This window comes from candidate division WOR-3 bacterium (assembly GCA_016934535.1).
GTDB lineage: Bacteria > SDB-A > SDB-A > SDB-A > SDB-A > JAFGIG01.
This window is the reverse complement of record JAFGSQ010000002.1, coordinates 1-48,059: the sequence shown is the minus strand read 5'-3', so window position 1 is coordinate 48,059 and position 48,059 is coordinate 1. Positions and strand designations below refer to the sequence as shown.

General features: G+C 45.6%; 40 protein-coding genes. 31 read left to right on the top strand and 9 right to left on the bottom strand.

Annotated features, from left to right (window positions below):
- Nucleotides 1–35 precede the first annotated feature (35 nt).
- Nucleotides 36–644 (top strand): TetR/AcrR family transcriptional regulator, encoded by a 609-nt coding sequence (locus JXL83_00250; protein MBN2362543.1) that lies wholly within the window; start codon nt 36–38, stop codon nt 642–644.
- A 105-nt stretch (nt 645–749) separates the two neighbouring features.
- A complete protein-coding gene (locus JXL83_00245; GenBank protein MBN2362542.1) occupies nt 750–1,499 on the top strand; it encodes a hypothetical protein in 750 nt (249 codons plus the stop codon).
- Nucleotides 1,500–1,504: 5 nt separating this feature from the next.
- On the opposite strand, the gene JXL83_00240 is transcribed toward JXL83_00245, so the two are convergent.
- A complete protein-coding gene (locus JXL83_00240; protein ID MBN2362541.1) occupies nt 1,505–2,920 on the bottom strand; it encodes a DEAD/DEAH box helicase in 1,416 nt (471 codons plus the stop codon).
- Nucleotides 2,921–3,023: 103 nt separating this feature from the next.
- On the opposite strand from JXL83_00240, the gene JXL83_00235 reads away from it, so the two are divergent.
- Complete coding sequence (locus JXL83_00235; GenBank protein ID MBN2362540.1) at nt 3,024–6,533, top strand: PAS domain S-box protein; 3,510 nt, start codon at nt 3,024–3,026, stop codon at nt 6,531–6,533.
- Nucleotides 6,534–6,581: 48 nt separating this feature from the next.
- Here JXL83_00235 and JXL83_00230 read toward each other — a convergent pair whose 3' ends face one another.
- Nucleotides 6,582–9,098, bottom strand: coding sequence for a hypothetical protein (locus tag JXL83_00230; GenBank protein MBN2362539.1), 2,517 nt, complete (start codon nt 9,096–9,098; stop codon nt 6,582–6,584).
- A gap of 167 nt (nt 9,099–9,265) precedes the next feature.
- Complete coding sequence (locus tag JXL83_00225; protein MBN2362538.1) at nt 9,266–9,730, bottom strand: hypothetical protein; 465 nt, start codon at nt 9,728–9,730, stop codon at nt 9,266–9,268.
- A gap of 118 nt (nt 9,731–9,848) precedes the next feature.
- Here JXL83_00225 and JXL83_00220 point away from each other — a divergent pair, with 118 nt between their 5' ends.
- Nucleotides 9,849–10,973: an ROK family protein gene (locus JXL83_00220; protein MBN2362537.1), complete on the top strand. Its 1,125-nt coding sequence runs from the start codon at nt 9,849–9,851 to the stop codon at nt 10,971–10,973.
- Here the strand turns inward: JXL83_00220 and nifU are convergent.
- The 3 genes from nifU to JXL83_00205 are packed head-to-tail and all read right to left on the bottom strand — an operon-like array spanning nt 10,968 to nt 13,228.
- Nucleotides 10,968–11,345, bottom strand: coding sequence for a Fe-S cluster assembly scaffold protein NifU (gene nifU / locus JXL83_00215; GenBank protein MBN2362536.1), 378 nt, complete (start codon nt 11,343–11,345; stop codon nt 10,968–10,970). The genes JXL83_00220 and nifU overlap by 6 nt on opposite strands.
- A 31-nt stretch (nt 11,346–11,376) precedes the next feature.
- Nucleotides 11,377–12,531 (bottom strand): cysteine desulfurase, encoded by a 1,155-nt coding sequence (locus JXL83_00210; protein ID MBN2362535.1) that lies wholly within the window; start codon nt 12,529–12,531, stop codon nt 11,377–11,379.
- Nucleotides 12,532–12,580: 49 nt separating this feature from the next.
- The gene (locus JXL83_00205; protein ID MBN2362534.1) at nt 12,581–13,228 is read right to left on the bottom strand and encodes a class I SAM-dependent methyltransferase; all 648 of its coding nucleotides are present in this window, start codon (nt 13,226–13,228) and stop codon (nt 12,581–12,583) included.
- 124 nt (nt 13,229–13,352) lie between these two features.
- Between JXL83_00205 and JXL83_00200 the strand changes: the two genes are divergently transcribed.
- The 23 genes from JXL83_00200 to JXL83_00090 all read left to right on the top strand — a co-directional run bounded on the left by JXL83_00200 (nt 13,353) and on the right by JXL83_00090 (nt 40,585).
- Nucleotides 13,353–13,961, top strand: a complete 609-nt coding sequence (locus JXL83_00200) for a TetR/AcrR family transcriptional regulator (GenBank protein ID MBN2362533.1) — start codon at nt 13,353–13,355, stop codon at nt 13,959–13,961.
- 10 nt (nt 13,962–13,971) lie between these two features.
- Nucleotides 13,972–15,258 carry a TolC family protein gene (locus JXL83_00195; GenBank protein ID MBN2362532.1) on the top strand — a complete coding sequence of 429 codons (1,287 nt, stop codon included), beginning with the start codon at nt 13,972–13,974 and terminating at the stop codon, nt 15,256–15,258.
- Complete coding sequence (locus tag JXL83_00190; GenBank protein ID MBN2362531.1) at nt 15,251–16,324, top strand: efflux RND transporter periplasmic adaptor subunit; 1,074 nt, start codon at nt 15,251–15,253, stop codon at nt 16,322–16,324. Before JXL83_00195 ends, JXL83_00190 begins: the two co-directional genes overlap by 8 nt.
- On the top strand, nt 16,321–19,368 hold the full coding sequence (locus JXL83_00185) for an efflux RND transporter permease subunit (protein MBN2362530.1): 3,048 nt from the start codon (nt 16,321–16,323) through the stop codon (nt 19,366–19,368). Before JXL83_00190 ends, JXL83_00185 begins: the two co-directional genes overlap by 4 nt.
- Nucleotides 19,369–19,598: 230 nt before the next feature.
- A complete protein-coding gene (locus JXL83_00180; GenBank protein MBN2362529.1) occupies nt 19,599–20,060 on the top strand; it encodes a GspH/FimT family pseudopilin in 462 nt (153 codons plus the stop codon).
- A gap of 10 nt (nt 20,061–20,070) precedes the next feature.
- Nucleotides 20,071–20,421: a prepilin-type N-terminal cleavage/methylation domain-containing protein gene (locus JXL83_00175; protein ID MBN2362528.1), complete on the top strand. Its 351-nt coding sequence runs from the start codon at nt 20,071–20,073 to the stop codon at nt 20,419–20,421.
- A 5-nt stretch (nt 20,422–20,426) separates the two neighbouring features.
- On the top strand, nt 20,427–21,032 hold the full coding sequence (locus tag JXL83_00170; protein MBN2362527.1) for a hypothetical protein: 606 nt from the start codon (nt 20,427–20,429) through the stop codon (nt 21,030–21,032).
- Nucleotides 21,033–21,041: 9 nt separating this feature from the next.
- Nucleotides 21,042–21,485, top strand: coding sequence for a hypothetical protein (locus JXL83_00165; protein MBN2362526.1), 444 nt, complete (start codon nt 21,042–21,044; stop codon nt 21,483–21,485).
- A 16-nt stretch (nt 21,486–21,501) separates the two neighbouring features.
- Nucleotides 21,502–22,035: a hypothetical protein gene (locus JXL83_00160; GenBank protein MBN2362525.1), complete on the top strand. Its 534-nt coding sequence runs from the start codon at nt 21,502–21,504 to the stop codon at nt 22,033–22,035.
- 10 nt (nt 22,036–22,045) lie between these two features.
- The gene (locus JXL83_00155; protein MBN2362524.1) at nt 22,046–24,802 is read left to right on the top strand and encodes a PQQ-binding-like beta-propeller repeat protein; all 2,757 of its coding nucleotides are present in this window, start codon (nt 22,046–22,048) and stop codon (nt 24,800–24,802) included.
- A 14-nt stretch (nt 24,803–24,816) separates the two neighbouring features.
- Entirely contained in the window at nt 24,817–29,850 is a 5,034-nt protein-coding gene (locus tag JXL83_00150; protein ID MBN2362523.1) for a hypothetical protein, read from the top strand.
- Nucleotides 29,851–29,926: 76 nt separating this feature from the next.
- Nucleotides 29,927–31,078 (top strand): formylglycine-generating enzyme family protein, encoded by a 1,152-nt coding sequence (locus tag JXL83_00145; GenBank protein ID MBN2362522.1) that lies wholly within the window; start codon nt 29,927–29,929, stop codon nt 31,076–31,078.
- 131 nt (nt 31,079–31,209) lie between these two features.
- Entirely contained in the window at nt 31,210–32,541 is a 1,332-nt protein-coding gene (locus JXL83_00140) for a GTPase (GenBank protein MBN2362521.1), read from the top strand.
- A complete protein-coding gene (locus JXL83_00135; GenBank protein MBN2362520.1) occupies nt 32,538–33,488 on the top strand; it encodes a carbamate kinase in 951 nt (316 codons plus the stop codon). Before JXL83_00140 ends, JXL83_00135 begins: the two co-directional genes overlap by 4 nt.
- Entirely contained in the window at nt 33,485–34,006 is a 522-nt protein-coding gene (locus tag JXL83_00130) for a DUF177 domain-containing protein (protein MBN2362519.1), read from the top strand. The genes JXL83_00135 and JXL83_00130 overlap by 4 nt, the downstream gene beginning before the upstream one ends.
- A gap of 19 nt (nt 34,007–34,025) precedes the next feature.
- Nucleotides 34,026–34,211, top strand: a complete 186-nt coding sequence (gene rpmF / locus JXL83_00125) for a 50S ribosomal protein L32 (protein ID MBN2362518.1) — start codon at nt 34,026–34,028, stop codon at nt 34,209–34,211.
- 3 nt (nt 34,212–34,214) lie between these two features.
- Nucleotides 34,215–35,168 carry a phosphate acyltransferase PlsX gene (plsX, locus tag JXL83_00120; protein MBN2362517.1) on the top strand — a complete coding sequence of 318 codons (954 nt, stop codon included), beginning with the start codon at nt 34,215–34,217 and terminating at the stop codon, nt 35,166–35,168.
- Nucleotides 35,165–36,094 (top strand): ACP S-malonyltransferase, encoded by a 930-nt coding sequence (gene fabD / locus JXL83_00115; GenBank protein MBN2362516.1) that lies wholly within the window; start codon nt 35,165–35,167, stop codon nt 36,092–36,094. The genes plsX and fabD overlap by 4 nt, the downstream gene beginning before the upstream one ends.
- Nucleotide 36,095: 1 nt before the next feature.
- Entirely contained in the window at nt 36,096–36,836 is a 741-nt protein-coding gene (gene fabG, locus JXL83_00110; protein MBN2362515.1) for a 3-oxoacyl-[acyl-carrier-protein] reductase, read from the top strand.
- A gap of 24 nt (nt 36,837–36,860) precedes the next feature.
- A complete protein-coding gene (gene acpP / locus JXL83_00105; protein ID MBN2362514.1) occupies nt 36,861–37,151 on the top strand; it encodes an acyl carrier protein in 291 nt (96 codons plus the stop codon).
- Between the two features lie 32 nt (nt 37,152–37,183).
- Entirely contained in the window at nt 37,184–38,425 is a 1,242-nt protein-coding gene (fabF, locus tag JXL83_00100) for a beta-ketoacyl-ACP synthase II (GenBank protein ID MBN2362513.1), read from the top strand.
- Between the two features lie 157 nt (nt 38,426–38,582).
- Nucleotides 38,583–39,374 (top strand): electron transfer flavoprotein subunit beta/FixA family protein, encoded by a 792-nt coding sequence (locus JXL83_00095; protein ID MBN2362512.1) that lies wholly within the window; start codon nt 38,583–38,585, stop codon nt 39,372–39,374.
- 11 nt (nt 39,375–39,385) lie between these two features.
- Nucleotides 39,386–40,585 (top strand): FAD-binding protein, encoded by a 1,200-nt coding sequence (locus JXL83_00090; GenBank protein ID MBN2362511.1) that lies wholly within the window; start codon nt 39,386–39,388, stop codon nt 40,583–40,585.
- Nucleotides 40,586–40,592: 7 nt separating this feature from the next.
- On the opposite strand, the gene JXL83_00085 is transcribed toward JXL83_00090, so the two are convergent.
- Both JXL83_00085 and JXL83_00080 read right to left on the bottom strand, forming a co-directional pair.
- Nucleotides 40,593–41,279: a DUF459 domain-containing protein gene (locus JXL83_00085; protein MBN2362510.1), complete on the bottom strand. Its 687-nt coding sequence runs from the start codon at nt 41,277–41,279 to the stop codon at nt 40,593–40,595.
- Nucleotides 41,276–41,683 (bottom strand): hypothetical protein, encoded by a 408-nt coding sequence (locus JXL83_00080; GenBank protein MBN2362509.1) that lies wholly within the window; start codon nt 41,681–41,683, stop codon nt 41,276–41,278. Before JXL83_00080 ends, JXL83_00085 begins: the two co-directional genes overlap by 4 nt.
- A 111-nt stretch (nt 41,684–41,794) precedes the next feature.
- Here JXL83_00080 and JXL83_00075 point away from each other — a divergent pair, with 111 nt between their 5' ends.
- From JXL83_00075 to gmhA, 3 genes are all read left to right on the top strand, one after another.
- The gene (locus JXL83_00075; GenBank protein ID MBN2362508.1) at nt 41,795–43,618 is read left to right on the top strand and encodes a GAF domain-containing protein; all 1,824 of its coding nucleotides are present in this window, start codon (nt 41,795–41,797) and stop codon (nt 43,616–43,618) included.
- A gap of 211 nt (nt 43,619–43,829) precedes the next feature.
- Nucleotides 43,830–45,341, top strand: a complete 1,512-nt coding sequence (locus JXL83_00070) for a DUF4070 domain-containing protein (GenBank protein ID MBN2362507.1) — start codon at nt 43,830–43,832, stop codon at nt 45,339–45,341.
- A 40-nt stretch (nt 45,342–45,381) separates the two neighbouring features.
- Complete coding sequence (gmhA, locus tag JXL83_00065) at nt 45,382–45,969, top strand: D-sedoheptulose 7-phosphate isomerase (GenBank protein ID MBN2362506.1); 588 nt, start codon at nt 45,382–45,384, stop codon at nt 45,967–45,969.
- Nucleotides 45,970–45,972: 3 nt separating this feature from the next.
- On the opposite strand, the gene JXL83_00060 is transcribed toward gmhA, so the two are convergent.
- Entirely contained in the window at nt 45,973–47,241 is a 1,269-nt protein-coding gene (locus tag JXL83_00060) for an exo-alpha-sialidase (protein MBN2362505.1), read from the bottom strand.
- Nucleotides 47,242–47,362: 121 nt separating this feature from the next.
- Here JXL83_00060 and JXL83_00055 point away from each other — a divergent pair.
- The coding region (locus JXL83_00055) for a hypothetical protein (GenBank protein MBN2362504.1) at nt 47,363–48,059 on the top strand (697 nt) is incomplete at its 3' end.

Sequence of the window (48,059 nt, the reverse complement as noted above, 5' to 3'; positions counted from 1 at the left end):
TTTTTTTTTTTGTAATATCTGATTGAGGTAAAAGAATGAACAAAAAAGACATACGAAAAAAAAGGACTGTTGATTTTTTCGTGTCAGCTGCTTGTCAGATAATAGAAGATGAGGGCTTGAGCGCGTTGAGCGTGAGAAAAGTTGCCGATTTGGCCGGTTATCATTACGCAACCCTGTATTCTTATTTCAAAGATATATATGAGCTTAAATTTCTTGCGGCTTTGAAGTTTATGGATGATATCTATGTTTATATATCTAATTTCACAAAAGATGTCGAGTTTGAATCTCCCCTCGCACACTATCAGCAAATTAGAAAAGCCGTCTCATATTTTGCTTTTGAACATCAGGACGCATACAGACTTATCAATTTCACGTACTTTGGAGACAACACGCCTGAAGTGATTTCGAAACTTATAGAATCGAAGGCGTCTTTGCTGGAAGGTGAAGTGTTTCGTAAAACAGCCGAACAATTCGGAATTTCAAAAAAGAGAGCCGAACTTTTAAACATAATTATCAGGTCAATATTTCACAGTTATTTCACCGGTTTTTCTGAAAAAAGATTTCAGAAAGATAAAGACGAAGTAATTAAAATATACATGCTTGAGATAAAAGAGTTGTTCGAAATATTCAAACGCGCTTCATGAAAATTAACAGATGATTGCAAGCCTTTTATGAATTTAATGTTTGCAATATTATAGTTATTTTAATAAAATAGCGGATAAGTTAATATTTACGAAAGGAGCAGAGAGATGAACAGGCTGATTGTTGCATTGTGTGCTATTTTGATGATCACTGCTGTTGTCACGACAGGCTGCAGTTTGAAACCCGCAAAACCCGCGGCAGACACGACTTCGACAGACACGACTGAAGTCGAAGTAGAAGTATTTGTCAAACTTGACAAAGATCAATACGAACCAGACGAAATAATAACGGTTAAATACAGCGCTCTTGAGGAATACGATGACAACGCGTGGATAGGCCTGATACCGTCTGAAGTTCCCCACGGCGACGAGGAAGAAAACGACGAATACGATCTTCAATACCATTTGATTGGATCTGATCTCACCGGAGAAGTCACTTTTGTGGCTCCGACAGAACCCGGTCTCTACGACATAAGAATGTTCACGAGCGATTTTGAAGGCGTTGAAGCGACCTACGTTTCTTTTGAAGTTTTTGATGAAGACGCCGGTGAACCTGTAATCGCGGTACTTGATCTCGATGAATATGAATTTGGACCTGGTGATGAGATAGAGTTAGACTTCAGCGTTTCAAGAGAACTCGACCCTTCCGCATGGATCGGAATTATCCCTTCTGAAGTCGCTCACGGCGATGAAGATGAATGCGATAAATACGACGTCGATTACGAATATCTTCCTGGCAAGCTTGAAGGCACATTGATTTTTAACGCGCCCGACGAACCCGGATCCTACGACTTCAGGCTTTTTGACGGTGACGATTACGGAAAAGAACTGACCAGCGTGACGTTCACGGTTAAATAAGATTTTTATTGTTTGGCCCGTTCGGATTCTATTCGAACGGGCCTTTTAAGCAAATTTTCAATTTTTCTGTAAAAACGTTCTCTTTTTCTGAACTGGTTTTCATAGTATTCCACGCCTGAATCCCTGAAATCGTAAATTGTTTTATTGTCATCGCCGCGGAGAATTCTGCCTATGTACTGAAACAGTTTTCCGTCAAAGGCAAGAGGGAAGGCGAGAAACAGACAATCTAGAGAAAGAACATCCGCGCCTTCTCCGAAAAATTGTCCCGTAGTCATAATAATTTGATAGTCGCCGGATTTTATTTTTTCCGTTTTATAAGTTCTGCTCCTGGCCGAATCGTCTCCTGTTATATTCACGCAGTCATATTTGCTTGAAATAAACATGTTCAAGGCTTCAATGTGCTCTTTTCTTTCCGTTATCAATATCACTTTTTTACCATCTTCAAGCTCTTGATTCATTCTTTCAAGAATCGTCCTGTTTCTGGTTGTGTCGAAAATAAGTGTCTTGTTCAGGAGATTTATGTCACCTGTTTTTAAGTCAAAAGGAACGGAAAAACAGGTAGATATTATTTTTATATATATTTCTCCTTTTGAATTAACATTCTCCCTCAATGATGATTCACTGTCTTTTGACATGTCGTGTATTATGTCCCCAATAAATATGAAAATCGCTTTTTCGTCTTTATTCTTCCTTACAGGCGTAGCTGTCAATCCGTAAATATACAGGGGATTGAGCTTGACTACAGCTTTTCTGAAAGTTTTTGCCGGTATGTGGTGGCATTCATCTACAAACACAGTTCCGAAAATGTTTTTTATATCATTGGGTTTGATTTTGGAAAGCGTTTGCAACGTCGTCAACGTTATTCTTTCCCCTATTCTCATCTTTTTCGATGTTATGAAGCCTATGTCTTTCTTGGGTATTTTCAAAAAAGATTGTATTCTGTCGGACCATTGATCGTGAAGCTGCCTTCTGTGAACCAGAACGAGAGCAGGAAAGGATTTTTGTTTGATTATCTTCAGGGCAATCACGGTTTTACCGGAACCCGGAGGAGCGACTATTATGCCGCAATCATTTTTCATGGCGCTTTCAAGCGCTTTGTTCTGGTGTTTTAAAAGAATAATGTCTGAAGGAAAAATGATTTTATTCGGAACATGTCTTTTATCCGAGGTCAGAAATGAAATCGAATTTTTCGAAAGATAACGTGTCAATTCCGGTAAAAATCCTCTTGGCACGACAATTTTATTATCTGTCAATCTGAAAAAAGTTTGAACGCTTTTATAGCCCCAAAGGCTTTTTCCCATTTTTTTTCGAATAAAATATTCGTTGTTCGGTATCGTGAGGTGTTTTTTTATATAAGGGATTAGAAAATCGTGCTCTTCGAAATTCTCGATTTCGATGACGTTTGATACTGATATTTTCATATATCATTATAATTCCGGCGGATTCAAAATACAATTATAAACAAGGATTGATTATTATGATTTATGGCAATATACTAATAGAAAAAAGGATAACAGGCAGGTTATGTCTTTTAATCTGAGTGAAGAAAATCTTTTTTCCATAATAAAAAGCAAAACAGGTATATTATTCTGGGTTGTCTCGTTCAGAGACGGAGAATACTACTACGATATGGTAAATGAAAATTTTGCCGATGTTGAAAACCAGCCCCCATCTCATTATGAAGGTAAAAAAGTTAAAGATCTTCACGATCCCGGTCAATACACCGCTATAGAAAAATCTCTGCAAAAAGCCAAAGCCCTGGGCGGCAACGAATACGAAATAATGTTCGTCAAAGATGGTAAACAGAGGCATTTTCATATCAAAATAATGTTTTTCGCAACCGAAAACGAAGACAACTACATTGCAATCGGCAACGAAATAACCGAGTTCAAAGAAATTCAAAAAAGACTCGAAAAAGAAGAGATCAAGATAAAAGAAATATTAAACAGCCTGAACAATCCAGTCTTGGCGACTGACGACGATTATAATCTCATATATTTCAACAAAGCTTACTGTAAACTAATCGGCAGAAAGGAAGAAGAGCTGGAAAAGAAGAATCTGTACCAGCTTTTTCCTGATTTTAAAAAATCAAAAGCCTTTGCTTCATACATCAATTCTATTGAAAAAGGTACAGCGGTCAGCGGTGAGGAGGAATTCGGCGATAAACACCTGTCATATACTGTTCGCAGAACAAAAGAAGGCAATCTCGTTGTAGCAGAAGATGTGACGATGAAAAAGAAAGCGGAAAACGACCTCAAAAGAGAAAGAGACGCATATCACGCGCTTGTCGAATCGTCCTCAAATTCAACAAACGTGATCGATCTTTGTTCTTTGTTCCTGGAAAAATTTGTGACTATACTCGACCTGGACAGGGGATCGGTGCGGCTTGTGGACGAAAAAAAGGAAAAGCTCGATCTTGTTTCGACGTTCGGCTTCTGTCCGGATGAAGAAATTGATCAGAAAAAGCCGAGACTTTTGGCAGAAAAAAGCCACATAACAACATATGTTGCCGAAACGAAAATCCCGGTCTTCGCTCCGGATCTCGAAAGACACTTTCTGTACGGGATGTTTTCGGAATCGATTGTTAAAAAAGGAATGAAATCGCTTTTTTCATGGCCCCTGACCAACGACTTCGGCGCAGTTTTCGGTGTCATGCATTTGATTGGAAAGGAAAAAAAGCGTTTCGAGGAAAAAGACAAGATATTCTTTGAAAACACTGCCGGACTGTTCTCGGAAATTCTTGAAAAGAAGATTTCTCAGGAAAAACTGTCGGAAAGCGAAAAGAACATAAGAACTTTGCAGGAAAATATCCAAATTGGTCTTTTCAGAACCGACATTGAGGGAAATATTGTCTCGGCGAATCATGCGTTCGTAAAAATGTTCGGTTACAGAGATTTCAGCGAAATTGAGAAAATTAATGCTTTGGATCTCTACGCACTCCCCGCCGACAGAGCGAATCTCATCGATCTTCACGGTAAAAATGACTCTGTGATGGACTTTGAAATTCCGATGAAAAAAAAGGGCGGAGAGATAATTTGGTGCCTGGCAAAAGAAAAACACATAAAATCGGAAGACGGCAGAATCTTGTATATAGACGGATCCATCGAAGACATAACATTCAAAAAAGACGCCCAAAAAGCGCTTGAAGAAAGCAGGGAAAGATACAGGCTTTTATTCGAAAGCGCGGACGACGCCATATTTATGATGAAAGATCATCTTTTTATAGACTGTAATCAAAAAGCATGTGAGATGTTTCGTCTCCCAAAAGATGTTCTGGTGGGGAAAAAACCTTTCGAGACTTCACCCGAATTTCAGACAGACGGTACGAGGTCCAGGGAAAAAGCTATTGCGTATATGGAAAAAGCCATGTCAGGCTTTCCTCAAAGGTTCGATTGGATACATAAAAGAGGCGACGAATCGGTTTTTGATGCCGAGGTTTCATTGAACAGATTTACTTCGGGAAACAACATCTACTTACAGGCTATAGTCAGGGATTTCACAGAAATGAATAAATATATAAACGCTCTGAAAAACTCCGAAGAAAAATTCAGACATTTTATGGAATTGGCGCCCGATATACTTTTCAGACTGAATCTTAAAGAAAACAAGTTCGAGTTATTGTCACCTTCAATTGAGAACGTTTTGGGGTACCCTCTTTCCGAAGCTTTTGAAGACCCGAAAAAATTCCTGTTTTCTATGATCCGTGAAGAAGACAAGGAAGAAGTGATAAAAGCAATCTCCGAGGTATACGATCCAAAAAATGAAAAAGATTTTATGGAAATCCGCTTCAAGGCAGTGAAATCCGACGGCAGCGTCCTGTGTTTCAGAGCTACCGTGAGGTTTGAAAGAAAAGGGGAAGAGATTCTGAGGGCAAACGGGATATTGAGCGATCAGACACATCAGATGAAAATGGAAGAAGAACTCATGAAAATAGAAAAGCTCGAGTCCGTAGGGATTCTCGCGGGAGGAATAGCACACGACTTCAACAACATTCTGACGGGAGTTTTGGGCAACATATCGTTGTCCCGCGTTTACCTGGATCAAAACAGCGAAGCATGGAAACTGCTGGAAGAAGCGGAAACAGCGGCGATAAGGGCAAAAAACCTTACGAGACAACTTCTCACTTTTTCAAAAGGCGGACAACCGATAAAAAAAGCAATGAACCTTGCGGAAATATTGACAGACACAGGGATTTTTGCGACGAGAGGTTCAAGTTGCCGATGCGAATTCGAATTATCCGAAGAAGTATTTCCCGTTGATATTGACGAAGGACAAATAGTCCAGGTCCTCAACAACATTATTATTAATGCGATTCAAGCCATGCCAAAAGGAGGCGTCATAAAAATTTCGGCATCAAATCTGCACATAGACGAAGATTTGGCGCTGCCGGTTTCGATCGGGAATTATGTAATCATATCCCTTGCTGATTCGGGTCCGGGAATAGAAGAGGATGACCTTTCAAGGATATTCGATCCGTTTTTTACTACAAAAGATTCAGGAAGCGGTCTGGGTCTCACTACGGCATATTCAATAGTCAAAAACCACGGCGGTTTCATTGAAGCGCTTTCAAAACGGGGTGAAGGAACTACTTTCAGGATTTATCTTCCCGCAAGCCGGAATAAACCGGTTCGTGAAGAAAATCAATCCAGACCTGAAAAAGGAAAAGGCAGAATTCTGGTCATGGACGACGAAGAACTCGTTGTCAATGTTCTGTCCGACATGCTTTGTTATCTCGGGTATGAAGTTGACTCCGCTCCAAACGGAAACGCAGCCTTGAAGAAATACGCCGACGCTCTTCTTGCGGGTCGCCGTTATGGAGCTGTCATTATGGACCTGACGATACAGGGAGGAGGCATGGGCGGCAGGGACGCAGTCGGCGAAATTCTCAAAATTGATCCAAATGCGGTCGTTTATGTTTCGAGCGGTTATTCAGACGATCCCGTCATTTCTAATTATAAAAAGTACGGTTTCAGCGGTTTTCTTATAAAACCCTACAGTTTGATAGAACTGAGCAAACTTCTGAAGTCGAAATAAATCTGTTTCAGGAAAAGCCATAATTCAGAATAGTATATATTTTTGACTTCACCTCAACGCCGTGAATTTGACAGCTGTTTCTTTTGAGCCTAGAGTCAAAATGGCAAAGTATGTGCCCGAAGAGATTTCTCTTCCCGTTTCATCGCTAAAATCCCAGAAGAATTCATTGCCTGATCTGGCCGGTCCTTCATAAACGGTATTTACGCGTCTTCCCAAGACGTCATAAATTTTAATCGAAATTTGACCAGTATTCGCGCCGGATATCCTGAAAAAAATACCCGCGAATGTCTGAAAGACGGAAAAACCTGTGATTGTCGGCACTTCTGGAATCTCCTCCTCGACGCCGACGTTCAATTCCATGTAATTTAGAATTCTGGAAAATAAAGTGTCGACAGGAGCGTAACCCGGAATCGTAGATACTATTCCTTCGAAACCGAATCCCGCGAAGACGCATTTTCCAGGGTTTTCTTTTCTAATCATGGATGTTTGTTCAGGGTTGGTCTGATACCTGAAGCATTCCGAAACACCGCTTATGACAGCAAGCATATCCTGGGACGTCTGGTTTGAAGTAGCGAGTAAAAGATTCTCTCCTATCGGATCTGAAGCCATACCGGTCTGAAAATGATTGGCCGTGTTGCCTTGCCACGAGACGCCGAGGAAATCCGAGAGAAAAGAGGTGCCGGACAGTTCTTCTGCTATGCTCTGTCCGTAAATGAGGATTTTTCCGGAGCCGTTAAAGTAATCGACGATGTCCGTCTGATCCTGTGCGGTGAGAGTTCCGCTGGAAACTCCGCCCGTCAGCCATATTATCATTTCGTACGAGGAAAGAAGATTGTCTGCAACGGGGAAAGAATCCCTGCAGATGTATTCGTAACAGACACCGAGATTTTCAAGGCTTTGAAGACATGCGCCTTCAGTGGAATTGCCTCCGTCGTCATCGACGACGAGTACAGGATGTCTTCCGATAAATAAATCAAACGTGTCGCAGATGACTCTCCCGGAGGAAGAATCGTTCATGTAAAGAGCAATCTGCGCCTGATGAGGGGTGAATGAAGCGGCCGCATCGACAGTAAAAGTAAAAGCCGGATCAAGCGTGTCGCCTGCAGGAATTGAAGGACAGGAAGAATTCGCGGTAGAAACAAATAGAGAACTGTCCAGTGATGCGAGTGTCGCGTTTACTGAATATGCGTTTTGAGCGTCCGGTAGATTGAATACGGAAAATGTAATGTCGGCGGTTTCACTCGGGTCTATTCTTCCGTTGTTATTGCCGGATGCATCCAAGACGGAAAAATCCGTTACATATAAAAAAGGACCGGGAGTTTTCAGCGACAGAGTCGGGTCGCCGAAAAGTGTCATTCCGTAATGCCACGCTTTTTCTGTGTTCGTGAAGCCGTTTGATGCTATGTGCTGATACCAGGCAAGATAAGCTTCGCCCATGTTCTGTCCCTGTCCAAGAGGGGTGTAAAAATAACCGAATTCTAGCATGCTTCCCGTTTTTGTAGAGCCCACGGCTTCAAGGCCGAAAGGAGTTTTAATCACATACATGCCGCCCATGAAGTTGTTTTCGATGAATCTTGTGTTCGAGCATGCGAATAAATTATAAAAGAGCCCGAGAGGTTTTAATCCTGGCAATTCTGATCCGTACATGTCCGCCCATGAAGCTCCCCCCTGAACTTTAAATGAATGATGCATGTAAGAAGAATGGCAAAAGATGCCGACCCATTCATAAGTGGACGACAAATATTTCTTGTAATTTACGGGATTGGTTGTGTCTATCTGGGAAACCGACGTGACATTCAGATAAGCCGATTGCATGTTGGAGCTGAATTCTCCAGCCCAATAAGCCCAGTCGTCGTCTACGTAACTCAAACCTCTTGAAACGGACTGAAACGAGTCTGTCCTGTAAAGGTGAGATCTCCGAAGATATACTTTTGCCAGTGAATCTTCATCGCCTAGGGAAGAAAGGTAGAGCCGGCCCACCCAGATTTCGGGGGAAGTGTTGCCTGTGTGAAAATCCAGAATACCATCGGGTCCGGGTGATAAAAAAAGATTTGGGTTAACCCATAGAGATTCATCCGCCCATGTGCCGTCAAGTTCCATGTAAAAAAGGTCGCATGGAAATTCTTCGTAACTTTCCGGACCGGAGCCCCAGTCATCAATCATCTGGAACCAGGCGACCGGAACATTCCCTATGAAATATGCGCCGACTAGATCCTGCGGAAACTTCGAGATCAGAAAATCTCTAAGCGAAACGCAAGCTCCAAGAGTCTGAACGCCGCGAACCGTATCAACTGAAACAGAGTATCCTTCAGACTGCAAGTCGGACGCCAGAACGGATATCTCGGCGGTCAGGGACTGGTATAATGATGATTCGACAATAATTTCGATGAGGTCGGCTCCAGGAGAAAACTGTTGGAAAACATTTGCCGGAGAGAGGTGATTTTCAGCGGGAAAAGCTGAAGACCATTCGGCAAAGGAGGTGGGTTTTTCCGAACCCACCCAACGGGTTACCGGAATACCCGACATATTCGACAGCAAAAGTAGAAATAAAGGGATACAAGGCATAAGGATTACCTCCGTTAGATTTGCCGCTATTACTACCGTTCTTATATGAAATCAACAGATTTTCAACAAAAAGATGAAACTTATAAAAACCCGACTGACGAAACCTTGGTCCGATAATTTTCAAAAAGACAGGCGCAATGCGTCTTTTATGCCGTTAAACGGAAGGATCAGAAAAAATACCTGAAGCCGACGCCGCCGTCCAGGTCAACGTCCGTTTCAGGGACGATGTTTATAACAGGCGCAATCTCCCCGTAAATCTCTATCGGCACCTGTTCAAACATATACGCGAGACCCATCGGTATGCGAAATCCTATCTTTGTGTCGTCGTGTCTGGGAAAGTAAAATCTTCCTCCAACGCCTATGAAAACAGGCGCTTTTCCTGACTGCACCCTGAACAGATCATAGTAGTAAAAGACGTGATCGATGTGGATATAAAAAGCCTCGAAAGAATTGTCGTCGAAAACCGACCATGCTATGGCGGCGTTCAATGAATTGACGGGGGAGAGCCAGTATTTTGCAGTAAATCCTGTCGGTTCGCCGACTACTATTCCAAGCCCGAATCTTTTTGACTGACCAAACAAGGTTCCGGCGAATACTATCAGTACAAGGGAGCAGATAACGATTTTTTTCAATTTGAACTCCTTTTTGGCTTTTGGTAATTATATTTATTTCAGGGTTGCACGACAAGCTGGTTTTGAAATTTTAAGGTGAACCGTTTGCCAGATAAATTTCCGACGCATATAATAGGACGTGGATTTCAGCGAAGTAAAAGATTACCAAGGTGACGGCAGAATGATCCTGACCCTTGACGCCGGAGGGACTAATTTCGCCTTCCAGGCTTTAAAAGGTGAAAAAAGTATAATTGACCCGGTATTTCTGCCTTCTAACGGGAAAGACCTGGCGCTTTGCCTGAAAACAATAGTTGAAGGATTCAGAATCGCCTCTGAAAAAGTTAACGAATGTCCAAATGCGATAAGCTTCGGTTTTCCCGGTCCCGCAGACTACGAGAAAGGCGTGATATACGAACTCGTCAACTTGCCGGCTTTCAAAGAACCATTTCCACTCAAAGCCTTTCTCGAAGAAGAATTCGGTGTCCCTGTATTTATAAATAATGACGCTGACATGTTCGCCTTGGGTGAGTTTGTTTACGGTCTCACCAGGAAGATAAATTCCGAGTTTAAAATAAGAGGATCCAAAAGAGTCACAAAGAACCTGATAGCGGCGACTTTCGGAACAGGAATGGGAGGTGGTTTAATCGTCGGAGGCAGACTTTTCAGAGGAGACAACTGTGCTCAGGGTGAAATTAACAGGATGAGAAACAGGTTTTTCTATAATTCCTGCGCGGAAGATTCGGTTTCGTCAAGGGGTATAATAAAAGCGTTTTCCGATGAAGCGAAAATCCCGTCCGGAGAAATTGTCGACGTGAAAAAAATCGCATCTTACGCGAGAGACCCTTTTTCGCCGTTTCACGAACAGGCAAAAAGCGCGTTTTATAAATTTGCGCGTTCGGCGGCCGACGCTCTCGCCGACTCTGTTTGCCTAATCGACGGACTCGTGGTTTTGGGCGGCGGAATTTCATTTGCTCACGATGTTTTTCTTGAAAAGCTTGTTGAAGAAATGAATACGCCTTTCGACAGCATACACGGAGGAAAGATACCGAGAACGGAAACCGGGATTTTCAATCTTGAAAAACGCGACGAACTTGAGATTTATCTCGAAGGTAAAAGAATAACACTCACAGTACCGGGCTCCTCAAAAAAAGTGTCGGTGGACACACTCAGGGGAACAGGCGTAGGAATAACCAAACTCGGAACGGAAAGAGCGGCAGCTCTCGGCGCTTACGTCTATGCGCTTAGTACCTTGGACGGATCATAGACCGTTTTTTGATTTGTAGTCGTCTATGGCCGCTTTTATTGCCTGTTCGGCGAGTACGGAACAGTGGACTTTCGCAGGAGGAAGACCTTCGAGTTCTGAAATGACTGATTTGTTTGTCAGTTTCAGCGCTTCTTCGAGAGTTTTGTTTTTAATAAGTTCCGTTGTCATGGAAGAAGAAGCAATGGCGGCCACGCATCCGAAAGTTTCAAAACGGCAGTCCGTTATCAACCCGTCCCTGACCTTAATATAGATCGTCATTATGTCGCCGCAAACCGGATTGCCGACGGTTCCGATTCCGTCTGCGTCAGGAATGGAACCCATGTTCCTCGGATTTTTAAAATGATCGATCACTTTTTCGCTGTATTGAGGCATGTGAGCTCCTTATATTTTTCTGAAAAACGGTTTACTTTTTTGATAGAGGAGACATTTTTCTCAGCTTTTCGACAGCACTTTTCAAAGATAAAAGGGTCGCGTCGACATCTTCCTGTGTGTTATGTCTGCCGAAACTGAAACGCACGCTGCCGTGAGCGTCTACGTGATCCCTGCCCATCGCGAGAAGAACATGAGAGGGATCGAGGGACTCCGAAGAACAAGCGGAGCCCGTGGACGCTTCAATACCGTCAATTTCGAGCAAAGTCGTCAGGCTCTCCCCTTCGACGAACCTGAAAGAAACGTTCAACGTGTTGTAAAGGGAATTTTCGGCAGGCGTGTTTATTATGACATCCGGGATGTTTTCATTGATTTTTTTCAGTAGGTCGTCCCGCAGACACCCTATATTTTTTTTGTCTTCCTGCATTCTTTCCCGGGCTATCTCGGCAGCTTTTCCAATGCCTACAATACCTGCGACGTTTTCGGTTCCGGCTCTCAGTTTATATTCGTGAGATCCGCCGTGTATGAGTGAATGAATCCGGACTCCTTTTTTGATGTAGAGGGCGCCGGTTCCTTTTGGTCCGTATATTTTATGTCCGGAAAGAGAAAGCATAGAAACAGGCGTTTTTTTTACATCAAAAGGGATTTTTCCGAAGGCCTGGACCGCGTCCGTGTGAAAAAGTACGCTTTTATCAGAGGCAATTTCGGCCAGTTCCTGAACGGGTTGTATAGCTCCCGTTTCATTGTTTGCTGTCATGATTGAAGCAAGTATGGTGTCGTCTCTGACGGCTTTATCAAAATCGGAGGGCGAAACAAAGCAATTTTCGTCAACAGGCAGAACAGTTACCGAAAAGCCCAGTTTTTCGAGAAATTTACATGTATTTAATACCGCTTTGTGTTCAATGGAAGAAGTAATAAGGTGTTTGCCTTTTTCGGAAAGAAAAAGTGCGGCTCCCAAAATAGCCTGATTTGCCGATTCTGTGCCTCCTGAAGTGAAAATTACTTCAGACGGATCGCAATTCAGAAGATCGGCGATTATGGAGCGGGAACGCTCAATTCTCTGTTTGACAATGTAAGCCGACTCGTAAGAGGAAGAGGGATTTTGATAAATTTCCGAAAAATATGGCAACATCTCTTCCAGCACTGACGGATCGACGGGAGTAGTGGCATTGTTGTCGAGGTATATCACCTGTACAGCGCCTTTCTTGAAAAGCGGGCGTTCTTGAACCTTTTGATCTTCAGATCTTTTTTGCCAGGACTTTTTTCATTCCGCTTTTCGTCTCTTCGATATCAACCAGAGCGAATCCTTCTTTGAAAAAAGTCTCGATTTTCTTGCTGTCGCGCAGAAAAAGGATCTTCCCTTTGTCTGGTCCGTCGTGCAGAATGAAAGTGCCGTCGCTTTTAAAGTCGAATTTATGCTTCGTGGGTATAGGTTCCTCGGGAAGAAAATTCATGAACAAATAACCGTTTTTTATGAGCAGTCGGTTTAATTCCTGAACAATCGTCGTCACTTCGCTGTCGTTGAAATAGTTTATCGAGTCTATCATGGTCGCCCCGTTGAAGACGTTTTTAGGAAGGTTTATTGTGAATGACTGGGATATTTCGGCAAATTCAAGCGAGATGTCATTCTGTTTGGCTCTCAAAGTCGTTATATGTATGGCTTCCGGAGAAGTTTCTGTCACTATGACTCTGTTGTTCATCTGGGAAAGATAAACCGAATACATACCAGTTCCGCAGAGAAAATCGAGGATCCTGCGTTCTTTGTAAATTTCCATTTCGTTGAGAAAAAGGGACAGAAAATCGCTCTTGGGCTGATTCTGAAGCTCGTATTTCAAAGCCTCTTTGTCCTGAATCAAACGCTTGAAAGTCTCGTCCCTGAAATTCATGCAAGAAAGATAAAACAGGAAGGCGAAATAGTCAAACGTTTTTTCAAAACTTGTACTTGACAAAGCACTTTGCCGGGTGTATTTTTTTGCGATTTATGACTGAACAGTCAGTCAGGAACATAACATGGACAAACAGACAAAAATAATCAAATCAGCATTGAAAGTGCTTTCGAAGAAATACTTCGGAGAAGTGACCCTGGAAGAAATTGCCCGTGAGGCAGGATTGGCCAAGGGAACTTTATATCTCTATTTCAAGGACAAAGAGGATCTTTATCTTAAATGCGTTCTTTTCATTATTGACGCCATGAAAAATATTATTGTTGAAAAGTATGACGAAGAGGATAAATTCTTTATTACCTGCGATATAATATTGAAAGCATCCGTCGGTCTTTTCAAAAAAAATCCCGAGTTTTCGGGTCTGGCTTTCATACTTCACAATCCCGGTTTGCTCAAAAACAGACAAAAATTCTTCGACGAGATTTTTTTGAGAAAAGTTGAGTTCTTCGATTTTCTAAAAAGCCTTGTAGAAAAAGGCAAAAAAGAGGGTTCTGTCAGAAAAAACCTGGACACGGAAGAAACGGCTTTCATTTTCATGAGTTTGTATTACGATCTCATATTCAGAACCATGTCCCCGAGAATTATAAAGAATAAAAAAACAGCGGGTGATAAATCAATCAAAACCGCACTTGACATTTTCAAAAACGGAGTCCTCGAGAGACCCTGTCAGCGTTAAAGGAGGAAAAGTGTTTTGCGCCTTTTTTATATTTACACTGCTGATCCAGACTGGAACGACTTTGACCTTGGAAGAAGCCGTCGACATAGCCCTGGAAAGCAACATTAGCGTCAGAAAAGCCGAAGAAGATATTTTTTCAGCTAAAACCGGTTACAGAAAATCACTTTCCGCTTTTCTGCCCACACTGTCTTTTTCTTCGTCTTACACAAGGTATCCCGATGAAATAACGCAGGAAACATACGGAGGAGGAGAAATCGTCCTCAGAGCCAAAGGGACCCACCAGACGGGTTTTTCAATGTCTCTTCCTCTTTTTACAGGAGGTTCAAGGCTCATAAACGTCCGGATGAACAATTCCTTGGTACGATTGGCAGAATACAAAAATGAGATGACTAAAGACCAGATAGTCCTTGGGACGCTTTCAGCTTACCTCGGCCTGGTTCAATCTTCAAAAGCCCTGACAATCAGCAGAGAGGCTCTCGAGACGGCTCTCGAAAATCTCAATCTTACAAATGAAATGCTCAGAGTGGGAATGGTGACAAATCTCGATTTGGCGAGATCAGAAGTTCAGGTCGCACAGGAAGAGGGAAATCTTTTGACGGCACAGAACAATTACGAAAACGCCGTAAACTCTCTTTGCGACATTCTTCAGATAGAAAAAACTGAAATCTCCGTTGTCGAACCGGAGTTTCTGGAAGTTGTTTTGCCCGAGTTTGACAGCTGTATGATAGCCGCATTGAACTCCCCTTCTCTGGCTCTTTCCGAGGTTTCCCTTTCGATCGCGAGATCTGGCAAAGCTCTTTCCGTGTCTTCGTTCATGCCTACGGTTAGCGCTTTTGCCGGTTACAGCTGGTCGGGAAACAATTTTGAATTCGGCGAACCCAATTATTACGGCGGCGTTCAGTTGAGCTGGACGCTGTTTCAGGGAACAGCGAGAATACACGATTATTCGGGAGCGGCGTCTGACGTCAGATCCGCCGAACTCGACTACCTTGACGTGCATTCACAGACCGCAAGCACTGTCGATCAGAATTACAGAGAAGTAAGGCAGGCTTTTCTGCAATACGAGATTGCTCTGAAAACAGTAGTAGCCGCTCAGGAAGCATACGATCTAACAGACAGAATGTATAAAAACGGACTTGCCACTTCACTGGAGCTGTACGAAGCGATGAATACGCTTGAAAAGGCCAGGCTTGGTGAAATATCAGCTTATTACGGAATTTATTTATCTTACTCAAAACTGCTCGCCACCATGGGAGTGTTAAACGACTTTGTCCAAGACGGAGGTTTGTATGAATGACAAAGCTTTCAAGATAATCTTGTCGACGGTTTGTCTCGCGTTGCTGTTTGCGGGAAGCTTCGGCTGTTCAAAAAAGCCTAAAAACAATAAAAATCCTTTCAGCACTTCAGTTAGGACAATAGAAGTGAACAGAGGACTTTTCATTAACAGGATCCGTTCGTCGGGAAAGATCGAAGGACAAAGAGAAGTCGACCTGTCTTTTAAATCAGGCGGCAGGGTATTGTCTGTCTCTGTCGAAGTTGGAGACCTTGTCAGAAAAAACGAAGTCATAGCGACCCTCGAACAGACAGATTTTTACGCCAATTACGTTCAGGCTCAGGCCGCTTTTACGCAGGCGCAGGACAATTTCACAAGATCGGAAGAACTCTACAATTCAGGTTTGGTGTCTCAAGTACAATTCCAGGCCGCACAAACTGCTTTTCAGAGCGCCCAGGCTGGTCTAATGCTGGCGCAATCCGCCGTGTCCGGAGCGTCAATAAAAGCTCCTTTCGACGGCACCATAACTGCGAGTGAAATAGATCCTCAGGAGATGGCGAGTCCCGGAATGCCGTATTTCGGCATTGCGGACATGGACTCGGTGAAATTAAAATTGAGCGTCAGCTCGGAAAATGTAACCAGAATAACTGAAGGTGCTTCTGTAACGGTTCAGGTTGACGCCTACAGAGACAGGATTTTCTACGGACAAATAGACAGGGTATATCCGGCCGCGGATCGTCAGACAGGCAAGTTCACCGTTGAAGTAGTCTGTCCGAATTCTGAAAATCTACTTCTTCCGGGAATGATAGGGCTGGCAATGATTGAAATCGGCAGATACGAAGACGCCATTATTGTACCTCTCAAATCAGTGCTCATGCAGGAAGGAGAGACGGTCGTTTTCCGGGCTTCGGGAGGAAAAGCCGTGAGAACGCTAATAACCGTCGAACAGGTAAACGATTCTTTCGGCATAGTTTTGAACGGTTTGAACGTCAGCGATACCGTGATCGTTGCGGGGCAGGATTACATAGAAGACGGTTCATTAATCAACTGTGTCATGTGCCCTGAATATCAGGCCGGAGACGAAAAATGAAAATTTCACAGAGCGCAATATCCGCTAATCTCACTGTTTTCATTATTGCCATAGGAGCGGCGCTTTTCGGAGTCTACGCTTATTTCAGCATTCCCGTCGAGCTTGTCCCCGACGTAAACATACCCTGGATTTCAGTGACGATTCCCTATCCGGGAGCCGCGCCCGCGGAGGTCGAGAATCAGATAGCGAAATTTGTCGAGGAGGACTCCAGGGGAATAGACGACCTGAAACACGTCTATTCATATTCTTCGAACAGCGGAGCTCAGATCTGGTATGAATTTGAAATTGGAGTTGACAACAACGAGGCGAAACGCGACGTAGAGGAAATAATAAACCGGGTCAAAAACGAATTTCCTGATGACGCAATGGACCCAATCATAAGGGACATAAAACTGAGTGAAATACCGGTTATTTTCCTCACTCTGAAAAGCGAAAACGGAAGCAGGACATCCTACGAAAACCTGAAAAAATACGCAGACGACATATCACCGATTTTCGAAGGCATCAGCGGCGTATCGAGAGTCGATATTTTCGGAGGCAGGGAAAGACAATTCATGGTCTTGCTGAGAGAGGACAAACTCAGAGAATTCGGACTGACCGTACCTCTTATTATCGGAGCCATAAAGAGCTCCAACATGGACTTGCCGGCCGGAAACATAAATCTCGGAGAAAAAGAATACACACTCAGGGTTTTGGGAGCTTACAGATCGAGGGAGGATATAGAGAACACTATTATAACTGTCACGGCGAACGGACCCGTCTATCTGTCGGATGTCGCGACGGTCCTCGACACTCTCGAAAAGACGGTTTCATTTTCGAGATTTAACGGCAACCCGTCCGTCACTTTGGCAATTTATAAAAAAACCAATGGAAACACGATTGGAATTTCAAAAAACATACGAGAGGAATTGAAGGAAATTCAGGAAAATCTACCCAGCGGAGTGACTTTCGACATCACTTTCGATCAGGCCGATTACATAAACGAGAACCTCAACCAGCTTAAGCAGAATGCCGTGTTCGGATCGATTCTTGTGATTTTAATACTCGTCATTGGAGTCGGATGGAGAAACGCCGTCCTCGTAATGATATCTCTTCCGCTGATAATCTGCGTGTCTTTCGCGGCTCTTTATCTTATGGGTTATTCTCTCAACAACATGTCTCTTTTTTCGCTCATTCTTCTCGTAGGGATGATAGTCGACGGAGCGATAATCGTCGTCGAGAGTACGTACAGATATCTTGAGTACGGATACGACAAGGTCGGCGCTGCGAGAAAGGGAATTGACGAAGTCGGAGGGGCTGTTCTGGCCGCGGCTCTGACTACGATGGCTGCTTTTTTTCCCATGTTCATGATTAAAGGTGTCACAGGCGAATTCATGAAACTTATTCCGATAACAGTAATAATAGCCCTTTCTGCTTCGATACTCGTAGACCATCTTGTAATTCCGGCCGTCGCTTCGAGATTCGCCGTATATCACAAAAAATCAGCCAAAAGAACTGATAAATGGGTAAATTCAAAGATGATGAAAGCATACAGGAAAACACTCGATTGGGCGCTGACTCACAGAACCAAGACCTTGCTCATCTCAGTGACTGCTTTTGTCCTTTCGCTGATCCTTTTGCCTGTTGTCGGGTTTGAGCTCTGGCCTTCGAGCGGCTTCGATCAGTTCACGGTCAATGTTACAGTGCCGAACGGAACGCCCATCAGCAACCTGGATGAAATTTCCAAGAAAATCGAGACCCTTATAGCCGATATTCCCGAAGTTGAAAAATACACGTCGAACATAAGCGAAAACACGGCTCAGATTGAAGTGCGTCTCTATGAAGACTCCGACAAAAAAGACTTGGAAATCAGAGAAATACTTCTTGCGAAAATCGACTCCGTCAGACACGAAATAGCCGAGGCGAGAATAGAAATGAAAGGCGAGAGCATGGGTCCTCCTTCGGGGGCACCCATACAGGTTGAGATCAGAGGCGACGACATAAACGTGTTGATGGATTTGGCTTTCAAAGTCAAACAGTTTTTGCGCCAGCAGGAAGGAACTCGTAACGTAAAAGACGATTTCGGATCGGGCTCCCCCGAAGTTGAGGTGATAATCAAAAGACGCGAAGCGGCTTACTACGGAATTACTCCTTCTAATATTGTTCAATCCGTAGCTGTATCCTTCAACGGAACAGACGCGACGGAATTAAACATTGAAGACGACAGGATAAAGGTTAGGGTCGAGCTTGAAGAAGCTGACAAGACCCTAGACGTTCTCAGGTCTTTTCCCATACCGACTGGAGCCGGATCTTCAGTCCCTCTCGAACAGGTCGCCGAAGTCAACGTCACTTCGGGTTTTTCGATGATAAACAGGGTTGACGGAAAAAGACAGGTAACTGTCAGTTCAGATGTTTACGGTGTCACGTCTATCGAAGTCATAAAAAAATTGACACCGTTCATAGACTCTATTCAGACGCCGGGATATACAATAAACATAACCGGCGACAAACAGCAGATGGAAGAAGATTTCAGCAGTCTCGGAATCGCTCTTATCGTCGGTCTTGCGCTTATTTATATAATAATGGTCATTCAATTTCAATCGCTTTCAGATCCTTTCATAATAATGTTCACCGTTCCGTTTGCCATAACGGGAGTGATGATAGGGCTTCTGCTGACCAGGAACCATTTCGGCGTGATGCCGTTTATCGGCATGATCGCTCTTGTAGGAATCGTTGTAAACGACGCTATAGTGTTTGTAACATACACAAATAAACTGAGGAAAGACGGGGTTCCCTTGTATCAGGCTCTCAGAAAAGCCGGCCCTGTCAGGCTCAGGCCTATTCTGATGACATCAGTAACGACGATGGGAGGCATGTTGCCCCTCGCGCTCGGAATAGGTATGAAATACAAATTTTGGGGTCCAATGGTCTGGCCGATAATATTCGGACTTCTTTTTTCGACCTTCCTGACTCTCGTAGTGATACCTGTTGTCTATACGTTCATTCACAGGGCGGGTAAAATGCCCGCAGACCTGGAACCCGTAGACATAACCGAAAGCGATTAAAGAAGACCGCACGTAGACGCTTTGATGCGTCTCCGTGCGGCTATTTCATTATTGTGAAAACTTTTTCACACAAGTGAAAAAGTTTTCATGTTATTACGCTAAAACCCGTTTCCCTATATCCGTACTTTTGTGTAAACCGCAGTTTCAAAAAACTTATAAAATCCATTACAGGCAATTTACTTTGGCAAAGATATTGCAGTTAAGTAAGTCAAGTAATTTTGGAGGTCCAGATGAAAAAATACGGGTATTCGATTATTGAGCTAATGGTTGTGGTCGTTCTGATTGGCTTGATAGTCTCTATATCGATTCCTCTCGTCAGGGTTTTGAACGACAAAGTTGACAGAGCGACGAGACAGATTGTTGGAGCCGTAAGGGAAGCGAGAGAACTTGCTATAACCAGGGCAGACACAGTGTTAGTCAGAATAAACAGTCCCTCCGGTAAATACGAACTCTGCAAATGGCAGGGCGGTATAGCCGGTTCTGCCCATTCCTTGGGCACGGCTGGAGAAATCCCGAGCAATGTCACTCTCAATACCGGATATTACGGAGAAATATTTTTTCTGCCGACAGGAGCCGTAACATACGCTCTTGGAACGTCTCCGAGAGATTCAGTTATGATTGCGAGCGGAACAAGAAAACTCTCTATAAAAGTGATTCCTGCGACCGGAATCGCCAGAATAGTCAAATACTGAGGGAGTGATTATGAAAAAAGGCTTTTCCTATCTTGAAGTCCTCGTAGTTGTCGTTTTGTTCGCCATAGGGGTTGTGGCGCTCGGAGCGGCGAGAGTGAGGACGATGGAAGCGGAATTGAGCGTCAGGATCGAAAAAAAGGCCATCAATGACCTCGAAGATTTCATGGAATGGATAAAGAGTATAGATTACGACTTGATAACCAGCGGAGATTCCACTTTCGGTACGACAAGAATGACGTGGACGGTCAATCCCGACACGGCAGGTTTGAGGGCAAAAAGCCTGTCTGTTATTTATTCCTGGAGGAACAGATCGGGTCAGACAGTATACGACACGATACAAACTTACGTAGCTGAGAGGTGAAAGAAATGAAAAAAGGATTTTCACTTATAGAGCTTCTCGGCGCCCTTACTATGGGATTGGCGATGATAGGTGTCCTGGTCTATTATTACACGCAGGAACGCAATCATCAGTCGATCATCGAAGGAAGGTCGGAAGCCATACAATCCGCGGAGGCCATCCTGAGGATCGCCGCGAAAGAAATGAGGGCGATACCGGGAAACACGAGAGAATTTCAGGACACCACGATTTTCAAGGTTTTCAAACTTTACCACAGCGCTGTAGGCAACGACTCTTTTTGTTATTACGCGGACGTCTATCCTGAAGCCACTTTCGGCAACGGTTCTCTAGACACGGCGCAGGAGACTTTCGGCATAATATATGACGCAGCGTCCAGAAATGTATACAACATAAGGTACAGTGCCGGAGCGTACACATACAATATGCTGATTCCGGGAGTTGATAATTTTGACATAGTTCCATTGGACGTAAACGGTTCAATAACAATCGATCCTCTCGCCGTCACTCACGTCGAACTCAGGGTGACGACCTACAATCAGAGGGCTGTAAGAAATCAAACTTCAGCGGACACGATAACATTCAGTCGCATCGTGACCATAAGAAGCAGGATGTAAGGGGGGCAGATGGAAAGAAAAGGAATAGCTCTGATTCTAGCGCTGAGCATTCTTGTCGCCGGAGCTCTTCTCGTCGGAGCGGCGTTTATGCTCGCGACATCGGACATGCGGATAACCGATGTAATTAAACACAAAACACAGGCATTCAGGGGGACCGAAGCCGGGGCAGAAAGAGTGACGGCAACGCTTGGAACCGTCTATCAACCCGACCACGGAGACTCTTTTTCGATTGGCAATGTCAGATGCGACGTCGACACTATGACAAAGACGACGAGAATTCTTCCCGGTTACACTTCATCGTGGACCGCTAACGAAAGAGCACTCGTCGCTTTGAATTACTCTTACAAGATAACGGGCGAAGAGCAGATATCCTCTCCGCGCAGAGGTCGTTCACAGATATTGGTGGGAACCACTGCGGCGCCAGTGCCCGGCGGAACCACCGGTTATCCGTAGACAAGGAGGAAACGAAATGATTAAAACAGTATTGATAATTTTTTTGGCGGCGTCTCTCTTTCAGAGCGTTTCGGCGTTCGATCAGAACGAAGACATGAACCCTCCGCAGGAGAGAGAGCGGGTCAAATGGATCCCTTTGAGAACAGCCGGTCCCTCCGTCTCTTCGACTGCCCTTGAAACAGACGATATCCGAAAAGCCGTTCTCGAAGATTACCAGACGAATCGTGACCCCTCTCTCCCCTCCGGTATATTTGTCTTCGACCCGGTCATCGTTTATTATCACGGACCGGACGAGTACGGTTTTGAGATCGGACGTCTAAAAGGATATGAACCGGGATTCCCTTTAAGGTCTCCCGACAACACCGAGATTTCATTTATGGGAAAGATACTAAACAGGGACGCCTGGCATTACGCCGTATATTTCGAAGAAGGAAAATTTGTTTCTGAGGGCATTTATTACACCGTGATGGAAATACAGCTCGGTTCGGGCAAGGCTTGCCTTCCCGTAGCCGTCGTTGTCGATCTCACGAATTCAACAGACACGAGGTAAGGAGGGAAACATGAAATGGAAAACGCTTATATTGCTGCTCTTCCTTCCCGCGTTGTCGGCCGCTAACGACGAAGTCCTTTTCAGGGTAGCGGCTGAACCTGCCGCAATGATATTCCTCGACAGATCGGGAAGCATGTCGGGCACGAGGATAACGCAGGCCCTCGCCGTCATGAAAAATCTTCTCGACGCCGACGGCGACGGCACCGTAGAGGATTCGGACAAGGACATTCTGGGAGTCGATCTGGCGACGGGTTTTTTCTACAACACGCCGACAGGAACTTTTAATCCCGGCCCTTACATTTATCTTCCCGGAGAAGCTACGGGAAGTCTCAGGGCGGACACTTTCGGCACTCCCTATTCGACAATATGGTCGCACATGAACTACACTACAAACGGCGGCTACACTCCCAATGGACCTGCTATTTATTACTCTTCCAACTACATACATAACTACGACACGACTCACCCCGATCTCGACTGCAGGAGTTATTATCTGATTTTCGTCACTGACGGAGAATCCAACGGTTTCGGAACGAGCGCTTCTTATTCACAGATAACCGTGTCTGACGAATGGCGCGGAAGCTGGAGTATAGTAAGGGAAGCCGCAATAAGCACAAGAGACAGAGACATACCTGTCTTTTTGGTAGGCTTCGGCACAGGCATAACACAGAGAGGAAGAAACGAACTCAACTGGGCGGCTTACTGGTCGGGAACTGACAATCCCGATAAATACAATTACTCGGACTTGCAGTACAATCCACCTCACACACACGTCCACAACCCGTGGACCTGGCCTCAGCCGATTCCCTCCGGATGGGGATCGTCCAACGGTTGGTACAATCCGAGATCCGCTCACGGTACCGGATACCACGCACTTCCCCCCTCTTATCATTACTGCGACGGTTACGCGTATATAGCGCAGACCGCCGACGAACTCGCGAATTCCCTTCAGAACATATTCCAATCCATTCTCGAGAACAATTTCTCGTTTTCACCCGCCAGTGTTCCTGTAGTCAGGACGATGATAAGCGACACGGCGATTGTCTACGCGACTTTCAGGCCTCAATCAGGAGGATTCTGGGACGGCCAGCTGAGAGCCGTCGTCTTCACTGGCGACACCATGCTGGGCTCGGAAATATGGACGGCCGGCGAATCGCTTCAGCAGACGCCTTCCTCATCGAGGAACATATTTTTTACAAACAATCTGGGAGCCAAGACCGAATTCAGTTTTCTTAACGTGCTTCCTTCGGATGTCAACGTGTTTTCGGCGTGGGAAAAAGATCTCATTGTTCAGAGAACGAGAGAAGGATACAGCTCTGCTACTCCCGGCTGGAAAATTGGCGACATTTTCCACAGCGCTCCCCTGATGATCGGAGCGCCGAGCCCGTTCTACACGGGAGACCCTTCGTATGTGCATTTCAGGAAAAACAACGCTTACAGGGATCAGAGAAAACGGGTTTATGTCGGAACTAACACGGGAGTTCTCCATTGTTTCGACGCCTCGACAGGAAAAGAAGTATGGGCGTGGGTGCCGAGATTTGCAATGAACAGGCTCAAAATATGGGCTCTCGACAATCAGCATACTTACATCCTCGACGGTCCGGTGACGGCGGCCGACCTCTGGTCGGACGTCAACGGAAACGGGTTAAAAGACGCCGACGACTGGCGGACTGTTTTGATTGTCGGACAGAGAGAAGGAGGACCGAATTATATACTTCTCGACATAACTTATGTTCCGACAAATCCGGATTCCTCCGAGTATCCTAAATTTCTCGCGGAGATATCCGGCACGCTCGTAGGAGGTTTGTACAAAAGATTCGCGGACACCTGGTCACAGCCTACAGCGGGGCAATTCAGAGTAGACACAGACCCCGTCGGAAGCGATTCGGCAATACAGATGTGGGGTTATTTCATAGGAGGCGGCTACGCGCCCGACACGGCAGGCTCTTTCGTTCCCGACACGGGAGATTTTTTCGCTTTCTGGGCTCTCAAAGAAAATACCGCATGGGCCAAAGGATGGGAAAATCCCAACAGCAACGGAATTGCCGCTTCGCTCGCTATGACGGACATGAACATAAACGGATTTGTAGACAATGTTATAGCTCCGGACCTTGCCGGAAACCTTCTCATAATGGACACAGAATCGGACACAAATCCCGGCAACTGGTCTATAAGGACAGCTTTCAGCGCTACTACCGGAGCGCCGGCAGACGCCGACATGGCGTGTTTTTTCCCCGTGGCCGTCGCGCAGGATTTCAGCGGAGAATACTGGTACTGCTGGGGCTCAGGGAACAGGGACAATCCCATGGATACGACCAGATACGGTTATTTTTTCATGCTTATGTCCCCTCCGACAGCGGGTTTACCGGCTGACATGAGCGACATGGCCGCTTTGACAGGGACCGCTTCTGCTCCGGGAGACAATGGATTTTACTACAGGCACACGCATCCCGGTGAAAAAGTGACCTCCCTCCCTCTCATTTACAGCAACAACGTCTATTGGACGACTTTCGCTCCGGACACAGCTGAAGCCGGGCCGTGCGACATCGGCGCCGGCTACGCGAGGATGTATGTCGCGTCGCTTCTGGAGGGTAGACTCGTCGAGACCATAGACCTCGGGCACATAGGAATTCCATCTTCTCCTCAGGTGACAGTGGGACCCGACGGTCCTGTCGTCATAGTAATGACGAGTTCCGGCCCGATAATAAGAACAATTACCGGCCCCGGCTTTAAGAAGAAATACGTCTATTGGAACGAAGTTTACTGACGGAGGGGGAATAAGTGAAAAAAATATTGATAGTACTCACATTGCTGACGGCGGTTCAGGCGCTGTCGGCTTATCATTTCTGGGATTTCGAAACAAATCCCTGGACGGACGGCTGGAATTCGGCAAAAAGAATCCAGGGTCAGAACTGGCCGCGCAGGTGGGAATGGAGGGTCTACGATCAGGAAGGCATAAGACCTCTCGACCCTCTTACAATGAGTATGTGGATTTGCAGTAACCGCGCAGGAAGCTATCCACTGCGCGACACCCTGTATTCTCCGAAAATTTCAGATTCGCTTTTTTACACACAGTGGCTCAAATACACAATAGGATACAGATACAGAACAGGCAGGGACGCCGACACGGCGGCAGTGCTTGTAAGAAGATGCGTTTCCGGCACATGGACGGAATGGCAGCAGCTGCAGTTTTATTTCGGCACGAATTACTCGATATGGGACTCTATAGACATAACAGCTTATGCGAGGGGAGCTGACACGATTCAGCTGGGTTTCTCCTACAGAGGAGGGACGACATGGGGGTCCGATTATTATTTCGGCCTCGACAACGTGTCTTTGAGAACTTCTCAACTTGGCAACATCCCCGGCCCGGCGACTGCGCCGACGGGAACCGACAGCGGTCTTGTGAACACCGATTATGTTTACACCTCGGAAGTTGTGGCAGGAAGCTATGAATACCAGTTCTCGTGGGGGGACGGAACATATTCCGATTGGGACATAATGAACACACAGACAAAACAGTGGAGCGAACCGGGTTCATATTTTGTTAGGAGCAGAATAAGAGACGCCGCTGACAGCACTTTGTTCTCAAACTGGTCTCCTCCCTTCGTCTCCATAATGGTGACGCCGAGGACGGCGAGATACTGGGGATTTGAATACGACGACGGCGGATTCGTCGGTTTGCACCAGCTCGGCGACTGGCAGTGGGGGATTCCGAATTCAGGACCGTTCGATGCGAGAAGCGGCGGCAACGTCTGGGCTACAAACCTCAACGGAAATTACTCCATTAACGCCAGTTGGCTGAATACTCCGGAGATGGATCTTTCGATGTGCGACTCGCTGAAGCTGTATTTCTGGATGTGGTACAATTCAAGACAAGATTACGACGGCGTTAACCTGTGGGTTGGAAGCGATTCTTTCACCTGGGGTTTGGACAACGCCGGTTATTACTGGGACACAGTTCCTAGCGCCAGCATAGTCCCTGCTTACACCGGCAGTTACAACGTAACGTGGACGAGTACCACTATGCCCGGCTGGACAGGCTCTTCTCCGCTGTGGACCCTGTACGAAGTAGACCTGACTCCTTACAGGCACTCGCAGGATCTAAGACTTTTATGGAGATTCGGCGACAACGACGGAACTACGGGGAATCAGGCCGGATTTTACATAGATGATATCAGGATAGACACGGCCATGCTTATTGCCGGCCCGATTGCGGCGCCTACGGGCCCGGACACCTGTATAACCGGGACTTCTTATGATTTCACATCCGACATTGTAGTCAATCCGACCGAGTACCAGTTCGACTGGGGGGACGGAACTTATTCAGGCTGGAGTGTCCAGCACATTCAGCCGAAGACGTACGGTGAAGTCGGCACATACTACATAAGGACAAGGATTAGGGACGCAGGCGACACTACGCTGATGTCGGCGTGGTCTCCTCCGCACATAGCCGTGGCTCTCAACGAGAACACAATTTATTACTGGGGTTATGAATTTTCCTGGGATACGGCGGGATATTTGATTTCAGGAGACTGGGAAGTGGGTATTCCGTTTTCCGGTCCTTTAGGGGCAAAAACAGGTTACAATGTGGCCGCGACCGACCTCGACGGAATATATCATACGGACGCGAGTTATTTTGCCCTGCCGAGCATAGACGTCTCGTCGCCCGATTCATCGGTGATGTATTTCTGGATGTGGTACGACAGCAGATACAATTACGACGGCGTCACTATGTTCTACGGTTCCGCCGCAATGGTGACGAGCTGGTTTTATGACGGCATGTACTGGGACACTGTTCCTCAAAATCTAATAGCCCCCGTGTATAACGGCACTTTCAACGTGTCGGCCCTGGGCATAACGCTTCCGGGTTGGACGGGAACCGAGGCCGTCTGGACTCTTTACAGCGTCAATCTCACTCCGCTGAGAGCGCTGACTGATCTGAAAATTCTCTGGAATCTGGCCGACAACAGCGGCACGACGGCAAACGGACCGGGATTTTACATAGACGACGTCAGGGTGGATACATTCCTTGTTCCTCTTGTCGGCCCTCTGCACAGTCCGTGGGGACCCGCGTGGGGATACATAAATACGAATTATACTTTTCTGTCTGATTCAGCGCATTCTCCGTTCGGTCAGGTTGAATACCAGTTCGACTGGGGAGACGGGGCTTATTCCGCGTGGGACACGACGAGGACTTCGCTTCACCAGTGGAGCGCAGAAGGCTTATACCCTGTCAGGTCGAGAGCGAGGCTTGTTACAGACACTCTGCTGATGGGAGGATGGTCCCCCGCCCATTACATCGAGATAGGAGTTTCCGGATACTTCGACCCGCCCTGGACGTTCGAACCGGGAACCCAGGGATGGAAAACCTCCACAACGTGGCAAAGACTTTCCTCAACGTACAACAGCGTGACCATGCCCAATTCGGACAACTGGAGCATGTGGGCCATCGGAACGGGAAATGTCTACGTCTGCGACACGACGTATTCGCCTCCCGCGCCTGTGGCTGTTGATTATAAATATCTTTGCTGGACTGCGTACCTGAGAAAGAGCACAACCATCCAGGGAGACACTGCGATAGTTATGTTCAGAACATTCAGAAACACTGTGTGGGGAGACTGGCTTCAAGCCTACATGTACACGGCAAACACGGCCGCTAACTGGTTTTATCAGGAAATTCCGGAACTCGCGGACGCCGACAGCGTGCAGGTTGGAGTTATTTACATTCACAGAGACGGCACTTCGGACACCAGGTTTTTCGGACTGGACAACGTGTGGCTTCTCAACAGGCCTTACGTCGACGAGATCAACTGGAACTTCGAAGATGAGTCGAAATGGGACTGGATTCACACTGTCACCAACAACTGGCCCAACGGGTGGAACATAAGAGACGAAGGGACGATAAGCTCTCTTGAACTCGACTACGCAGGCAATTACAGCGCGTGGATCGGAACCACTTCTTCACACAACGTCCCTCTCGTCGACACTATAATATCCCCCGCGGAGTGGAATCCAATAGACCTTCAGTATTTCGTCTGGGGAATAGGATTCAACAATCAGTACGACTCGATAAAAGTACTGATTTCGGGAATGAAAGAAGGCGTGTGGTCGTCCTGGTACACAGTGAAGACATACTTAAGAGCGACGACTCCGAGTTTCAGAGCGCTCGATTCGGCTGACGTCAGCGATTCTTTCGCCAACGCTTCGAAGATCGAGGTCGCGTTTGTCTATTATTCCCGGCTGAATTACGGAGCCTGCGTCATAGACAACATAAGATTGTATTCTTCAGAAAGCAAAGACGCTTTTGTAGTCGGAGGCAATCCCAATATTCAGGGAGAATTCCTGCCCTCGGGAAGCAATGATGTTGTGGCGACTGTCAGGAACAACGGAACCCAGGCGGCGGATTTCACTGTCAGAGCTCAGGTGACAGATATAAGCAACGGATCAGTCCTGATGGATGAAGTCCGCACGGTCAGCGGTCTCGCTTATCTTGACAGCGCCGTGATTGATTTCGGAAACATCACGCTCTCGGAAGACCGTCACTACGTTAAAAAAATAATAATCGAGTATCCGGGCGATCAGAATCCTTCCAATGACACGTCGCTTTACTCCATCAGATGCGTTTTACCCTCCTGGGAGAAGATAGCCGACATGCCGGTTTCAGTTTCAGGTCCGGTCCCGTGGTTTGACGAGAACGGCGACCTCAACGTGTTCGCTGATACAGTCCACATGAAATACGACGTTAACGGCAACACCTGGACCGTCACGGCTTCGATTCCATACAGAATAACAGACGCACAGGGAGTCGTTACAACGGACAGAATTTACATGAGATCAGAAGACCCTGCTCTCGAAAATAAATTGATAATCTTCGACAAGATAACGGGGAGTTTCGAAACCGCGGATCTGCCTGAAAACATCGTTTCTCCGACTCTCGCAGGATTCAGCGGGATAGGCGGAGATTATCTTTATATAGTCGAAAGCGACCTGAGCGGTAAACCGCTGTGTTTCCTCTACGACGAAAACTCGGGTGAATTCATCGGCGCTACGCCTCTTCCCGGAGGATTTGAAGGTGGAACAGCCGTTGGCATTAAAGACGGCATAGTGTTTGCCGGAGGGGACATCTACGGAGGCAACGTATATTTCGGCAGGGTCAATCCAGCTTCTCCCGTGGTGATCAACTGGCAGACCGATTACAGGACACCGCTGATTAACAGGGAAGGGATTTCAGCGGGTTCTTCAGGATCTTTCATGCTCTTTGCGGGCGGAAAAGATTCCGGGACATTTTCGGCGAATTCCTTCCTATACGAAAACGGATACGGATGGTACAACATGACCGACCTTCCGATTGTCCTTTCGAACGCTTCTTTGATTTCGCGGGAAAATGAAGGGTCTTCAGATTCAGTCCAGGTGAACGATTTCTTCCTGCTCGGAGGAAAAAATTCCACCGGTGATCTCCCGGACGCTTACAGGCTCGTTTTGAAAACACAAAAAAGGGTGGACATCGAAACTTCCACGGGAGCTGTAGGAAGCCAGCAGGTGTTTTCTGTCAGACTCGCTTCACCCAACCTGTTCAAAGATGAAGTTTCAGTACGCCTTTCACTGCCGGGAAATTCTTCTGTCAGATGGCTGGTCTACGACATCACGGGAAGACAGATCCGCAGTGTCGAGACTTTCCTCCCTGCAGGAACGCACTTCCTCGGATGGGACGGCAGGGACGACGCCGGAGAAAACATTTCGGCCGGCACTTATTTCTGGATGATGCAGACCGACTTCGGTTCAGAGAACGGGAAATTCATTCACGTAAGATGAAAAAAAAGGGGGGTTTTTACCCCCCTTTTTTTGTTGTATAATTCCTTTCAGAAATAAATCAAGAATCGGAGGAAAGATGCCTCGCAGGTTAATATTATTATTGTTGGCTCTGTCTCTTTCATATTGCACAAAAAAATCAGGCACTGAACCCGAACCTCCTCCGGAGAAGAGAATAACAGTAGTCTCTCCGAAGGAAGGCGATTTTTTGCTGCAAGACAGCGCATACACTATCAGCTGGTACAAAGAAGGCGATGTTACCCAGGTGGACGTGTATTACAGAATAAAAGACGATTCTCCGTGGATTGCAATTGACACAGGCGTTTCGGGTCTTTTTCTTGTCTGGACGGTTCCGCAAGTCAGGACTGCCAAAGCCATGATAAAAATCAGGTCTTCACAGGACACGGCAGTTTTCGACACCAACGAAGGTTATTTCATAATTGATAAAATCATTGAAAACGAGCTCGTACTGATAATCTGCGACAGCGTATTTTACATGGGGAGCGATTCGACTGAACCTGGACATTGCCCTGATGAAAGTCCTGTTCACTCAGTCGCTTTGACCTCTTTTTACATTTCAAAAAGGGAAGTGAGGAACTCCGAATACAGGCAATTTTGTGATCTGACTTCTTATCAGTATCCTCCCGACCCGGGTTTTCAGGGCATGAGCAATTATTTCGACAGTTTTCCCGATTATCCTGTAGTAATGGTCTCCTGGTTTGACGCAGCCCGATACTGCAATTGGCTTTCTTCAATCGAAGGCTACGAACAACAATACGACACAATTACATGGCAGTGCAGATTTACAGGGGGGTACAGGCTTCCGACCGAAGCAGAATGGGAATTTTCAGCCAGAGGCGGACTGGTTTCAGAGTATTATCCATGGGGAAACGGCAGTCCTTTCGATATGTGCAATTGGCAGGACGATCCTTTTTATGAATTCACGGCACCGGTTGTGTCTTATGATGTCAACGGATTCGGATTGTACAATGTCTCAGGAAATGTCTGGGAATGGTGCAACGATTTTTACGGGAGCGACTATTACGCTTCGTCCCCGTCAAGCGACCCGAGAGGACCGCAGAACGGCTCTTACAGAGTCATCAGGGGAGGATCCTGGTTTGACGGCGAAGAAAATGTAAGGTGCGCCAAAAGAGGTTTGTCGGATCCTTCCTGCGCTTTCGCTTTTGTCAAGGCCAACACTCTCGGATTCAGATTAGTTCTCGGCATCTGAAGGCCAAAAAACAACTTGACATAGAAAAGGATTTTAAAGGAAAATATACGTTTTTTTCAGCACCGTTTTAGATTTTCGGGTTTTGGAAGCTTTGAGTAAAGCTCCCCGGATAGCGTTTTTCAATTTTGAACTTGCAGCAGGAGGAAATCGTGGAAGCGAAAAATGTCTTAATTCTCGGAGCGGCAGGAAGAGATTTTCACAATTTCAACATGTTTTTCAGGGACAACGGCAATTACAAGGTTGCGGCTTTCACCGCCACGCAGATTCCCGATATTGACGGAAGAAAATATCCCGAAGAACTTGCGGGGAAAATGTATCCGGGCGGAATACCGATTGAATCTGAAAATCGTTTGGAAGATCTGATTAAAGAGAAAAACATAGACGTCTGCGTTTTCTCATATTCGGACGTGTCCCACGAATACGTCATGCACATTGCCAGCAGGGTCAACGCTTGCGGAGCGAGCTTTTGGCTTTTGAGTCCGAAAGAGACCATGATAAAAAGTTCGAAACCGGTTGTTGCTGTCTGCGCAGTCAGAACGGGCTGCGGTAAAAGTCAGACGACGAGAAAAGTCTCGCAGGAACTTATTAAAAAGGGTAAAAAGGTGGTCGCTGTCAGACATCCCATGCCATACGGGGACCTTGTAAAACAGCAGGTTCAGAGATTCGCCACTAAAGACGATCTGAAAAAATTCGACTGCACTATCGAGGAAATGGAAGAGTACGAACCCCACATTGAAAACGGCGTAACCGTCTTCGCGGGCGTTGACTACGAGAAAATACTAAGAGAAGCCGAAAAAGAGGCTGATGTGGTTCTGTGGGACGGAGGAAACAACGATCTTCCGTTTTTCAAGCCGGACATCCACATTGTCGTTGTAGATCCCCTGAGACCCGGACACGAAATTCAGTATCATCCGGGAGAGACAAATCTTAGGATGGCGGATGTTATAGTCATAAATAAAATAGGCGTCGCATACCCCGAAGGAGTTGAAACAGTCAGAAAGAACATAGAGAAGTTCAATCCCGGAGCAACTGTAATTGATGCCGCTTCACCCTTGACAGTTGAAGGGCACGAAAAAATAAAAGGAAAAAGAGCTCTCGTCATCGAGGACGGTCCGACTTTGACTCACGGATCAATGACCTACGGAGCGGGAGTCGTCGCGGCCAAAAAATACGGCGCGAGTGAAATTGTTGACCCGAGAAAATGGGCGGTCGGCACAATCAAAGAGACTTACGAAAAGTATCCCGGAACAGGAAGCATTCTGCCGGCGATGGGATACGGAGAAAAACAGGTCTCCGACCTTGAAAAAACAATAAACGCCATGGACGTCGAAATAGTTGTTATAGCAACGCCTATAGATCTTTCGAGAATCTGCAAAATCAAACACCCCTGGGTCAGGGTTAATTACGAACTTCAGGAAATCGGAAAACCGGACATATCAGATGTTCTTTCGAAAATAAAATGAAACCTGAAAAAAAACCCGTGGCGATAATAGCCCTCGGAGGCAACGCTCTGATAAGGGAGGGACAGAAAGGCACTATTTACGAACAGTTTGCCAACACGCGAAAGAGTCTCGGCGGAATAATACACCTGATTGAAGAGGGATACAATGTTGTGGTAACACACGGAAACGGACCACAGGCGGGGCACGAACTTCTGAGGAACGAAAAGTGCTCGGACGAAATACCGCCTCAGCCACTCGGAGTCATTGACGCTTCAACTCAGGGATGGATAGGGTATATGATAGCTCAATCCCTTCACAACAGGCTTCTAAAAGACAACATAATAAAAGATGTCACGCCGATAGTCACCCAGATAGTAGTTTCGCCGGAAGATCCGTCAATTAAGAATCCAACAAAACCAGTGGGAATATTTTACGGTAAAAAAGACGTTCCTGTACTCGAAGCGAGAGGATGGATCGTAAAAGAAGATGCCGGAAGGGGTTACAGACGAGTCGTTCCTTCGCCAAAACCGATTTCTGTAGTCGAAAAAGACGCAATACTGTCAATTTTGGAAAAAGGCGGGATAGTAATCGCGGCCGGAGGAGGAGGAATTCCTGTTTATTATCTTGAAGACGGATCGCTTGAAGGATTGGACGCGGTTATAGACAAAGACAGGGCTTCAGCGGTTCTTGGAGCGGAGATAGGCGCTGAACTGCTCGTTATTCTGACCGGCGTAGAAAAAGTGGTCATAAATTATAAAAAAGACAACGAGATGGCTCTCGACCGATTGGACATCAAAACGGCAAGAAAATATCTTTCAGAAGGTCAGTTTCCGGCCGGAAGCATGGGTCCGAAAATTGAAGCGGCTGTGGATTTTATTGAAAAAGGCGGTAAAAAAGTTATTATTACCGACCTCGACAAAGCCGCGGAAGCTTTTGCCGGGAAGACAGGGACGATAATAGAAAAATGAAAGACGCAAATCGCGGCATTACAGACGGAATCCTGAAAGTGAGAATAGATTTTTCAGAAGGAATTCCTGTGGAAAAAAGAGGGGATCTGCCGATCGGGGAGTTTTCAATAGAAGGCCTGAAAAAAGGAGAGTTTTTTGTAAAAGTCAATCCCGGAAAAAACAGCGCGGAGATCACTTTGAAAATTGATTTTGAAAGAGAGCTGATCTGTTCGAGATGCCTTGAGAATTTTGTTAAAAGATCGGAGTTGACTGAATGGGCCGAAGCTGTTATTTCTGATAAGGAAAGTTTCGTCGAGGACGATGGAATCGTTCAGATAATAGATAAAGTTGCGGATTTGACTAATATAATAAGAGACATGATCATATTGGATGAAGGCATGAGACCTCTTTGTAAGGAAGATTGCAAAGGTCTTTGTCCTTCGTGCGGAGAAAATTTGAACAATAAAGTCTGTGGTTGTGACCTTGCCGGCGATGCCGGTTATGCCGATGAAAACGGCAATAACGGCAATAAAGGCTAATAGATAACAGGAGGAAAATATGGCGCTCCCGAAAAAAAGGCAGTCCTCGACCCGGGGAAAAAAAAGAAGAACACACTGGAAAGCTACTATCCCGTCTTTGACAAAATGCAAGAAATGCGGTAGTTTAAATCTCCCGCACAGCGTATGCAGGAACTGCGGTTTTTACAAGGACAAGGAAGTAGTAAAGGTTAAAGAGGAAAAATAAATCATGATTATTGCCATGGACGCGATGGGCGGAGACGAAGGGCCCTTACCCGTCTTGGAAGGCGTGAAGCTTTTTATTGAATCGTCGCCGGAAGAAGACAAAGTCATCCTTGTCGGCGAGAAAAGCGTTTTAGAAAACAACGCGTGGATAAAAAAAGAGAAAAAACTCGAGTTCACAGAGTCAGGCGGTTCGGTTGACATGCACACAAGCCCGTCAGAGGCACTCAAGACCAAAACAGATTCTTCAATAAGCGTCGGATTGAAACTGCACAAAGAAGGCAAAGCGGATGCGTTCTTCTCCGTAGGCAACACAGGAGTCGTAATGGCTTTCGCACTTGTAAACCTCGGCAGGATAAAAAACGTATCAAGACCTGCAGTGGCGTGTCTTTTTCCGACGATAGCCGATCCAACCCTTATAGTCGACGGAGGGGCAAACGTCGACTGCAAACCTTCCGTTTTGTATCAATTCGGACAGATGGGATCAATATATTACTCGAAACTTTTCGACTGCGAAAAACCCAGAATAGGTCTGATCTCCATAGGCGAAGAACCGTCGAAAGGAAATGAACAGACACTGCTCGCTCACAAACTCTTCGAAAAAAGCAATCTAAATTTCATAGGGAACATTGAAGGAAGCGATATTTTCAAAGGGAAGTCGGATGTGATAGTAATGGACGGTTTCGTCGGTAACGTGGTCCTTAAATTCGCCGAGAGCATGATAATATTTCTGACCTCCTTTCTGGGTAAATCGATACAAATACCCTACGACATGGTTAAAAAACTGACTTCGGACGAATACGGCGCGGCTCCCTTGATAGGTGTAAACGGCATAGTTTTCATCGGACATGGAAAAGCTTCTCCTCTGGGAGTGAAAAACGGACTTTGCAGCGTAAAAAAAGCTTTTGCTAAAAACATAAACGGATTTTTATCCGAACAACTTTCGGCACAGAAAAAATGAAAAAAACGGCTCTCATTTTTGTGGGCCAGGGAGCTCAGCAATCGGGAATGGGAAAGGACGTCTATACGGACTTTCCGCAGACTAAAATCCTCTTTGACGAGGCGTGCGATATTCTCGGTTTTGATTTGAAAAAAATAATGTTCGAAGGTCCGCAGGAAGCTTTGACGGAGTCAAAAAACGCGCAACCCGCCCTGCTTCTCCATGCTTTTTGCATTTACGATCTTGTAAAGGGATACGCGAAAGAAGCCGAGTATTTTGCCGGACACAGCCTTGGCGAATACACCGCTCACACGGCCGCAGGAGCGATAGAATTTGGGGATGCCCTCAAACTCGTCAGAAAAAGAGGCGAGTTAATGAGCGAAGCGGGCGCTAAAACGCCCGGAAAGATGGCCGCGATAGTCGGTCTCAGCCCCCAGGAAGTGGAAAAAGCATGTTCTGAGGCTGGAGGAATAGCCGTACCTGCCAATTACAACAGTCCCTCTCAGATAGTGATCAGCGGGGAAAGCGACGCTGTCGAAAGAGCCGTCGGTATTTGCAAATCCATGGGGGCGAAAAAATGCGTGTTTCTTGACGTTTCAGCGGCGTTTCATTCGCCTCTGATGAAAGAAGCGGCACAGAAATTTTCCGAAGTCGTCGGCACCGTCAGCGTGAAAAACGCATCAAAACCGGTCCTGGTAAACATATCGGCTTTGCCTGTTTCTTCTCCCGGCGATCTGAAAGCGGCGATGATGGAGCAAATGACCGGTCCGGTCAAGTGGCTTCAGACCATTCGGTTCCTCAAAGAAAACGGAGTCGAACGAGTCATTGAATTCTCTCCGAAACCGGTTTTGTCCTCGCTCGTCAAAAAGACGGAAAATGAAATTGAAACTGTTTGCCTGTCGGGCACACAAAGCGTGAACGATTTTATTAAAGAGAACGGGGGCTGAAATGGAAGAAAAAAACATGACGGCTGTCGTCACGGGTGGAGCGAGGGGCATAGGAAAAGAAATAACAAAGAAGCTGTGCGAAAAAGGATACAAAGTATATATATGGGACGTCCTGGATCAAGAGGGGGAAAAAACCGCAGAAGAGATGCGAACCATACCGGCGCAATGTTTTTTTTCCAAAGTCGACATAACGGATGAAAAATCCTGCGAAGACGCCCTCAAAATCATAACCGATAAAGGCGATATAATTTCCGTTCTGATAAACAATGCAGGCATAACAAGAGACAACCTGATTATGAAAATGTCCGTCGATGACTTTAAAAAGGTCCTGGAAGTCAACCTCGTCGGCGCTTTTGTCTGTACAAAAACCGTAATCAGGCAGATGATAAGAAGTAAATCAGGCAGAATAGTAAACATATCATCGGTTATCGGCCTTTTCGGCAACGCCGGACAAGCCAATTACGCTTCGTCAAAAGCCGGATTGATAGGACTTACAAAATCGACAGCAAAGGAGGTCGCTTCAAAAGGAATAACAGTCAACGCCGTCTGCCCCGGATTCATAGAATCGGACATGACGATGAAGCTTTCTGAAGAAGTTAAAACAACATATATGAATAGCATACCGGCGCGAAAATTCGGAGCGCCGAAAGACGTCGCCGATGTCGTATCTTTTCTTGTAAGCGATGAAGCGTCTTACATCACGGGAGAGACGATCAGATTAGACGGCGGTCTGGCAATGTAATAATTAAAATTTAAGGAGGTTGTTATGGCGCCCGACAGATCCAGCTTGGAGAAAGAAGTAAAAAAAATCATCGTCGAAAGACTCGGCGTAGATGACGCGCAGGTCACGCTGGATTCGAAATACGTGAAAGATCTTGGAGCCGATTCATTGGATTTGGTCGAACTTATCATGGCTTTCGAGGAAAAATTTGACATAGACATACCCGACGAAGACGCGGAAAAGCTTGAGACCGTCGGCGACTCGGTTGATTATCTGGAAAAAGCTCTCGCAGAAAAAGGCGACAGCCCAGGAAAAGACGGAGAAGAGGAAGAATAAAAAATCTATAGCGATAAAAAAAGGCAGTATAGATGAAACGAGTTGTAATAACTGGTTTGGGTACAGTTAATCCGGTCGCTAACGACGTAAAAACGACCTGGCAGAAACTTCTCGAAGGCAATTCGGGCGTATCGACAATAAAAAAATTCGACACCGACTTGCTTTCTGTGAAAATTGCCGGCGAAGTCAAGAATTTCGATCCTTCTTCTATTCTCGACAGGAAAGATATTCGCAGAATGGATCCTTACATTCAATATGCGATCTTTGCCGCAGCGGAAGCGATAGCGGATTCAGGACTCGATCTCGAAAAAATTGACAAATTCCGGATCGGTTCGATAATTTCATCCGGAATAGGCGGAAACTTCACCTGGGAAGAACAGCACAAAACCCTTCTCAACAAAGGACCCGATAAAGTTTCCCCGTTCTTTATTCCGATGATGATTATAAACATGGCTTCGGGTATGGTTGCCATCAGATTCGGACTGAAAGGACCCAATTACTCGGTTTCAAGTGCCTGTGCATCTTCGGGTCACGCCATAGTGTCTGCTTCCAGAATCATTCAAAGAGGAGAAGCAGACGTTATGCTGGCAGGCGGATCAGAGTGTTCCATAACGCCGCTTTCTGTAGCGGGATTTTCCGTTATGAAAGCTCTATCAACAAGAAACGACGATCCCGAAACGGCCAGCAGACCTTTCGACAGGGAAAGAGACGGATTTGTCATGGCGGAAGGCTCGGCGTTGCTGGTTCTTGAAGATTACGAAAGAGCGAAAGACAGAGGGGCAAAAATTTACTGTGAAATTGTCGGCGCCGGACAGACAGACGACGCTTTTCACATGACCGCCCCCGACGAAACGGCTGAAGGGCCGGCAATGGCGATGAAAATCGCTTTGAAGGACGCGGGAATAATGGCTGAAGATGTTGATCACGTCAATGCCCACGGCACGAGCACTCCCTACAACGATAAAATCGAGACAAAAGCGATAAAACTTGCTCTCGGAAAAAGAGCCGAAGAAATACCAGTCGTATCTACAAAATCAATGACGGGGCACATGCTGGGAGCCGCTTCAGCAATTGAAGCCGCAGTGGTCGCTTTGTCTTTGAATGAACAGATAATTCACCCGACTATAAATCTGGTCAACCCGGACCCTGAATGCGACCTCGACTATGTTACCGAAGGAAAAAGAAGCGCTGTACTTGAATACGTCCTTTCTAACTCCTTCGGATTCGGAGGACACAACGTGTCCATTCTTTTTAAAAAATTTAACGCAAGTTAGATAACGCATTTTCAGAGAGAATACGCATTTTAAAATTTCAGCGAAACGCGGGAGAGGATTGTCGAAAAAGACGTGATTCGGTTTCTTTTTCGGCGTCAAGACCGGAGATTTTTAGCGAAGCCGTTCATTGTTTTTTCTTGGTAAAAAGGGAGGGAGTTTGAAAATAATCGTCTGCGTGAAGCAGGTTCCGGACATTTCGCAGTCGAAAGTGGACCCCGAAACTTACACGATAATAAGAACGGGAGTTGATGCGGTCGTCAATCCTTTCGATCTTTACGCAGTTGAAGCGGCTCTCAGGATTAAAGACGAATTGGGTTCAGGCGTAACGATAACCGCGATTTCCATGGGTCCGCCTCAGGCGGAAAATGCACTGAGAGAAGTTATTTCCATGGGAGTTGACAACGCGGTCCTGCTGAGTTCAAAAGATTTCGCGGGATCAGACACCTTGGCAACTTCATACGCACTGGCAAAGGGCATAATTCAGACCGGGCAAACGGATCTTGTGATTACAGGAAGACAAGCCATAGACGGAGACACGGCGCAGGTTGGCCCCGGTATAGCAGAGCATCTTGGTTATCCGGTCGTCACTGACGTAAACGGATTCATTGAAATCGCAGAAAACCAATTAAAATTAAGAGTTATGACCGAGGAAGGGTACGTCGATCTATCAGTAGGTTATCCGGCTGTAATATCAGTAGGCAAAGGCATAGGCGAACCAAGAATGCCTTCATTGAGGAATAAAACGAGATCGAGAAAAGAGATAATACCTGTATGGTCTCCGGATGAAATTGATGCGGACACCGGTATGCTTGGGCTCAAAGGAAGCCCGACGCAAGTCGTTAAAATCTTCACGCCGGAAGTCGGGGGCCAGGTTCTCTTTTTAGACGGAGAACCGCCGTCTCAAGCCGGCAGAATCGTCGAAATTCTGACAGAGAGACACCTAATCTAAACGGAGATGTTATGAGCTTGAAAATTATTGAAAAAAGATGCGTTTCCTGTTCAGTTTGTGAAAAAGTCTGCCCTGTCAAAGCCATATCAATCAACGAAAATAAAATGCCCGTAATTGATTTTGGAAAGTGCAATTTATGCGGAATATGCGTGGAAAAATGCCCCACTGGAGCGATCGTCCGCGTTCACAAAACCAGTTCGAGCCAGGCTGATTTCAACGATTACAAAGGAATCATGGTCGTCGCCGAGGAAGAGGACGACAAAATAGCGCAGGTGTCCTACGAACTGGTCAGCAAAGGCAGTGAACTGGCCGCAGTTTTGAACGCCCCCCTCACGGCGGTTGTTTTCAGCGGCGCCTCGGAAGATGACCTGAACAGTCTCTGCGCTTACGGAGCGGACAAAATTATAATTGTTAAAGGCGAAATCCTCGGCAAGCCTCTTACCGGACCGAGAGCGAGATCCCTTTACGAACTGGTTTTAAAAGAAAAACCCGAAATCGTGCTCACCGGTTCTACTTCTCAAGGCAGGCCGCTGTTGTCTAGAGTTGCCGTTCGTTTGAAAACAGGACTTACGGCGGATTGTACGCATCTTGAAGTTGAAATGCCTGACAGGCACCTTCTTCAGACAAGGCCGGCCTGGGGCGGATCTATCATGGCTACTATAATGACACCGAATACAAGACCGCAGATGGCCACCGTCAGACCGAGAGTGATGAAAAAGAAAACTCCGGATTATTCGCGTAAACCGGAAATCATCAGCTTTGAAGTTTCACCGGAAATACTGAAAGATCCAGTGAAGTTTCTCGGGATTCTGAGAGAAGAGGGGACCCGAGTCAGACTCGACAACGCCGACATAATCGTTTCCGGAGGAAGAGGAATTAAATCTCCGGAAAATTTTTCACTGATAGAAAAGTTCGCGTCGGCGCTCGGAGGAGCGGTCGGTTCTTCAAGACCGCCAGTTGACGACGGCTGGATAGCCCATTCTCACCAGGTGGGTCAGACGGGAAGAACTGTGGCGCCTAAACTTTATGTCGCCGTAGGAATTTCAGGCGCCATACAGCATCTTGTAGGAATGCAGTCTTCGGACTGTATCGTGGCCATAAACAAAGACAAGGACGCTCCGATTATGAAAGTCGCGGATTACGCGATAATCGGAGACCTGTTTGAAATTGTCCCTGAAATAGTAAAGGCGCTCGAGAAAAGAAAAAACTGAGAATCACTCAGTTCATCAATTCTATTATTTTATCCGCCAGAAGTTTGGCGCCGTCGCTTGTGAGGTGGCATCCGTCGTCGGTTCTGAGAGAAGAAAATTCGTAACTGCGTTCGTCGAGAATATCGTACGAAGAAATATAAATCACACGGTCTCTTTTTGCCGCTTCTTCTTCGTATATATCATTTAATACTCTTGTTCCGGCGTCGAATTCAGAACTTGCCATTCTCGGCAGGCCTATCCAATATACTTTTACGGCTTCTGAGAGCAAGCCGTCCATCATTGCACCGACTCTTGAATGATATTCTTCGTACCATTCGTCAGAATGGTACGTTATCCAACCCGAACCATACCTGTGAAGAGCCTGATTGTCGTTTGCTCCCAAAAATACGAACGCGTAATCGAAATTATGCATGGATTTTAATTCCGTCAGTCTCTCAGCCCAGTTATAAAAATCGGGACGGGAAAGTCCGCTGGAGACATGATAGTCGAGGAACACGGAGCTGGCGCCGGAAGTTTTCAGGCTGTTTGAAAGAATGAATCCCAGCGCTCCGCCTATCATGGAATCGCCTATCAACAGAAACACGCTGTCTTTTATCCTCGATCCTGAAATGGAAAAAGCGTCCTTCCATGTGATGTCAGGTTGAAGAAACCTGCCCGATGAAAACATAAAAAAAGCAAGAAAAACACAAATCATATTTCTTCGAGTAATTTTACAGTCTGGTCATATTTGTCCGGGATCAATGACATGCAGATAAAGCTGTTTTCGGCGCAGTCGCTCCAGTATACCGACTGCAGATTTATGTCATTGGTAGCCAGAAACTGAAAAATGTGATTCATGTCGACGGGTGATTTCTTGTCTATTCTCAGGACAATGACAGGAGCCGTCATAGGAAACACATTCATGCCTTTGAAAATTGAATTCACGTGATCTGTTTCCTTTTCTATGACAATTCTCAGGAGCCCTCCGTCTACCGAACCGCTTCCTGCAAGAGCAAGTATCTGAATCCCTTCCGCTTTCAATTTACTGACGATTTTTTCCATGGCACCGGATTTGTGCTCAAGGAAAATAGTGTACTGTATCGCTGTTTTTGAGTTCATTTTACGCCCTTTGAAATTTTTAATTTTATTTCCTGCGGCTTTACATGTCAACCGGTGAATGTGAATACGTACAGTTTGTAAAAAACTTTTTTTTGTGTATATAATACAGAAATGAGCAAGAACAGGTCTTTCTGCGAAGAGGCCATCGGCATTTTGGGAGAAATAGAGGCTTCTTTTTCAAAAATAGCAGACGGCGAGCTGAAAAGGAAAGAAATCGCGTCTCTCGCGGAGAAAGCGTCAGTAAAAATGCGGCTTCTTGCTGATCTCGTCGCTGAAAATAATACGACAAAACCTACTGGTTCGATATCTGCTATAAAATCCATGAACACGTTGATTTTACTGGATTATTCCCTGGACGATCTTTGCAGAAAAATAGTGGAAATACTCGTGTTCGAAATGGGATTCTGCAATGCCTCCATTCTCTTGTTCAACAACGAAAGAGAAACGCTCGAATTGATGGCCGCGTTCGGTTTGAAAGACTCCGAAAAACCGCCCGATTTCGCCTACAACAAAGGATTATCTTTTAAACCGGGCAGGGGAACGGCGGGAAAAGCTTTTCTTGAAGGACACACAATAATAATAGAGGACATGGAAGACAGCGAAGACAAGGAAACCATGCAGACAGCAGTTGATATCAAAACGCTGATTTCCCTTCCTATAATTGTCGAAACAGAAAAAATAGGCGTCATAAATCTTTCATACGAAAACAGGACCGAAATTGACGACGCGACAAAGCAGGAGATAGACCTGATAAAAGGGATCGTCGGATACATACTGCTCGCCTATACTAAAGACAGGTCTCTCAAACAGTCAAACACGGAGTTGAAGGACAAAATAAGGATTCAGGGGACTTATTTCGCGCAAATCCTTGAAAATCTTCCCGTGGCGGTATGCGAACTTTCCTTCGACAACAATGAATTTTTCATAACTCAGGCGAATCCGGCTTTTTACAGAATTAGCGGAACTCCGCCGGAAATAATTGATCCGAAACTGGCGGTGTATTTTCAGGAGAAAGAAACGTACAAGAAAGCAGTTAAAGAATTAATAATGAACAAAAAATACGCCTTAAACGGAACAATGATGAGAAAATTCGACGGATCGGACTTTATCGGCGACATATTTCTCGATCAGTCTTCCGTAGGTGAAAAAAACCTATACAGCATAGTGGTAATTGACAAAACCGACGAATACAAACTGGAGCAGAGGTTTATCCAATCGGACAAGATAAATTCTCTCGGCAGGCTGGCTGAAGGTATATCCCACGATATTAAAAATTTGTTTTCAGGAGTGACTCTGGCTCTTCAGGCTCTTCAAAAAAAAATTGAAGACGCATCGGGGATTGAAAAATACGTAAATATGATTTCGGATTCTGCCAACAGGGGAATTACTCTTTCAAACGATCTTCTCGAATTTGCACGCGGTAAAACACCAGAACTGAGGAAAATCCAGATTGAGACGGTAATAGAAAATTGCGTAAACGTCGTTAAAAGCGCCATCCTGCCGAAAATAAACCTTAGAATTTATTTACCGGATAAAGTCCTGCCCGGCATAAAAGGAGATCTATCGCAATTGGAACAGGCGCTATTCAATCTGATAATTAACGCTAAAGATTCAATCATTGGAAAAGGCGAAATAACAATCAAAGCCGGTGAAACAGCCCGGGAAGGCAAAAGCTTGATTTTTGTCGAGGTCTCGGACAACGGGATCGGCATTCCTAAAAATATTATAAGAAACATATTCGATCCTTTCTTCACGACAAAATCCAAAAGCTACGGTTCTGGTCTCGGTCTGTCAATAACTTACAGGATAGTTAAAAATCACGGAGGGGACATATTAGTCAAGAGCACCGAGGGGGAAGGGTCTGTTTTCACTTTGGAGTTTCCTGTTTTTCAGAAGGACGAATACACGGATATATCAGAGATTATTGTAAGTTGAAAACTGTGTACCGGCAATAATGTCTTCAATTTTATTTTTATTTGAAGTATATTTATCCTAATGGGGGAAACAATTATTAATCTGTCTGATTTACAGATTCTTCTGAAAACGCTTGTATGGCATTTTGATGATTGTTTTTGAATAAGGGAATTCAGGCTCTTTAATTGTTTTTCCTCGAAAAGTGTCCTTCTATAATTTCATGGAGGAAGAGATGAATGTTCTGCTTATATATCCTGAAATTCCCGCGACATTTTGGAGTTTCAAGCACGCCGTAAGATTTGTTCACAAGAAGGCCTTGATGCCTCCTCTCGGACTTCTGACTGTTGCCGCAATGCTGCCTGAAACCTGGGAAAAAAAACTCGCGGACATGAACATCGGAAAGCTGAAAAAGAAAGACTTGGCCTGGGCAGACGCCGCTTTCATAAGCGGTATGTCATTACAGAAAGAATCGGCCAAAAAAGTTGTAGACATCTGCAAAAAAGCCGGTTTGACTGTTGTCGCCGGCGGTCCGCTTTTCACTCTCGAAAGAGACGGATTCGATAAGGTCGATCATTTTGTTTTAAACGAAGCCGAGCTGACGCTTCCCGCGTTTCTTGAAGACATGAAAAACGGAAAAGCCGAAAAGATATACGAAACCAAAAACCATGCTGATTTGGCCGCGACGCCTTTGCCCGTCTGGTCTCTCGCCAAAACAGGAAAATACGCCATGATGCCCATGCAGTATTCGAGAGGGTGTCCTTTTAACTGTGAATTTTGCAACATTACTTCTCTTTTCGGAAAGGTTCCGAGATTGAAAAAGTCTTCGCAGATAATAGAAGAACTCGACAGCCTTTACAAAACCGGCTGGAGGGGAGGCGTGTTTTTCGTAGATGACAATTTTATAGGGAATAAAAAGGACTTGAAAGAGAATCTCCTTCCGGCGATTTCCGAATGGAGAAGAGGAAAAAAGGGAATTCAGCTCATCACTGAAGTTTCAATAAACGTAGCGGACGATAACGAACTGTTAAAAAAAATGATATTAGCCGGCTTCGACACTCTCTTTATTGGTATAGAATCGCCGAACAGAGCGAGTTTGCTCGAGTGCAGGAAAAATCAGAACTTAAACAGGAATTTAATAGAAAATATAAAAAAACTGCAGAGGACCGGATTCATGGTCCAGGGGGGGTTCATCGTCGGGTTTGACAGTGACACGGCCATGTCATTTCAGCATATGATAGATTTTATACAAAAAAGCGGGATTACGACGGCAATGGTCGGAATATTACAGGCTCCGGTCGGGACCAGGCTCTATGAAAGACTGAAAAAGTCAAACCGGATTCGCAGGAAATTTACAGGAGACAACACTGATTGTTCAACGAATGTAATAACGAAGATGAACAAAGTAGAATTGAAAAGCGGATACGAAACCATAATAAGTTCCATATATTCTCCCAAAATGTACTATCGAAGGATCAGAACATTTTTTGAAGAATATAAAAAGCCGAAAACAAACGTATACTTCAATTTCAGAAACAAAATGATATACGTGTCGGCATTCCTGCAGGCAATCATTTTTCTCGGCCTCTTCGGTCCGGAAAAGCTTTACTTTTGGAAGCTTGTTATGAGAACCTTTTTTACGAACATTAAGTCCCTTCCTCTTGCCGTATCTTTAGCCATTTACGGTAGACATTTAAAAAAGATAACAAATCATTACCTGGTTTTAAACGAAGGAATTTCAGGCTGACACCGAAATCAGCTCAAACTTTCTTTATAGGAGTTAATCCATGAATTCAGAATGGCTCGAAAATTCTTTAACCGACGCGATTAAAACTCTGAGAGATTTTACAGAAAATGAGTCTAATGTGAAAAATATCGCCGAAGTTTCAAACGTGCTCGCACAGTGCTTCGCAAGAGGCGGCAAGGCGCTGATATGCGGCAACGGCGGAAGCGCTTGTGATTCCATGCATTTTGCCGAGGAATTCACGGGCAGATACAGAAAAAACAGAAAACCGTTGCCTGTTATCTCCCTGTCGGATTCTTCCCACATTACCTGTGTAGGCAACGATTACGGTTTTGAAGAGATATTTTCCAGGGGGGTCGAAGCTTACGGAACAAAAGGCGATGTCTTTGTCGGACTTTCAACCAGCGGCAACTCTCCGAACATCGTCAGAGCTCATGAAACGGCCATAAAAACCGGCATGAAGACGATTTTGCTTCTCGGAAAGGGAGGAGGCGCCCTCTCCGGAAAAGCCGACATAGAATTCATCGTCAAAGGAGCCACGTCCGACAGGATTCAGGAAGTCCACATGACGGTTCTTCACATCGTCATAGAAGGGGTCGAGAGAATTCTTTTTCCTGAAAATTACGAATAAATCCTATCTTAAGAGCATGATTTTTCCAAAGAAAAGCCTTTCACCCGCCCGAAGATGCCCGAAATAAACACCGCTGGTTAAGCCTGACATATCCATATATTCCGTTCTTTTTCCCGAAACGGAAAACTCGAGCGCTTCCGAAGCCTTTCTTCCCGTGATGTCAAAAAGAATAAAAGAGATCTCTGTCGTCGAGGAAGATTCAAAATCCAAAAGGAGAAGATCATTTTCCCGGCACAGGCGATAAGAGAAAGAAAACCCGCTAACAAGCACATTCCCTGTGAAATCTTCAGACACCTGATTCGGTTCATAGAGCGTTTTTTCAAAATAAATGTCATTGTCAGTGTCGTAATTGACGGCGTGAGTCCATGTTCTGTAAATAAAACCGTTTTCAAAAAAGAAAGAGGGCTGTGTGTTGTGGGTTGCGTCCATCGTGATCTGCTGTTCGGTTTCCCAGTTAATCCCGTCGTATGAACGCCTCGAGTGGATATTGTAAATCCCTGAGACGTTTTTGGCGTATTCAACAGTGAAGGCTTCGTCGGGAGTGACGGCACAGAAAGGGTCGTGTGAATTGAGATTGGTTGTCAGTTGAATCTCCTGCGACCAGTTCAATCTGTCTGCCGATGTCCTTATGAAGACGTCGTATTGATAATCTGTTCCCGTCTTTCTGTGATATGCCGCAAGATAGATGCCTGACAAATCCCTGCATATTCTCGCTCTGTAAGCGCTCGCCGCGACCTGGGTTTTGATTGTGTCCCACGCACCCGCCGGCGACCTGTGGGTTACATAAGCTCCGAGTCCCAACGCTATGTATGTCATCGTCAGCGATCCGTCAGGTTCTCTTAATACGACAGGGTCGTAGACATTCTGAGAAGAAGCCCACGGCAGAGGGATTTCGCCCGTCTTTGTCCACGACGATCCGTCTGCCGAAAAAGCACTGTATATTCTGTATGTACCCGATTCGTTAGAAGCGTAAAAGAGCAAAAGGGAGTCTCCTTCTCCCTTCAGAAGGGAAAAAGTTGATTGATTGCCGGTTCCTGTCACGGCGGGATAAAGAGAGCTCCACGCAGTTCCGTCGTCCGTCGAAACACTCGTGTAGAGGTCTCCGGAAATCCAGTCGGGATTTCTCTCTATGACGGCAAGAAGGTTTCCGTTTTGCATCCTGCAGACCCTTCCTATGATGTCGTTTGGAGTCCCTCCTGAAATGACAACAGGGGAAGATGATGCCACGTGAGAAAAAAGCGAAAAAGTTAAAAAACAGCACAGTATTTTCATTTTATCCCCCGGATTAAGCTTTAAAGATGTTTATACCATTATCGCCGCCTGAAATAAAAGAAATACTGACGCAGGTAAAAAGCCTGTTTGACAGAACGTGCAATTGAAATTATGATACGGTATGATTTCTGCAGTCAGTATTATAGTTATAACCCTCACGGCTTATTTTGATTTTATGCCGCCTTTGCCCGGTCTTTGCGACAATAGCGGAGTCGTCGTCCAAACAGGAGTGACTTTTCCGGGCGGTAAATTCGGAATTGAAAAACCAGAAGAGAAATTATTCAGCGTCACGGAATCTGGGAAAACTCCGCCTTCTCTGACAACAGCCGTCATTCTTTTCGATTTTGCTGATCTCGTACACAATCCCGCGCATACTCAGACAAGCTACGATCAGCTTCTTTTTTCGGCGTCGAATCCGGGAAGCATGCATTCCTATTACAGGGAGGTCAGTTACGGACAATTCTCGCTTTATGGAGTGATAGCAGGCTGGTTTCAGAGTTATTATCCGAGGACCGCTTATGCTCAGCACTATTACGGCATAGAGTGGATATTTGACCCCTATACCCAAAACACGAGCATCGGGGTTTACATGGCCGCCAGAGACGCAGTTTACAGGGCGGAACAGGCCGGTTTTGATCTCAACATTCTCGATCCGGACGGAGACAAGGTTGCGCACGGGCTTTTTGTCGTTCACGCAGGACCCGGCGCAGAACAGACGGGCGACACATTTGATATATGGTCTCACAAGGCGGACGCGAGGGAGCTCTGTGAGCTCATTAGAGACAATTACGACCCTGCCTGCCCTTACATAATTTCAA

Bases quoted from the DNA above. Each gene is read 5' to 3' on its own strand.
- fabG (MBN2362515.1), top strand. From the start codon at position 36,096: ATGGAAGAAAAAAACATGACGGCTGTCGTCACGGGTGGAGCGAGGGGC.
- JXL83_00190 (MBN2362531.1), top strand. From the start codon at position 15,251: ATGAATGACAAAGCTTTCAAGATAATCTTGTCGACGGTTTGTCTCGCG.
- JXL83_00230 (MBN2362539.1), bottom strand. From the start codon at position 9,098: ATGCCTTGTATCCCTTTATTTCTACTTTTGCTGTCGAATATGTCGGGT.
- JXL83_00160 (MBN2362525.1), top strand. From the start codon at position 21,502: ATGATTAAAACAGTATTGATAATTTTTTTGGCGGCGTCTCTCTTTCAG.
- JXL83_00060 (MBN2362505.1), bottom strand. From the start codon at position 47,241: ATGAAAATACTGTGCTGTTTTTTAACTTTTTCGCTTTTTTCTCACGTG.
- fabD (MBN2362516.1), top strand. From the start codon at position 35,165: ATGAAAAAAACGGCTCTCATTTTTGTGGGCCAGGGAGCTCAGCAATCG.
- JXL83_00130 (MBN2362519.1), top strand. From the start codon at position 33,485: ATGAAAGACGCAAATCGCGGCATTACAGACGGAATCCTGAAAGTGAGA.
- JXL83_00180 (MBN2362529.1), top strand. From the start codon at position 19,599: ATGAAAAAATACGGGTATTCGATTATTGAGCTAATGGTTGTGGTCGTT.
- JXL83_00245 (MBN2362542.1), top strand. From the start codon at position 750: ATGAACAGGCTGATTGTTGCATTGTGTGCTATTTTGATGATCACTGCT.
- JXL83_00090 (MBN2362511.1), top strand. From the start codon at position 39,386: ATGAGCTTGAAAATTATTGAAAAAAGATGCGTTTCCTGTTCAGTTTGT.
- JXL83_00135 (MBN2362520.1), top strand. From the start codon at position 32,538: ATGAAACCTGAAAAAAAACCCGTGGCGATAATAGCCCTCGGAGGCAAC.
- JXL83_00170 (MBN2362527.1), top strand. From the start codon at position 20,427: ATGAAAAAAGGATTTTCACTTATAGAGCTTCTCGGCGCCCTTACTATG.
- JXL83_00080 (MBN2362509.1), bottom strand. From the start codon at position 41,683: ATGAACTCAAAAACAGCGATACAGTACACTATTTTCCTTGAGCACAAA.
- JXL83_00070 (MBN2362507.1), top strand. From the start codon at position 43,830: ATGAATGTTCTGCTTATATATCCTGAAATTCCCGCGACATTTTGGAGT.
- plsX (MBN2362517.1), top strand. From the start codon at position 34,215: ATGATTATTGCCATGGACGCGATGGGCGGAGACGAAGGGCCCTTACCC.
- JXL83_00235 (MBN2362540.1), top strand. From the start codon at position 3,024: ATGTCTTTTAATCTGAGTGAAGAAAATCTTTTTTCCATAATAAAAAGC.
- fabF (MBN2362513.1), top strand. From the start codon at position 37,184: ATGAAACGAGTTGTAATAACTGGTTTGGGTACAGTTAATCCGGTCGCT.
- JXL83_00240 (MBN2362541.1), bottom strand. From the start codon at position 2,920: ATGAAAATATCAGTATCAAACGTCATCGAAATCGAGAATTTCGAAGAG.
- JXL83_00205 (MBN2362534.1), bottom strand. From the start codon at position 13,228: ATGAATTTCAGGGACGAGACTTTCAAGCGTTTGATTCAGGACAAAGAG.
- rpmF (MBN2362518.1), top strand. From the start codon at position 34,026: ATGGCGCTCCCGAAAAAAAGGCAGTCCTCGACCCGGGGAAAAAAAAGA.
- gmhA (MBN2362506.1), top strand. From the start codon at position 45,382: ATGAATTCAGAATGGCTCGAAAATTCTTTAACCGACGCGATTAAAACT.
- JXL83_00200 (MBN2362533.1), top strand. From the start codon at position 13,353: ATGGACAAACAGACAAAAATAATCAAATCAGCATTGAAAGTGCTTTCG.
- JXL83_00145 (MBN2362522.1), top strand. From the start codon at position 29,927: ATGCCTCGCAGGTTAATATTATTATTGTTGGCTCTGTCTCTTTCATAT.
- JXL83_00155 (MBN2362524.1), top strand. From the start codon at position 22,046: ATGAAATGGAAAACGCTTATATTGCTGCTCTTCCTTCCCGCGTTGTCG.
- JXL83_00250 (MBN2362543.1), top strand. From the start codon at position 36: ATGAACAAAAAAGACATACGAAAAAAAAGGACTGTTGATTTTTTCGTG.
- JXL83_00165 (MBN2362526.1), top strand. From the start codon at position 21,042: ATGGAAAGAAAAGGAATAGCTCTGATTCTAGCGCTGAGCATTCTTGTC.
- JXL83_00175 (MBN2362528.1), top strand. From the start codon at position 20,071: ATGAAAAAAGGCTTTTCCTATCTTGAAGTCCTCGTAGTTGTCGTTTTG.
- JXL83_00085 (MBN2362510.1), bottom strand. From the start codon at position 41,279: ATGATTTGTGTTTTTCTTGCTTTTTTTATGTTTTCATCGGGCAGGTTT.
- JXL83_00185 (MBN2362530.1), top strand. From the start codon at position 16,321: ATGAAAATTTCACAGAGCGCAATATCCGCTAATCTCACTGTTTTCATT.
- acpP (MBN2362514.1), top strand. From the start codon at position 36,861: ATGGCGCCCGACAGATCCAGCTTGGAGAAAGAAGTAAAAAAAATCATC.
- JXL83_00075 (MBN2362508.1), top strand. From the start codon at position 41,795: ATGAGCAAGAACAGGTCTTTCTGCGAAGAGGCCATCGGCATTTTGGGA.
- nifU (MBN2362536.1), bottom strand. From the start codon at position 11,345: ATGCCTCAATACAGCGAAAAAGTGATCGATCATTTTAAAAATCCGAGG.